42 protein-coding genes and 1 pseudogene are annotated in these 45338 nt (G+C 61.9%); 21 read left to right on the top strand and 22 right to left on the bottom strand.

All coding sequences use genetic code 11. From position 1 onward, the window contains the following. Nucleotides 1–78: 78 nt before the first annotated feature. From GR198_RS33890 to GR198_RS33900, 3 genes are read left to right on the top strand one after another with little or no spacing between them, the layout of a single operon-like run. On the top strand, nt 79–828 hold the full coding sequence (locus GR198_RS33890) for a metal ABC transporter ATP-binding protein (RefSeq protein ID WP_164070371.1): 750 nt from the start codon (nt 79–81) through the stop codon (nt 826–828). Beyond that, a complete protein-coding gene (locus GR198_RS33895) occupies nt 825–1697 on the top strand; it encodes a metal ABC transporter permease (protein WP_164070372.1) in 873 nt (290 codons plus the stop codon). Before GR198_RS33890 ends, GR198_RS33895 begins: the two co-directional genes overlap by 4 nt. A gap of 16 nt (nt 1698–1713) precedes the next feature. After that, nucleotides 1714–2613, top strand: coding sequence for a metal ABC transporter solute-binding protein, Zn/Mn family (locus GR198_RS33900; RefSeq protein WP_130786540.1), 900 nt, complete (start codon nt 1714–1716; stop codon nt 2611–2613). A 34-nt stretch (nt 2614–2647) separates the two neighbouring features. Here GR198_RS33900 and GR198_RS33905 read toward each other — a convergent pair whose 3' ends face one another. From GR198_RS33905 to GR198_RS33915, 3 genes are all read right to left on the bottom strand, one after another. After that, complete coding sequence (locus GR198_RS33905; RefSeq protein ID WP_164070373.1) at nt 2648–2956, bottom strand: Dabb family protein; 309 nt, start codon at nt 2954–2956, stop codon at nt 2648–2650. 107 nt (nt 2957–3063) lie between these two features. Then, a complete protein-coding gene (locus tag GR198_RS33910; protein WP_164026235.1) occupies nt 3064–3489 on the bottom strand; it encodes a hypothetical protein in 426 nt (141 codons plus the stop codon). Between the two features lie 143 nt (nt 3490–3632). Continuing rightward, nucleotides 3633–4112, bottom strand: a complete 480-nt coding sequence (locus GR198_RS33915) for a RidA family protein (protein WP_164070374.1) — start codon at nt 4110–4112, stop codon at nt 3633–3635. A gap of 193 nt (nt 4113–4305) precedes the next feature. Between GR198_RS33915 and GR198_RS33920 the strand changes: the two genes are divergently transcribed. After that, a complete protein-coding gene (locus GR198_RS33920; RefSeq protein ID WP_164070375.1) occupies nt 4306–5004 on the top strand; it encodes a TetR/AcrR family transcriptional regulator in 699 nt (232 codons plus the stop codon). A gap of 54 nt (nt 5005–5058) precedes the next feature. Here GR198_RS33920 and GR198_RS33925 read toward each other — a convergent pair whose 3' ends face one another. Both GR198_RS33925 and GR198_RS33930 read right to left on the bottom strand, forming a co-directional pair. Next, nucleotides 5059–5409, bottom strand: coding sequence for a DUF2200 domain-containing protein (locus tag GR198_RS33925; protein WP_164070376.1), 351 nt, complete (start codon nt 5407–5409; stop codon nt 5059–5061). Between the two features lie 25 nt (nt 5410–5434). After that, nucleotides 5435–8689, bottom strand: a complete 3255-nt coding sequence (locus GR198_RS33930) for a hypothetical protein (RefSeq protein ID WP_164070377.1) — start codon at nt 8687–8689, stop codon at nt 5435–5437. Between the two features lie 439 nt (nt 8690–9128). On the opposite strand from GR198_RS33930, the gene GR198_RS33935 reads away from it, so the two are divergent. Continuing rightward, complete coding sequence (locus GR198_RS33935) at nt 9129–10286, top strand: hypothetical protein (protein WP_164070378.1); 1158 nt, start codon at nt 9129–9131, stop codon at nt 10284–10286. A 330-nt stretch (nt 10287–10616) separates the two neighbouring features. Then, complete coding sequence (locus GR198_RS33940; RefSeq protein ID WP_164070379.1) at nt 10617–11243, top strand: class I SAM-dependent methyltransferase; 627 nt, start codon at nt 10617–10619, stop codon at nt 11241–11243. Nucleotides 11244–11556: 313 nt separating this feature from the next. On the opposite strand, the gene argS is transcribed toward GR198_RS33940, so the two are convergent. From argS to thrC, 5 genes are all read right to left on the bottom strand, one after another. Then, a complete protein-coding gene (gene argS, locus GR198_RS33945) occupies nt 11557–13263 on the bottom strand; it encodes an arginine--tRNA ligase (RefSeq protein WP_164036955.1) in 1707 nt (568 codons plus the stop codon). Nucleotides 13264–13574: 311 nt separating this feature from the next. After that, on the bottom strand, nt 13575–16487 hold the full coding sequence (locus GR198_RS33950) for a sensor domain-containing phosphodiesterase (protein ID WP_164070380.1): 2913 nt from the start codon (nt 16485–16487) through the stop codon (nt 13575–13577). Beyond that, nucleotides 16487–17098, bottom strand: a complete 612-nt coding sequence (locus tag GR198_RS33955; RefSeq protein WP_164026256.1) for a GNAT family N-acetyltransferase — start codon at nt 17096–17098, stop codon at nt 16487–16489. The genes GR198_RS33950 and GR198_RS33955 overlap by 1 nt, the downstream gene beginning before the upstream one ends. Nucleotides 17099–17127: 29 nt before the next feature. Beyond that, entirely contained in the window at nt 17128–18426 is a 1299-nt protein-coding gene (locus GR198_RS33960) for a M16 family metallopeptidase (protein ID WP_029872730.1), read from the bottom strand. A gap of 3 nt (nt 18427–18429) precedes the next feature. Next, entirely contained in the window at nt 18430–19854 is a 1425-nt protein-coding gene (gene thrC / locus GR198_RS33965) for a threonine synthase (protein ID WP_164070381.1), read from the bottom strand. A gap of 265 nt (nt 19855–20119) precedes the next feature. Between thrC and GR198_RS33970 the strand changes: the two genes are divergently transcribed. Beyond that, nucleotides 20120–20767: a hypothetical protein gene (locus GR198_RS33970; protein ID WP_164070382.1), complete on the top strand. Its 648-nt coding sequence runs from the start codon at nt 20120–20122 to the stop codon at nt 20765–20767. Between the two features lie 321 nt (nt 20768–21088). On the opposite strand, the gene GR198_RS33975 is transcribed toward GR198_RS33970, so the two are convergent. The 3 genes from GR198_RS33975 to GR198_RS33985 form a co-directional block, all read right to left on the bottom strand. Then, complete coding sequence (locus GR198_RS33975) at nt 21089–21778, bottom strand: HAD family hydrolase (protein ID WP_017990554.1); 690 nt, start codon at nt 21776–21778, stop codon at nt 21089–21091. Nucleotides 21779–21979: 201 nt separating this feature from the next. Beyond that, nucleotides 21980–23812, bottom strand: coding sequence for a methyl-accepting chemotaxis protein (locus GR198_RS33980; protein WP_164070383.1), 1833 nt, complete (start codon nt 23810–23812; stop codon nt 21980–21982). Nucleotides 23813–23863: 51 nt separating this feature from the next. Continuing rightward, nucleotides 23864–24046 (bottom strand): hypothetical protein, encoded by a 183-nt coding sequence (locus GR198_RS33985; protein WP_164070384.1) that lies wholly within the window; start codon nt 24044–24046, stop codon nt 23864–23866. A 147-nt stretch (nt 24047–24193) separates the two neighbouring features. On the opposite strand from GR198_RS33985, the gene GR198_RS33990 reads away from it, so the two are divergent. Next, complete coding sequence (locus GR198_RS33990) at nt 24194–24625, top strand: hypothetical protein (protein ID WP_029872735.1); 432 nt, start codon at nt 24194–24196, stop codon at nt 24623–24625. A 44-nt stretch (nt 24626–24669) separates the two neighbouring features. On the opposite strand, the gene GR198_RS33995 is transcribed toward GR198_RS33990, so the two are convergent. Next, complete coding sequence (locus GR198_RS33995) at nt 24670–25356, bottom strand: ArsR/SmtB family transcription factor (RefSeq protein WP_164070385.1); 687 nt, start codon at nt 25354–25356, stop codon at nt 24670–24672. A gap of 72 nt (nt 25357–25428) precedes the next feature. Between GR198_RS33995 and GR198_RS34000 the strand changes: the two genes are divergently transcribed. The 3 genes from GR198_RS34000 (at nt 25429) to GR198_RS34010 (ending at nt 27450) form a co-directional block, all read left to right on the top strand. Then, nucleotides 25429–25758 (top strand): NIPSNAP family protein, encoded by a 330-nt coding sequence (locus GR198_RS34000; protein ID WP_011650805.1) that lies wholly within the window; start codon nt 25429–25431, stop codon nt 25756–25758. Continuing rightward, nucleotides 25755–26105, top strand: coding sequence for an antibiotic biosynthesis monooxygenase family protein (locus tag GR198_RS34005; protein ID WP_029872738.1), 351 nt, complete (start codon nt 25755–25757; stop codon nt 26103–26105). The genes GR198_RS34000 and GR198_RS34005 overlap by 4 nt, the downstream gene beginning before the upstream one ends. Before the next feature lie 178 nt (nt 26106–26283). After that, a complete protein-coding gene (locus GR198_RS34010) occupies nt 26284–27450 on the top strand; it encodes a site-specific DNA-methyltransferase (protein WP_029872739.1) in 1167 nt (388 codons plus the stop codon). Nucleotides 27451–27612: 162 nt separating this feature from the next. On the opposite strand, the gene GR198_RS34015 is transcribed toward GR198_RS34010, so the two are convergent. The 3 genes from GR198_RS34015 to mutY are packed head-to-tail and all read right to left on the bottom strand — an operon-like array spanning nt 27613 to nt 29692. Further along, nucleotides 27613–27978: a nuclear transport factor 2 family protein gene (locus GR198_RS34015; protein ID WP_029872740.1), complete on the bottom strand. Its 366-nt coding sequence runs from the start codon at nt 27976–27978 to the stop codon at nt 27613–27615. 5 nt (nt 27979–27983) lie between these two features. Then, nucleotides 27984–28598 (bottom strand): HAD family hydrolase, encoded by a 615-nt coding sequence (locus GR198_RS34020; protein ID WP_029872741.1) that lies wholly within the window; start codon nt 28596–28598, stop codon nt 27984–27986. 2 nt (nt 28599–28600) lie between these two features. After that, a complete protein-coding gene (mutY, locus tag GR198_RS34025) occupies nt 28601–29692 on the bottom strand; it encodes an A/G-specific adenine glycosylase (protein WP_029872742.1) in 1092 nt (363 codons plus the stop codon). A gap of 108 nt (nt 29693–29800) precedes the next feature. On the opposite strand from mutY, the gene GR198_RS34030 reads away from it, so the two are divergent. The 7 genes from GR198_RS34030 (at nt 29801) to ppdK (ending at nt 39809) form a co-directional block, all read left to right on the top strand. Next, a complete protein-coding gene (locus GR198_RS34030; protein WP_011650811.1) occupies nt 29801–30298 on the top strand; it encodes a DUF721 domain-containing protein in 498 nt (165 codons plus the stop codon). Between the two features lie 117 nt (nt 30299–30415). Continuing rightward, nucleotides 30416–30613: a hypothetical protein gene (locus GR198_RS34035; RefSeq protein WP_028742821.1), complete on the top strand. Its 198-nt coding sequence runs from the start codon at nt 30416–30418 to the stop codon at nt 30611–30613. A 3-nt stretch (nt 30614–30616) separates the two neighbouring features. Next, nucleotides 30617–31198 (top strand): Fic/DOC family protein, encoded by a 582-nt coding sequence (locus GR198_RS34040; RefSeq protein WP_029872743.1) that lies wholly within the window; start codon nt 30617–30619, stop codon nt 31196–31198. Between the two features lie 92 nt (nt 31199–31290). Continuing rightward, nucleotides 31291–31515, top strand: a complete 225-nt coding sequence (relB, locus tag GR198_RS34045; protein WP_029872744.1) for a type II toxin-antitoxin system RelB family antitoxin — start codon at nt 31291–31293, stop codon at nt 31513–31515. A gap of 213 nt (nt 31516–31728) precedes the next feature. Then, on the top strand, nt 31729–32499 hold the full coding sequence (locus GR198_RS34050) for a DsbA family protein (RefSeq protein ID WP_017993213.1): 771 nt from the start codon (nt 31729–31731) through the stop codon (nt 32497–32499). Nucleotides 32500–32718: 219 nt separating this feature from the next. Further along, on the top strand, nt 32719–36180 hold the full coding sequence (locus GR198_RS34055; RefSeq protein WP_164070386.1) for a chromosome segregation SMC family protein: 3462 nt from the start codon (nt 32719–32721) through the stop codon (nt 36178–36180). 920 nt (nt 36181–37100) lie between these two features. Then, nucleotides 37101–39809, top strand: a complete 2709-nt coding sequence (gene ppdK / locus GR198_RS34060) for a pyruvate, phosphate dikinase (RefSeq protein ID WP_164070387.1) — start codon at nt 37101–37103, stop codon at nt 39807–39809. A gap of 37 nt (nt 39810–39846) precedes the next feature. Here the strand turns inward: ppdK and GR198_RS34065 are convergent, their stop codons facing one another. Then, the gene (locus tag GR198_RS34065) at nt 39847–40125 is read right to left on the bottom strand and encodes a hypothetical protein (protein WP_164070388.1); all 279 of its coding nucleotides are present in this window, start codon (nt 40123–40125) and stop codon (nt 39847–39849) included. A 94-nt stretch (nt 40126–40219) separates the two neighbouring features. Here GR198_RS34065 and GR198_RS36450 point away from each other — a divergent pair. Next, a pseudogene (locus GR198_RS36450) lies at nt 40220–40365 on the top strand (endonuclease domain-containing protein); the annotation flags it as partial. 74 nt (nt 40366–40439) lie between these two features. Here the strand turns inward: GR198_RS36450 and GR198_RS34070 are convergent. After that, nucleotides 40440–40637 (bottom strand): hypothetical protein, encoded by a 198-nt coding sequence (locus GR198_RS34070; RefSeq protein WP_003546062.1) that lies wholly within the window; start codon nt 40635–40637, stop codon nt 40440–40442. A gap of 123 nt (nt 40638–40760) precedes the next feature. Here GR198_RS34070 and GR198_RS34075 point away from each other — a divergent pair, with 123 nt between their 5' ends. Next, the gene (locus tag GR198_RS34075) at nt 40761–41006 is read left to right on the top strand and encodes a hypothetical protein (protein WP_003546063.1); all 246 of its coding nucleotides are present in this window, start codon (nt 40761–40763) and stop codon (nt 41004–41006) included. Nucleotides 41007–41022: 16 nt separating this feature from the next. On the opposite strand, the gene GR198_RS34080 is transcribed toward GR198_RS34075, so the two are convergent. After that, nucleotides 41023–41415 (bottom strand): hypothetical protein, encoded by a 393-nt coding sequence (locus tag GR198_RS34080; protein WP_017993220.1) that lies wholly within the window; start codon nt 41413–41415, stop codon nt 41023–41025. Nucleotides 41416–41641: 226 nt separating this feature from the next. Here GR198_RS34080 and GR198_RS34085 point away from each other — a divergent pair, with 226 nt between their 5' ends. Further along, nucleotides 41642–42553 carry a DUF1499 domain-containing protein gene (locus GR198_RS34085; protein WP_164070389.1) on the top strand — a complete coding sequence of 304 codons (912 nt, stop codon included), beginning with the start codon at nt 41642–41644 and terminating at the stop codon, nt 42551–42553. A 599-nt stretch (nt 42554–43152) separates the two neighbouring features. Here the strand turns inward: GR198_RS34085 and GR198_RS34090 are convergent. Continuing rightward, on the bottom strand, nt 43153–44877 hold the full coding sequence (locus tag GR198_RS34090; RefSeq protein ID WP_164070390.1) for an SDR family oxidoreductase: 1725 nt from the start codon (nt 44875–44877) through the stop codon (nt 43153–43155). Beyond that, nucleotides 44874–45332, bottom strand: coding sequence for a thiol-disulfide oxidoreductase DCC family protein (locus GR198_RS34095; RefSeq protein ID WP_164070391.1), 459 nt, complete (start codon nt 45330–45332; stop codon nt 44874–44876). Before GR198_RS34095 ends, GR198_RS34090 begins: the two co-directional genes overlap by 4 nt. Between the last annotated feature and the right edge of the window lie 6 nt (nt 45333–45338).

The raw sequence follows: 45338 nt of genomic DNA on the forward strand, positions 1-45338 counted from the left end.
GGCTTTTTCAAGGGTGATCGGCATGGCGCTGGTCATTGCGCTTCTCTGGCTGGCGATCCACTGGGCGGTTCTGCTGCCATGACGCCGCTGATCCGTCTCGAGAATCTGACCGTCGCCTATAACAGGCACCCCGCCGTCCATCATGTCTCCGGCGCCTTCGCCTCAGGCAGCCTGACGGCGATTGCCGGGCCGAATGGGGCGGGCAAGTCGACGCTGCTGAAGGCGATCATGGGCGAGCTTCGCCCCGCCGAAGGCAGAGTCGAGCACCGGCTGGGGCGGGCGGAATTCGGCTATCTTCCGCAGGCCGCCGAGATCGACCGGCGCTTTCCGATCTCGGTGATCGACACCGTCATGCTCGGCGCCTGGAAGAAGACGGGCGCCTTCGGCCGCATCGCGGCCAGTGAGGTGAAGAGGGCAGGCGAGGCGCTCTCCGCCGTCGGGCTCGAGGGCTTTGGCCGCCGCCATGTCGGCTCGCTGTCGGCCGGCCAGTTCCAGCGTGTGCTCTTTGCCCGGCTGCTTCTGCAGGATGCCGGCATCATCCTGCTCGACGAGCCGTTTACGGCAATCGATGCCCGCACGACCAGGGACCTCGTCGATATTGTCACCCGCTGGCATGGCGAAGGCCGCACGGTGATCGCCGTGCTGCACGATTTCGAGCTCGTTCGCGCCCATTTCCCGCAAACCCTGCTGCTCGCCCGCGAGCTGGTCGGCTGGGGTGCGACCGCAGACGTCATGTCCTCCGTCAATCTCCTGAAGGCCCGCGCCATGGCCGAGCGCTGGGATGAGGATGCGAATGCCTGCGCACCCGAAGAGGCGCCGGCGGCATGACGGCTTACGATCTCTTCCTCGCACCCTTTGCCGATTACGGTTTCATGCGCCGCGCGCTCATCGCCTGCCTCTGCCTCGGGCTCGGCTCGGGTCCGATCGGCGTCTTCCTGATGCTGCGGCGCATGAGCCTGATGGGTGATGCGATGAGCCATGCCGTGCTGCCGGGGGCCGCGATCGGTTACCTCGTCGCCGGCTCCCTGTCGCTGACGGCGATGGGCCTCGGCGGCCTCATCGCCGGCCTGTCGGTGGCGCTGCTGTCCGGCGCCGTCAGCCGCATGACCGTGCTGCAGGAGGATGCGAGCTTTGCCAGCTTCTATCTCGCCTCGCTGGCGCTCGGCGTGCTGATCGTCTCGCTGCGCGGCTCGAATATCGATCTCCTGCATGTGCTCTTCGGCACCATCCTGGCGATCGATGCTCCCGCCCTTTATCTGATCGGCGCCATCACCTCGCTGACCCTCGTCATCCTCGCCTTCATCTACCGGGCGCTGGTCGCCGAATGTTTCGATCCGGGGTTCCTTCGCGCCGTCGGCGGGCGTGGGCCGGTCTATCATGTGCTCTTCCTGCTGCTGGTGGTGCTGAACCTCGTCGCCAGCTTCCAGGCGCTCGGCACGCTGATGGCGGTCGGCCTGATGATGCTGCCGGCGGCCGTCGCTCAGCTCTGGTCGCGCAGTCTGCCTGTCATGATGGCGATAGCAGCCGTCAGTGCCGCCGCATCCGGCTATCTCGGCCTGATCGCCTCCTACCATCTCGAACTCGCCTCCGGCCCGACGATCATCATGACGGCGGCGGTCCTCTACGGCTTTTCTATTCTTTTCGCGCCCTCCGGCCTGGCCCGGCGCTTCTTTCCCCGCCCGCATTTGAAGGGCTGATCCCAAGGAGACTTCGATGACACCGCACAGACTGCTTCTCTCCGCAGCAATCCCCGCTTTGATGGCGCTGTCGGCCGTGCCCGCTTCCGCCGAAACGCTGAAGGTTGTGGCCTCCTTCACCGTGCTTGCCGACGTCGTCAAGCAGGTCGGCGGCGAGCACGTCAAGGTGACGAGCCTCGTCGGGCCGAACGGCGATCCCCATGAATTCGAGCCGTCGCCGGCCGACGCGAAGAATTTGAACGCGGCTCAAGTGACCTTCGTCAGCGGCGAGGGGCTGGAAGGCTGGATGGACCGGCTGATCACCGCCTCGGGCTATAAGGGCAAGCCGGTCACCGTTTCCGAAGGCATCAACACCCGCACCATGGAAGAGGACGGCGAAAAAATCACCGATCCGCATGTCTGGAACAGCCCCGTCAACGTCAAGATCTGGGTCGCCAATATCGAAAAGGCGCTGTCATCGGCCGATCCCGCGGACGCCGCCGCCTTCAAGGCCAATGCCGAGAAGTACACCAGGACGCTGGACGAACTGAACGCCTATGCCCACGCGAAATTCGACAAGGTGGCCGACGATCGCCGCAAGGTGCTGACCAGCCATGACGCTTTCGGCTATTTCGGCCGCGAATATAATGTCAGCTTCCTGGCGCCGCTCGGTCTGTCCACCGAAAGCGAGGCATCGGCCGCCGACGTCGCCAAGCTGATCGAGCAGATCAAGGGCGAGCACGTGAAGGCCTATTTCTTCGAGAATTCCAACGACCCGCGCCTGGTCAAGCAGGTCGCCAAGGCAACCGGGGCCGAGCCCGGCGGCGAGCTCTATGTCGAATCGCTTTCCGACGCCAAGGGGCCGGCGCCGACCTATGAGAAGATGTTCAAGTACAATGTCGACCAGCTCGCCGCCGCCATGGCGAAATCGAGCTGAGGAAATCGAGGGCTGCAGGTTTGTCCTGCGGCCCTCACAAATTAAGGTCGAAGACCAGGATGCCGGCAAGGCCTCCATCCGTCGACGAGGCGATGCGCTCGCCCACGGTCACATGCTCGGGATGGATGAGATAGGCGTCGCGGGCTTCGGCGCTTTCAAAGGTCACGGCAAACCCGTCGACGAAGCCGCCATGCAGTCCCTCGGGCGAAACATTCGGTCCGTATTTGATATCCAATATGCCGGGAATGAGCTGTTTCAGGGCAACGATCGCCGCAAACAGCGACTGCTTGTCGTCCGCCGTCACCGCGGTCTTCAGCCGCAGGAATACGCAGTGCAGGATCATCAGTGGTCCTCCCGATTTTCTTTGGGTGGAGAATAGCGGCGAAAGCCGGGAGAGCAATGAGATTTATTTTCACGCAGGCGTTGCGCCGCAAGCCGCGAGCCGGCAGATTACATCTGGTCGGTCTTAACCATGGGCCGCTTGTAGATCCTCTGGACGAGATCGCTCGCCAGCGCGCGGGATTCGTCTTTCTCAGCCGCCGTCATCGGCCGGCAGGTGTTCCTGGTGTTTGAACTGTCGAGCACTGTCGTAGAGCCGGAATTGGCGATGACGAGATGCCAGCTGCAGGAGGCGACCTTGTCGATGGCGACAGCACCATGGCAACCGGTGGAGAGGCAGAAGGCTATGGTTCTCTGCGCCCCGTGGTCGCCTTTATAGGCCAGCGCGACGGCTTTCTTGATATCCGTGACCCATCGCTCGCATTGCGCCTGTTTTGCCCCCGGCTGGCAGCTTTTGGTGACCGGAGTGATCTCAGCGGCCTGAAGCGGCGATACGCAAAAAACACCCATCGAGAGGGCGAGCAGAAACTTGAGCATGGGATTTTCCTTGTGCAAGCAATGAGAGACGCACATCGCAGGCCGTTGGTCAATGGCCACTCACAAAAGGGAAGGGTGGCGCGCCAAGCAGATGTTGGCGCGCCACCCGGAAAATCCGAAATTATGTCGATTCGGCGCCACTCCTATTCCAGAATGACGACGGCTTCGACCTCGAAGAGCATGGGGTCGATGGCAAGCTTGGGAACGGGAATCAGCGTCTGCGCCGGCAATGCTTCGCCGAACATGTCCTTGACGTTCCTGGTCAGTACCTCGAGCTTGGACATATCGTGATCGACCACGAAGACCGTGAGCTTGGCGACCTGATCCGGCCTTGCGCCGAGCGCATCGAGGGCGGTGCGCAAATTCGCATAGGCCTGCTTCACCTGGACGGCGAAGTCGGGCGATAAGACGCCCGTGCTATCCTGGCCGCCCTGTCCTGAGATGTAGGCCAGCCGGCCTTGGCGCGGCACGATCACCGCCGTGCTGTAGCCATTCGGCGAGGGGTCGTAGAGGTTTTTCGGATTGACGATGGTCAGCTTGAGATCGTGCTCATTGGCTGTCGCCGCGGTGGGAACGCTGATGGTCATGATGAGTCCTGCGATAATGAGATGTTTGATTGACATGATTTTCTCTCGGCTTCTCAGGACTGCGAGCGACGGAGCCTCGCGGCCTGCAGGATGGAATCTTATCGCCATATGATAGGACTCGTACGGCGTACGATTAAATTGCATCGTACGCCGTACGAGTCAATCGGTCGGGATCGACATTCCCAGCATTGTCGGCTTAGATCGACGTCTGATGAGTAAAGGGAGACGAATGGCATCCAAACGCAGCGGTGCTGAGAGCAAAGGGTCTGGACGGAGAGGTGCGTCACCTCAGTCCGGGCAGGAGCCGCGCAGTGAACCGCCTCTCTCGCTGGAACGGATCGTGGCGACTGCGGTGGATCTGCTGGACGCCGAGGGCGTCGATGGATTGAAGATGCGTCGGCTGGCCGATCGCCTCGGCGCGGGCGCGATGAGCCTCTATTGGCACGTCGACAACAAGGAGGAGGTCTTCGATCTGGCGCTGGATTCGGTGCTCGAATATCGCGGCCCGCCTGAAATCGTCGAGTCTCGAGACTGGCGCGGGGAAATCGTTCATATGCTCGAAGACTGGCGCGCCAGCATGCTGCGCCATCCCTGGTCGGCATCGCTGCTGCCGCGCCGGGCGCTCGGCCCGAACATCCTCATTCGTCTGGAACTGCTGAGCAAGACCTTGTCCGGAGCCGGTGTCACCGATGCGGATTTAAACGTCGCGATCTGGTCGCTCTGGAACTATGTGATCGGCGCGACCATCACCCGGGCGAACTTCGACCTCTCGGACGACGACAGGGCGGCCGCGCAGCAGCGCCTGACAGGTCTCAGCCAACACTACCCGACGATCGAACGCTCTCGTCTGCTGCTGGATAATGATTGGGACGGCGCTTTCAGGAAGGGCCTCGACTTCCTGCTCGATGGTCTTGCTCCGCGCCGGTGAACATTCGTCATTCCTGGACGAGATCGCGGGTACTGCAGCGACACGGTTTTCCGGCTATTTGCGCAGGATTTTCTCCATCGCTTTCCCCTTGGCGAGTTCGTCGATCAATTTGTCCAGATAGCGGATTTCCCGCATCGTCGTCTCCTGGATGTCTTCCACGCGCACGCCGCAGATCACGCCCGTAATCGACGATCGGGAAGGATTCATCCGAGGCGCTTGCGCAAAGAAATCCTCGAAGTTGGTCTTCTCAGCCAACTGATCGTCCAGGCTCTGCTGGCTATGCCCCGTCAGCCAACAGATGATTTCATCGACCTCCGTCTTCGTGCGCCCCTTCTTCTCTGCCTTGGCGACATAGTGGGGATAGACGCTCGCGACGCTGACTGAATAGATGCGATGCTTCGTCATCGAGTGCTCCTCAATGTTCCAGATCTCACCCTTTCCGACGCAGTTTCTCGCGGAATTTGGCAAGCTCGTGAACAGGTGGAGCGGTCTCCCCTTCCGGTATGATAACATCGTCGTCCGACCGTACGGCCACCATATCGACGTCATGCGGACCGATCTGCCAGGCTTCCCGCACATGGAATTTTTGCTTGAGGATCGCAAGTTCCATGCGAAGTTCCGGCAGGCCCGACTCACCAAAAACAGCGGGAACGAGAAAATAAGCTCCGCAGGCCTTCATGTGTTCGAAGAACATCTCAAGGTTCCGATGATTATCCACCATCATAGTATTCATACGGGAGGTATTGACGAATACCTTCCCGGGTTCTCCTGACAGCGTGTCGAAGCCCTGTGTAATGTGCCCTCTGTAATGAAACGGGTTCTGGCGATCTATGCCTTTGATGACCGAAATATGAATTTGATCTTGGCTGTCTTCTCTGCCGAAACGGGCATGCCAGTCCTTGAAAATTGCTTCGCCCTTTGATGAATTTGCAAATATCAAGCCAAGAAACGGCGGTTGGCCCGGCACTGTCACGCCGTACATCATACCTTTCCACTCAGCAGCGTCCCAAAGCCGTGGATTGATGATTGCTCGAACGACCACATCACTGTGGCTGCGAATTTCACCGAAAACCTGCGGCACCTCTTCTTCATCGTCGCCTTCGAGCGCCGGTAGTTCTATTGCTGCTGGCCTCGCAGGCGCATCCGGTGCCATTGGAAATTTCTGAATGATGTAGTCACCCCAATCGGAAATACGGCCTGCATGGGTTCCGAAAACTCTGTTTCTGGAAATCCCGGCACGGCAAAACAATGTGGCGCGCTCGAACACGTTCTCGGTTCTCACCAATTCTTCGATGGTATCGGCGGCATCGCGCAGCATAGCCACGCTCGTCAAGGCATGGATGCAGGAGAAAATGAGGTGTTTGTTGTACTTCCCGATATTGCCTATTTCAGCAAGCCGCCAATCCGCCGGGACACAAACCTCCATCATGAAATCATCATCTTCGGCGACCGATGCTTCCTGAATGTTGTCTAGCTGCCGAATCCGAACCCTGAACTTTTCTGTATGTGGAAACGCCCCGGCATTGAGCAGTGTTGCCGCAAATCCCTCAAATGCTGCGGCATACGTTTCGGCCTGTAGAACCCCTTCAAGCGTGTTCGAGGCCTCGATTTTAATCTCCACGCCCAGTATTTTGGTTCGAACGCCGCTGAACGCCTCATCAAAGAGTACGACTTTGTTCGGGAGGCTGCCACATGCAGGCTGTGAGGCCAGGAACGTCATCATTTCATGGATTTCGTGATCGTCTGTCTCTTCGGGAATTGAACCGTCCGCCTTCAGCTCATCAATGTGTCCGAGGCGGTAGAGCAGAGCCACACGTGCTGAAAACAGCGTCAACCCGTCCAGAACATCGGGCAAGCTTTCCAATCTGCGGATTTCTTCGGGCGGCTGAATTATGAGCAGGCAAGCGAGCAACTGATCGAACTGACTGATCTGGTTCTTCAGCCTATCCCCGCTCTCATCATCCAGCGGAGCATTGCTTCCGATAGCCTGTAGAAAGCGAATGGCGCTGAGGACATCCATGATATGGCCCAGCTGCAAAGACAGCATTGCGAACAGGTTTAGCGCCGGGATCGTTTCGACCCGCAAATCTCCCTCAGTTTCTGACAACGCCAAATACTGGATGATTGAAGCCAGAGCAGCAGCGCGGGCTGCCCAGCGAAGACCGGCCCCGCGATAGCCTACCGCCAAGTAATAGAGCGCCTTGGCCTGATCCTCCCTGCTTTCGTCTTTCGAAAGATGTATGACGGCACGGCCAAGCCATTTTATGCCGTCAACAGGTTTTTCAGCAGCGAGCTTGCGTTCACCTTGCTGCAAATAGAGGCTTCCAGCCTTAATCTCTTTGCTCCGCTCGGCCATGAATTCCGCAAGCTTTTCGACCAGGGTATCGAAAGCTTTGCTATCTGGTGCGCTTCCACCAATTGCCTCGACCATGGTTTCCAGCAAATCAGCCGGAAACTCTGCCAAGCCCTCTGCTCTATCGATGATCCCGCAGAGGGCCTGCCAAATTTCGTCCAGATTTTCCCGCTCCCCGGAAAGGGACATTTCACTCATACGGTGAAAGACAAGCAGCGTCTCCGCATGCAAGGCATTGTTGGGGCGGGTTTCATCGGCAGCGAGTTCTAAAAGCTTTTCCTTCAGCCGTTTTGACCTATCAGCAAAGGATAATTCTTCGGGGGTTTCATGACCTTGGAAGACCCTGCCCACCAAAAGCTGATGGAGATTGCAGACTTTGCTGATGTGGACGGCGTGCCCACTCGCAAAGGCAATGGCCTCGACCTGTTCGTATTTATCCTCAATGGTCTCGATATCATCGAACCACCAAAACGCCGTCCAGGCATGCTCGTACACCGCCCGTAGATGCTGGTAGCTCGCGCCGTATTTCTTTGCGTGGTCAATTGCTCGCTTAAAGCGACCTTCTGTCTCAAACCGAGGCCTTTCGAGTTCTCTTGAGAGCCGTGCAGCTTCAAATGTATCGGAGACCGCCTGCGTCTGCTCTTGAGCGGTTGAGCCCAGTTTTTTCAGGCCGGCTTCTAGTTCATCCAGTGCCTGCTGGCGCTTGAAATCTCTCGGTCCGAGCTTGATGTTGTCGGGTTGATGTTCTCCGGCTTTCAAGTGCTCGTAGGCGAGGTCTTTATGACCATGGGAAAATATGCGGTCAATAATCCACTCCCGGTCAAGAATTGTGACCTTAACGCCATGTTCCTGATTCAATTCGTCTTCTATTCGCAGACGATCACGCTGGCGTGCCGGGTGGTTTGTAAAGAAGATTATCCGGTCATAGCCACGCTCTGTTCCAACGATCCCTTTGACATCGGAACGCACCTTATCGGACCAGGCTTTCTTTGCGCTGAATGCAAATCCCCATCGCTCTGTGCCGCTTTTACCGTCGCCAACAAACCAACGTTCTGAAATTCGCTCATCAACCGGATAGGTCTCGGTGTCCACCTTGCCATCTCCCCCGCCTTCCGGCCCTGTTTGGGGGCGCAAGTTGGGGCAAAGTTCCCGCTCGCTCAATTTGCGGCAGAAGATTTCGAAATCCTTGTGCTGGTTGCGATCGGTGAGCGTGTCCAGATGGTGGCTCAGCTCGGATTCGCTCAGCCTATAGGCGTCAGTGCAATCGCTATCTGAATAAAGATAAGGGCGCCTGACCCGCATCATTTCAGACGGTGTGGGGAAGCGACCCATCTTTGTTTCCTCTACTCGAAAGTATAGCAGATTCCATTACCCCCACTCCATGATTGCAGTCCGGTTTTATTGCACATTTCTCTTTAGCCACCGCTATAGCCGGATAGGGCGCTTTGTAGACCGGCCGTTGCCGACCCCTAGCTGTTGCTCCATCCCAGCTTATCCCGCGCGCCACATTCTTTCATAAGTGCTCAGATGTTGCGGTTCCGAAATGCGGGTCAGGAGCCGGCACGTTGCGCCTGATTGCTATGAGCAAATATAGATAGGCTTGACCGCTATCGTCAGGCTTGGCATACAGAGCACGGCCCTACACGCGGGCCGGTGTGCCCGCCACGCAAAGCTATGTCAGCGTTTAAATTCTAAAAGTGTCACTCCATGCCAACGGGCATGGGTCTGGCCATTAGCGGGCACATGGTCGGATCAATCCAGGATTTGGATAATGACCGAAACAAATGAATTTCGCAGACTTAAGGCTCTGGCAAAGCGATACGCGCGCGCAAACAGGATCGCGCAACATCAGGCCCTTGACCTGATTGCGGGGGAACTGGGTTTCCCTCACTGGACCAAGCTCATCGCTGCCAGCAAGAAAGGTTGGCAGATCGCTACCGAACAAATGGCGGGCCTCGAAGCCTTCGTCAAGCGCCCCCTCCCGGCGGCAACCTTCCGGAACGGTGATCCCGAAACCATGAACCGGCGCTTCGCATACCTCGAACAAGCCGAACAAGGCATGATTGGGGATCATGCATATCGGCTTCAAGAGGTTTTTCACGACGTCATTATAGCAGGTGAAGGATGGAGCATCAGAGTGCCAGAGAACCCTGGCGTGCCCCCGATCGTTGAGACATTTGCGGATCAGGAAGCGGAATGCCCTGTCCTTGATCCAGAATTCTTGCAGAAAGCACTCAGTCTGGCCAGAGATCGGGCTCTTCAGGTTCGCGCGGAAATCTCTGCCGATTGGCCTCGACGGTCTACCAAACCTGACCTTAGTGGTGTGGTTCGACATCCGCTAGGCCGCGGCGAGTCGGCCGTGTGGTTCTGTCTACATTGCGATGGAAAGATCACCGGCGCCCAGATCGCTCAGAACCTCTGGCATTGCCCGGGATGCGGGGCATCGCCTCTCGACATCTTTGACACGCCATTCTGGTCTGATGATGACGGCAAGTCTTTCCTCCCGGTGAAAACTGACGGTGCCGTGGATAGAGACGAGCCCGATTCCCGGATTGTCGATGGCAGGCCCAAGCGCGACCTGAATGAAGAGAAGATCATTCTTCTCATCCGCTGCGCTTTGCTTGATGACGCTACCAACATCAGCGAGAGGCTGGGCGCTCTTCAGGCTGAAATCAGTGTCGATGACGATGGCGTCTGGATTGCTCTTGAAGACGATTTTTGGCCCGAGGGCAAGGACCCCGTTCAGGCTTTGGCTGTAGCGGAACGACTAGGTCTTGAGGTTGAACTTGTCTCGAGTTGGTCCACGATACCTTTCGCCTGGCCGGGCCTGGGCGAGATAGCCTCTAGCACGAGTGAGTATACGCAAATGATGCTGGACGCCTATGCTCAGTATGGCGGCTCACCGGATCGGAAACCGAAGGAATCGTAATCCGTCTGCGACCAACCCTCTTGCCCACAGAGCTATGTTATTGGGTAGGCGACGTTGGTCGCGACCGTTCCCCGCCCCATCATCGACGATGAGGCGGTTTGAGCCGAAGGGCTGCTTCTGGGACATCGTGGAACCGGACTCAACGACCGACAAGAGAGCGCATTGCCGCCCGGCAGCATTGGCTCGGTCGGTGGTGTCTCTGACCGCATTTCTGCTAAAGCTCGGAAGCAAATCGCCCGCGATGTCACCAACTGCCGAAGTGTGAAGGGCGCAACGCGCTGATGGGCCTCTCGCTCATCAGGCCTCTTGTCTTGAAGGAGGAGCGCTAGGATGAGCACCGACCTGGATACCGTGCGGTCCTATGATAGGGTCGCGGCGGAGTACGCTGCCGAGGCCGCGGCGATGCCCGAATGGGTCGCGACAGAGATCGATGCGTTCGTGACCGAGCTGGGCGGCTCGGGCAGGGTGCTGGAGATCGGAAGCGGTGGCGGGCGAGATGCACTTGAGCTTGAGAAGCGGGGAATGAGCGTCCGGCGCACCGACATTGCAAAGGGTTTCGTCGGACTGCTTCGCGAAAGTGGCTTCGAAGCCGACCTGTTGGACCCGCTGACCGAAGACTTGGCCGACCCGCAGCGTCCCGGCACGCCGTATGACGGGATCTGGGCCTGTGCCTGCCTGATTCATGTCGCGCGCGAAGATTTCGGCACAGTGCTTGGACGGCTTGCCGAGGCGACCCGGACCGGTGGCCGATTGCACGCCTCGGTAAGAGAGGGCGAAGGCGAGGATGTGTCCACACACGGCAGTGCTGCAGCGCCCCGGCGCTACGTCGAGACGTACTGGCGCGAGTCTGCCCTGCGGTCCGCACTCACAGACGCCGGCTGGATCGTCAGCGAGGTACGTCTGTGCGTCGGAAAGCCCCATGATCGGTGGCTCAGCGTTCGGGCGAGTCGGGCGTGACGCACATAGAACTTGCGGGAATGGCCGGTTGTGGCGCGACTATGAACTCCAGGTGGTCACCGCAATGTCAGCTTCCGGGCGAAGGCAAATATCCCCTCTGTGGCCGACAAGGGGGCGCAAAGCAGCTCGGTCGAATAGTTCAGGCCGAGAACATTTGCGCCGAGCAGTACGGCCCCGCTGAATGGCGGGCCGCACAATGTCAAATCTCGACATGCACCCCTAGTTCCAGTGCATGCTCAATATCCACCCCTCCGGCCAAGCATTGGCCGCTTAGAAAACATACGTGAGCAGTGAGAGGGGCCGTCAGCAGTTGTTACATCCTCCGCACCGTTCCAATTCCTAGAATCTCAAGGCATTTTCCGATGACCCTCGCTACCAGCTTGCAGGTGGCGAGCCGCCCCGACGGATCGTCCGCCTTCAGCACCGGGCAATCCGTGTAGAAGCGGCTGAATGCGTCAGCCACTTGGTACGCCCGATCGGCGATCTCGAATGGCTCGAGGTGCCGCGCCGCCTCGGAGAGGGAGTGCGGATACCAGAGGCATTCGATCAGCACGGCACGCTCCGACGGATGGCTGATCGAGACCGTGTCGGCTGCTGGAGTGATGCCGGCCTCTTCGGCCTTGTCCAGGATCGAGCAGATCCGGGCATAGGCATATTGAAGATAGGGTCCAGTCCGTCCCTCTGACGATACCATCTTGTCAATGTCGAAGACGTAGCCCGTCCTCCTCGGCGTGGAGAGATCGGCAAACTTCAACGCGCCGAGACCCACAACCGTGGCCGCCTGACTGTCGGCGACTTTTTCCGACGACTTGGTGAGCGCAAGGTCGATCATTTCTCTTAGCGAGGCCGCGGATCCGTCACGGGTCTTGAAGGGCCTGCCGTCATTGCCGCGGACGGTACCGAAGGTCGCGTGCCGCAGTTCCACGCCCTCGGCATAGCCCGCCTTCCGCGCCGCCGAGAACACGCTTGATATATGGAGCGCCTGACGGTCATCGGTGCAGTAAACGATCTGCCGCGCACCGATTTCGCGCACTCGCTGCCGAAGCGTCGCAAGGTCGGTGGTGCCGTAGAGGGCCGCCCCGTCACTCTTGCGCAGAAGCAGCGGTGGTACATTGTCCGGAAGTCCGTCAGCGGAGACATCGATGACAAGAGCGCCTTCGCTCTGCCGCGCCAGCCCGCGCGCCATGAGATCGTCGAGCATCGGTGCGACCTCCGCATGAGCGTCGCTCTCGCCTTGGAGCAGATCGAAATGCGCGTCGAGCATCTCCGCCGTGTCGGAGATCGACGCGAGCGAAATGGCCCGCATGCGTGCCCATGCCGCGGTCAGCAGCGGATCTCCGTCCTGCAGCTTCGTTGTCAGTATCCGTGCCAGCGCAAGCAAAGCCTCGTCCTCGCAGGCGGCGTTGCCGGACATGTAGAGAGCGCCGAGTTCCTCGACGGTCATGGCTTCGAATGCCAGGGGGTCAATGAAGGAGGTGAGATCACCGGCCTTCCATCCGGCAGCCAGAGCAGCGCCCAAAAGCAGCTTGCCCATCTGCAGACCCCAGTCACCGAGGTGGATGTCGGAGAGGACGTCGTGGCCAATCTCCACAAGGATGCGCCGCAGACTCTCCCCGATAACGAAGGAGCGCAGATGGCCGACATGCAGCGCCTTGGCGACGTTGGGCCCGCCAAAGTCAATGACCGTTCTCATCGGATCCGCCTTCTCAGCGGCGAGCGACGGATCGGCCAGCATAGCGGTTGCCTCGGCGGCGACGACTGCATCGGCCAGCCGGAAGTTTACGAATCCCGGACCGGCGACGGACACGTCCTCGAAAAGAGCGCTCCGAGCCGCCTCGGCGACTTCAGCGGCAAGCAGGCGCGGGTTCTTCCCGGCGGACTTCGCCAGCCGCATCACGTCGTTGCATTGGAGGTCACCGAATTCGGGCCTGGCCGACCTTACGACGCAGGGACCGGCTTCGAGACCGTTCAGTTCATATGCGGAAGCAAGCGCGGCGAGTGCGGCCGATTTTACGGACATAGATCATTTCCTTGAATAGCATAAGGGGCGTGGAAGCTTGAGAGCTTCAGCGTCGCCGTTCTGCAATCTTCGGAAATTTGTTCATGTCGCGCCTCTAAGTTCGATTCTTCAATAGATCGCCTGGTGACCGCTGGCAATCTCATGGTCGGATGAATTTTGCAAAGAAAGCGATTGGCAATACTCAACCAAAGTTTGCTGACTGTTGGCTGGTATTGCTCGATACGTTTTTCAATAACCGCTTCGGGCCGAAGGCGGCCTCTTGGGCAATTTCTACCTAATTCCGGGAAAACCCCTGAGACCAGCCGTTCCGCTCAAGCCCGTTTGGTCAGCGGAAACCGATCGCGCAGCAGCCGCAGCACCGATTCCGAAGGGATCGGCGGGCCGAAAAGGTAGCTCTGGCCGTAGTTGCAGCCCATCTTGGCAAGCTCGATCGCATCCTCGTTGGATTCGATCCCCTCTGCCACCACCTTCATGTCGAGTTCGCGCGCCATCGCGATCACCGACCGGAGCACGGTCGCCTTCTTGTCGCTGCTGTCGCGCACCAAGGCCTTGTCGAGCTTGATCGTGTCGAAGGGGAAGCGGGTGAGATAGGCGAGCGACGAATATCCGGTGCCGAAATCGTCGAGCGCCAGGCCGATGCCGGCTTCCTTCAGCTTCTGCAGCACGAGGCGCGCCTGTTCCGGATTTTCCATCACCATGGATTCCGTCAGTTCGAGCTTGAGGCGCGAGGGCTGGCAATGCGTCTTGGCGAGAACCGAACGGACGTCGTCATAGAGCTCGTTGTTGAGCAGCTGCACGCTCGACAGGTTGATCGAGACGAAGATCGGCAATTCGCCGGTCTGGTGCTGCCAGCTCATCAGATCGTTGGTCGCCTGCTCCAGAGCGAACATGCCGAGCGGGCCGATAAGATCGGATGCCTCGGCGATCGGAATGAATTCGGATGGCGGGATATTGCCGCGTTTGGGATGTTCCCAGCGCATCAGCGCCTCGAAACCGGCGACCTCGACATCCTCCAGCCTTGCGATCGGCTGGTAGACCATCGACAATTCCTTGCGTTCGATGGCGCGGCGCAGATCCGTTTCCAGCTGCAGCCGGTCGGTGCCGAAGTCGCGGAAGGCCGGCTGGAATGGCTCGACACGGTTGCCGCCGGCCCGTTTTGCCCGGTACATCGCAAGCTCCGCATCGCTGAGCAGGCCGGTGGCGCTCTCCTGCCGGTCGACCCAGGAGGCAAGCCCGACCGAGGCGGTCAGGATGATCTCGCGATTGGCGAAGTTGATCGGCACCATGATCGCCTTGCTGATCGCATCGGCAAAATCGGCGACCTTGGCCGGATTGTGCTCGGAAACCAGGATGAGGCCGAACTGGTCGCCGGCAAGCCGCGCCAGCGTGTCCTGCGGTTTCAACAGCCGGCGCAGCCGCCGCGTCAGCGCGATGAGAATGTTGTCGCCGGCGGCAACGCCGAGCGAATCATTGACCAGCTTGTAGCGGTCGATATCGATCACCATCACCGTCGGGCGCAGCGTATCGCCGCCCGGCGCCAGCGCCAGCACCGACTGCAGCCGGTCGAGAAAGACCTGCCGGTTCGGCAGGCCGGTCAGATTGTCGTGCAGCGCATCGTGCAGCAGCCGCTCGACGGAATTCTTCTGTTCGGTCACGTCGACGATCGTGCCGACGCAGCGGATGATCTCGCCGTTCGAACCGAGCACCGGCCGGGCGCGGATCAACAGCCAGTGGAAATGCCCGTCCTCGGCTCGGATGCGGAACTCGTGGTTCAGCCGCCCGCGCCGGTGTTCGAGCAGCACGTCGAGCGTGGCGCGGAAGCGGTCGCGGTCGTCGGGATGCAGACGCGGCAGCCAGTTGCGCGCCGCGCCATGCATGGCGCCGGGCGACAGGCCGAGCTTGATCGAGACATCGGGAATGGTGACGACGCGGTCGCGCGCCACGTCCCAGTCCCACACCATGTCGCCGGAGCCGGTCAGCGCCAGCGATTGCCGCTCGAGATCCGAAAACAGCCCCTGCTGGTAGGCGCCGCCGGCGAAAGCATGCTGCATGACGGTGAAGCCGATCAGTAGCACGATCAGCACCAGACCGCCGCCGAGTGCGGGCTGGATGATGTCATTGTCGAGCCGTCCGGTGACCGTCAGCCAAGCCCCGAACAGCCAGACCAGGATCAGCGCCCAGGCCGGCACCAAAAGGATGGCGCGGTCGTAGCGGTTGAAGCCGAGATAGATGATCAGCAGCAGCCCCATCGTCGCCGTCAGCGCGAAGGAAAGCCTGGCGATGCCGGCGGCGATCGACGGATCGTAGATCGCCACGCCGAAGAGCAGGGCAAGGCCGAGCACCCAGGCAAGTGTTGCGTAGCCGAGATGCGCATGCCAGCGGTTGAGGTTGAGATAGGTGAAGAGGAAGATGACGAAACTCGACGCCAGCGCCACCTCGGCGCAGGCGCGCCATATTCGCTGGTCGGCCGAGGCGACGCTGATCAGCTTGCCGAGAAAACCGAAATCGACGCAGATATAGCCAAGCACCGCCCAGGCGAGTGCTGCCGTCGCCGGCAGCATCGAGGTGCCCTTGACGACGAAGAGGATGGTCAGGAACACGGCGAGCAGGCCGGCAATGCCGAGCACGATGCCGCGATAGAGCGTGAAGGCGTTGATCGTATCCTTGTAGGCGTTCGGTTCCCAGAGATAGATCTGCGGCAGTTCCGGCGTCGACAGTTCGGCAACGAAGGTGATGACGGCGCCGGGGTTCAGCGTGATGCGGAAGACGTCGGCCTCATCGCTCGGCTGCCGATCGAGCGCGAAGCCTTCGCTCGGCGTAATGGCGCTGATGCGCTGCGAACCGAGGTCCGGCCAGAACAGCTTGGAATTGACCAGACGGAAATGCGGCGCGACGATGACGCGCTCGAGCTGTTCTTCCGAGACATTGGCAAGCGCAAACACCGCCCAGTCGCCCTGATGGTTCTCCGAGCTCGCCCTGACCTCGATGCGGCGGCGGATGCCGTCGGCGCCGGCCGCCGTCGAAACCTGGAAGGCTTCGCCCTGGTTGGCGTAGATCTCGGTCGTTGCCGTCAGATCGAGCGCGGTATCGTCACGGGAAATTTTTACCGGTTCGGCCGCCCGGGCAGCACCCGCCGCGAAGGCGAAGGCCGCCAGGAAAAGGGCTGCGATCACCGCGATCACTCGTCCGGACGGTGACTTGGGCAGCATGCGGTCTCTTGTCATCAGCTGTCGGTTTTCCTGCCTTTATCCGTATCGGTGGCGAGACGTGAAAACATCACATGGTCATGCCACTGACCGTTGATCTTCAAATATCCGCGCAGATAGCCTTCCTGTTGAAACCCGGCTTTTTCAAGCAGACGGATGCTGCGCGCGTTATCTGGAATACAGGCTGCTTCGATACGGTGCAACTCAAGCCCGGCGAAGATGTAAGGAATAACCAATTGAAGGGCGGCGAACATATGCCCCTGGCCGGCATGGCGTTCGCCCATCCAGTAGCCGATCATGCAGCTTTGTGCCGCACCCCGTCTAATGTAGCCAATGGTGACGCCGCCGACGAGCGTCATGTCGTCCTTCAGGAAAATGAACAGCGGCACCGCCTGGCCCGAGGCATATTCCTGCTTGCCGCGAACGACGCGGGCGCGGTAGGCGCCTTCCGTCAATTCGTCGCGCCGCCAGGTCGGCTCCCAGGGTTCCAGGAACTTGCGGCTGTCAGCGCGCAGCCGGTGCCACTGGTTGAAATCCTGGTAGCGCGGCAGGCGCAGGAGATATCTGTCGTTCTCCAGCTGCACCGCTTCCGGCTGCCGCTGCAGGAACCGAAAAACCGATTTTGGCATCGATCACTCCCGGCAGGACGGACGTCGGCTCAGCGGCTTGCCTGCAGCGTCTTCGACGCCGGCACCGAAAGCGAGGCAGTGATGTCTTCCATCGGCGCGAGCTGTTCCAACGGACCGATCGCCGAAAGCGTCGGCACCGTGTCATAGAACAGCCGGCCGGCGAGGTCGGTCAGCCGCTCGATGGTGATGCCTTCCAGCCGCTCCATCATCTCCGGATTGGAGATCGGCCGGCCGTAAAGCATCATCTGCCTGGCGATCTGGCCGGCGCGGGCAGCCGGGCTTTCCGCACCCATCAACAGCTGGGCGCGGATCTGGGCGCGGGCGCGCTCGATTTCCTTCTGGTGGATCGCATCGGCCGACTTGTGCAGCTCGTCGATGATGACGGGCACCAGCTCCGGCAGGTTTTCGCCGCCGGTTGCGGCATGAATGCCGAAGATGCCGGTGTCGGAAAAGCCCCAGTGGAAGGCATAGACTGAATAACAGAGGCCGCGGAACTCGCGCACCTCCTGGAAGAGCCTGGAGGACATGCCGCCGCCAAGGATATTGGCGAGGATCTGCGAGCAGTAGAAATCGCGGGCGTGGTAGGGCTTGCCTTCGAAGCCGAGCAGGATCTGCGCGTCCATCAGGTCGCGCGGTTCACGCACGCTGCCGCCGATATAACGCGCCGGCTCCATGACGGGCGGCGCGGAAGGGGCCGTCGGCAGGCTGGCGAAACGATCCTCGACCATGCGCAGGAATTCTTCATGTTCGACGGCGCCGGTGGCGACCACGAACATGCGGTCGGTCGTGTAGTTGCGGCTGAGATAGCCACGGATCTGCTGCGGCGTGAAGGAGACGACGGTCTCCGGCGTGCCGAGGATCGCCCGGCCGAGCGTCTGGTCGCGATAGGCGACCTCGGAGAACCGGTCGAACACCACGTCGTCGGGCGTGTCGTTGGCGGCGTTGATCTCCTGCAGGATCACCTGCTTCTCGCGCTCCAGTTCCTCTTCCTCGAAGGCCGATTCCGTCAGGATGTCGGCGAGGATATCGACGGCGAGCGGCACGTAGTCCTTGAGCACGCGGGCGTAATAGGAGGTCGTCTCGGTCGAGGTCGCGGCATTGACTTCGCCGCCGACATCCTCGATTTCCTCGGCAATCTGGCGGGCCGTGCGGCGCGCCGTGCCCTTGAAGGCCATGTGTTCGAGCAGGTGAGCGATGCCGTGCTCGTTGTCCGTCTCGTTACGCGATCCCGATTTGATCCAGACTCCGAGCGCAACGCTTTCAAGATGCGGCATGGTCTCTGTGACTACTGTCAGCCCGGATTTCAGCCGGGTGCACTCAACTGTCATTGGCTATCTTTCTGCGCCTGCTGTCGTCTCGCCGCGGGCGTGCTTGCCGATAAAGGTTTCAACGGCTTTCAGCTCCGGTTTGATGATCTGGAAACGCTCCTCCCTTTGCATCAGATCAGCAAGCCACGTCGGAAGCGCCGGGTCAATACCGCTGGCGGATTTTACGGCGACGGGGAATTTCGCCGGATGCGCGGTCGAAAGCGTCACCATCGGCGTATTCGGCTTTTCTTTCTTGGCAGCGACGAAGACGCCGATCGCCGAATGCGGATCCAGCAGATAACCGGTCTCGGCATGGGTCTTGCGGATCGTCTCGGCGACTTGGCTTTCGCTGGCGCGCCCGGCGCGGAAGTCGCGACGGATCGCCTTCAGCGCCTGTTCGCCGATCTCGAAGCCGTTGGATTGCTTGAGGCTTTCCATCGCCGCGCGCACTTTCGAGGCGTCGCGGTCATAGGCTTCGAACAGCAGCCGTTCGAAGTTCGAGGAGATCTGGATGTCCATCGACGGCGAACTCGTCGCCTTGACCGCCTTCATGTCGTAGCGGCCGGTCTTTAGGGTCCGCGCCAGGATGTCGTTCTCGTTGGTGGCGATCACCAGCCGGTCGATCGGCAGGCCCATGCGCTTGGCGCAGTAGCCGGCGAAGATATCGCCGAAATTGCCGGTCGGCACCGTGAACGAGATCTTCCGGTCGGGGCCGCCGAGCGCCACGGCGGCCGTGAAATAATAGACGATCTGGGCCATGATGCGCGCCCAGTTGATCGAGTTAACGCCGGAAAGTCGGACCTTGTCGCGGAAGGTCACGTCGTTGAACATCGCTTTCACGAGGTTCTGGCAATCGTCGAAATTGCCCTCGACGGCAAGCGCATGCACATTGGCTGACGGCGAGGTGGTCATCTGCCGCTGCTGCACCGGCGAGACCTTGCCATGCGGGAAAAGGATGAAGATGTCGGTGCGCTCTCGGCCGGCGAAGGCGTCGATCGCGGCCCCGCCGGTGTCGCCCGAGGTGGCGCCGACGATCGTCGCCCGCTCGCCGCGTTTTTCCAGCGCATAGTCCATCAGCCGGGCAAGCAGTTGCATCGCCACGTCCTTGAAGGCAAGCGTCGTGCCGTGGAAGAGCTCCATGACGAAGCTGTTCGGCCCGGTCTGGACGAGCGGCGCGATCGCCGGATGGCGGAAAGTGCCGTAGGCCTCGTCGATCATCGCCCGGAACGTGTCGTCGGGGATCTCGCCATTGGTGAAGGGCGACAGGATGGTGAAGGCGATCTCCTGATAGGTCTTGCCGCGGAGCGCGCGGATCTCCTTCTTGGAAAAGCTCGGCCATTTGCGCGGAACATAGAGCCCGCCATCGCGCGCCAGCCCGGTCAAAAGGGCGTCGCAAAAGCCGAGGGAAGGGGCCTCGCCGCGGGTCGAGATATAATCCACGTTCGTCATCCTTTGATCTTATTGCTGGAAGAAGTCTGGCTGGGCGCGGTGGTGGCGAGATTCGCCGGAAAGCGTGAAGGGGCCGTCCTGCCGGCGTGCCATTTCAGGTATCTTGTTGAAGTTGCCCGCATCCGGCGGTGAAAAGTGCATCAAAACGGCGCTTACCCAATCGATTTTTGTTTGCGCCGCTGATATAGACCATCGCAAACCGTCGTGAAAGGCCCCGCGGAAAAGACATGGGGCCTCCAAGAAGCGCTTATACAAGGGATGGAATATGGTGCTCGGCAAGGTCTCGCGTCTCATCGTCTCCGCATCTTTTCTTGCCCTGCTTACCGGTTGCAACTCGCTCGGCATAGGTGGCGACAGCAAGCCGGCGACGCCGGCGACCCAGCCGAACGGCACCGCCCAGATCATGCCGCTGGCGCCGGCCAACCCATCCTCGAACAATCCTTCGATCGGCACCGCCACGACGGCGCAGGGCACGGTCGCCCCCGTCGTCCAGGGCGCCTGCCCGCAGATCTTCATGCGTGACCAGGATGCGATCTTCCGCACCTATGCCAAGGGCAAGAAGGACGATCCGCAGCAGATCGTCTACCAGGCCTCCTTCGGCGACTACACCCGCCAGTGCACGTTGAACGACACGAACCTGACGATGACGGTCGTTGCCCAGCTGCGCCTGATCACCGGCCCGGCCGGTACGCCAGGCCCGCTGACGCTGCCGATCCGCATCTCCGTCATCGATGGCGAGACCGTGCTCTATTCCGAGGTCACCAAGTTCGCGACCGAAATCCCCGCGGGTGCGCCGGGCACGCAGGTCATCTTCCGCAAGGACGGCATCACGATGCCGGTCGGCTCCGGCGCCCTGGTGCGCGTCAATATCGGCTTCGACACCCAGCCGGCAAAGACCAAGAAGAGCAGCTAAGCAATTCGGGCTTCGACCCGACATCAGCCCCTCATACGGCTGCCGCCATCTCTGCCTGGGTCGAGCCACGTGTCTCGACCCGTCCTTCGGACCCCCGCCTGCGGGGAGAAGGGGATATGCCGCACCGGCTCCCTCCACCTCTACGCTGCGTTTGGCACGTCCCCTCTACCCGTTTACGGGGGTCCGGAGGACGGGTCGAGACGAGTGGCTCGACCCCGGTAGGGTTAGGGTGAGGGGCAGCCATCGGCGCGAACGGGACAGCAGTGGGGAGAAACCATGAAATGGTCTCCACACAGCCCACGGATCGCGGGCCTGAAGCGTTCAGAGAACGTTGTCCCAGGCCGCCAATGCGGCGACGACGCCCGGCAGGTCGTTCATGCGGGAGATTGCCGTTTCGGCGCCGGCATCCGTCAATTTGTCGGCATGGGCGGGATAGCTGTGCGAGGCGCCGGTAAAACCGATGACGCGCATGCCGGCGGCGCGCGCCGCATGCACGCCGTGGACGGAATCCTCGACCACGACAACCTTGTCAGGCGAAACGCCCATCTGGCTTGCGCCGTGCAGGAAGATGTCGGGCTTCGGCTTGACGCGGTCGGGGCCAAGATCCTTGGCGGAAAAGATGTTCGGCGCAAACAGCGGCTTCAGCCCCACTTTGGTCAGCATCATGTCGAGCCGCTTGGTGCTCGAATTCGAGCAGATGCAGCGCTTGATCGGCAGCCTGGAGACGGCAAATTCGACGCCTGGGATGGCCTGGACGTCCTGCGCCAGCCTGAGGTCGAGCATATGCTCCGACTTGTCGAGCAGGGAGGCCGAAAACGGGATGCTTGCCTCGCGCTCGATCTGCAGCAGGATGTTGCGCCAGGTCATGCCGGCGAAGCGCTCGCCCATTTCCTCGGCGTCGATCGGATATCCGGCCTCTGTCAGAAGCGCGGATTCGACTTCCGCCGCGATGATTTCCGAATCGACGAGAACGCCGTCGCAGTCGAAGATGATGAGGTCGAAGCCGTCCATATGTTCACGCCTTGCTGAAAGTCTGGGCTGGAAGTCTGGGTCTTGTCCGGGAATGCTGCGGCTTTACACGATGCCCGGCCAAAGCTCAACCAGATCTCAAGCATGGCTGCGATGCGGCAAGCGACCGGCTCAGGCGTTGCTGCCGGAGCCGGTCGTGTCGGGTTGACTTGGGAATGAACAATGGCAGGCAGATAGAAGCCGTCAGGCCGCCAGCTGCCCACCCCGGCGTCCAGTTGCAGATTGCGTCGAAGCCGTCGCCCGAAGCCTGAACCGGGAAACGAGTTCACGCAGCTTGGCAGCTTCCTCGGCAAGCTGGCCGGATGCCGCGGTGGATTGCTCCACCATCGCCGCGTTCTGCTGGGTCACCTGGTCCATGGAGTTGACGGCGGTGTTGACTTCGGCAAGGCCAGTGGACTGCTCTCTTGCCGATACGGCGATTGCATCCATGTGCTGATTGATGCGGGCAATCTGTTCGCTGATCGCCTTCAGAACCTGGCTGGTGTCGAGAACCAGCTTGACGCCGCTTTCCACTTCCACCGATGATTTCTGGATGTGGCCTTTGATTTCCTTTGCCGCCTGAGCCGATCTCTGGGCGAGCTCGCGGACTTCCTGGGCGACCACCGCAAAGCCCTTGCCCGCGTCGCCGGCGCGCGCCGCTTCGACGCCGGCGTTCAGCGCCAGCAGATTGGTCTGGAAGGCGATCTCGTCGATCACGCCGATAATGCTGGAGATCTGCTGCGACGAGGCCTCGATGCGGCGCATTGCTTCTTCGGCATGCGACACGACCTCGGAAGACTTGGCGGCATTGCGGTTTGCATCGGTCGCTTCAGTGCGTGCCTCGTCGGTCCGCTTGCTCGAGTTCGAGACATTGGCGGTGATCTGATCGAGCGCTGCGGCGGTTTCTTCGAGCGAGGCCGCCTGCTGTTCGGTTCGTTTCGACAGATCGTCGGCACCGGATGCGATTTCCCGCGTGCCTTCGTCGATGGCGGCAATGGCGGCCGCGATCGCACTGAGCGTCTGATCGAGCTGCCGGATCGACATGTTGAAATCATGCCGGAGGTTTTCAAAGTCCGGGGCGAAGGGCTCGTCGATCTGGAAGGCGAGATCGCCGGATGCAAGTCTCTTCAGGCCTGCGGCGAGGCCTGATGTCGCCGCCCGCAGCCGTTCGGCTGCATCTTCGTCAGCCTGCTTGCGGGCCGTGACTCGCTCGGTTTCGCCCTGCAATCGAGCGGTCTCGGCATCTTTTTCGAGTTGCTTGTTGGCAATCGCCGCCTGGCGGAAGACTTCGACGGCCGATGCCATCATTCCGATTTCATCGGTGCGGCCAATCCCGGTGCAGGCAATCGCCGTGTCACCGCCGGCGAGCCTTTGCATATCGCCGGAAAGCGAAAGGATCGGCTTGGTGATGGTCTTGCGGGTGAGGAAATAGAGACCAAAGGCGAAGAGCGCGGCCGAAGCCAAAAGGGCTTCCAAAACAATATCAACCGATGCCTTTATATCAGAGCTGCGATTGGAAATTTCCTCGGATGCAGCGCTGATCTGATCGCCGGCCTGTTCCATCGCCGCTTCCAGCGTCGAGAACTGCGCCATGAACTCCGGCAATGCCTTCAAAGCTGCCGTGGGGTCCTTACCGGCAAGTTCGATGATCTCGGTAGCGCTTGCGATATAGGCAAGCAGGGGACGTTCGACGCTGGCAAGGATCGTTTTCGTCTTGTCGTCGGCGGCAAGAGCCTTGTTGGCGTCAAGCATCTCGCGGAACGACGCCTCATGCTCCGCCAGGTCGGCCTTCACCGCGGCAGCGTCTATGGCTGCTGCCGGATTGGACGCCAGCAATGATGCGAGCGCATCCGAGCGCAGCGCGTCATGCATCATGTCGGCCTGCATGTGGTTGCGCAGAATTTGGGCCGACCGGGCAACCTCGGCGTTGTTTTCGGAGAGGATCGACGCCGACCAGATGCCGACACCCGTGGCGCCACCCGCCAGGGCGAAAATCGCGATGCTCGCAATGATGATCTTATGCTGGATCGACGCCATGACAGGGCTCTCTCGTTAATTCAGAAGGTGAGAGTAGCCGAACATGCTTAATTATTTTCTCAGCGCCATGTCGGTTAGCGGCGTGAAAACAACAGGTTGCAGTTTATATTTCACTTTCGACAAAAGGTTGAGCTCTTTGTGCGTCAAGTGGATGCTCGCAGCGGCACCTTCGAACACCGGAAGATGATTGCGCGATGGGGTGTGCGCCTTCGTCCAGGACAGCGCCACATCCATCAAATCCGCGTCATGTCAGGCTAACCGCGTCCCCAGGACTACCTTTGGCAATCTCATGCACTAGATGGCGATTGAGGAGGAGGCCACCGCCGCTATTGGGAAGAGGGAGAAGCGGCATGCCAAAGAATGGATGAAGAGGAAGACTGTATGACGATCGAGGATATTATCGAAACCCTGGAAAAGACTGACATGCCCGACAGCCGGATCGACGCCTTCATCACCTGTGCCTTTCTGTTGAAGCAACTCCGGCCGGCCGAGCCCAACGATTTCGACGGTCCTCACGACTACATGCCGAGCAGCATCAAGTCAGAGCACGGCTTCCTGATGGCGCGACCCTTCACACACGACGTCAATCACGCCATCGACCTGTGCCGGGAAGTCCGGCCGGATGCGGTTTGGCACCTTGCCCGCGGTCGCCAGACACCGGAGGACTCGCTTTACGGTGCGCAGCTGCGCGAGATCCGGGAGGATGAAAGCGTGATCGGTGAAGCCGAGAGCAATCACGCGGCGCTGGCGCTGACCCTGGCGGCATTGCGGGCGCATGTGCGGCAGGAAGATGAAAAGAGGGCAGGTGGGTGAGGGGCTGAATGCTGCCTCGGACCGTCTTGCAGATCCGCAATAACCTACGGATCGACCGGGAAAAGCATCAGAAACTGCCGATCGCCTTCCGGAGAGAAAATGATCGAGCGGCTTTCCGCCGTGCGCCGCGCCCAGCCTTTGTCGAGGAAGCTTGAGAGCAGGGCCTTGCCGAGGCTGCCGGCCAGATGCGCGCGTCTTTCGCTCCAGTCGAGGCAGGAGCGGCAGAGCGGCCGCCGCGACGATCTGAGGTCGCTAACATCGATGCCGATGCATTTGAGATCGCTTTCGCCCTTTTCCGTCAGCGCCAGCCCATCGCCGACCGCGTCGATCGAGCCGGAGGCAATCAGGCTGTCGAGCATGCGCACGCCGTAATCGCCGGCAAGGTGATCATAGCAGATGCGCGCCTTGCGCAGCGCCGGCTCCTTCGGTCCCGGCTGGTGGCGCAGATGGCCGCGTCCGGCTGCAAAGCCCATCATGCTTTCGATCAGCCGAGCGACGGCCTCGTCGGCCAGCGTGAAATAGCGGTGGCGTCCCTGCTTGCGCTGGGTTAGCAACCCGCCGGCCTCGAGCTTGGCGAGATGCGTGCTCGCCGTCTGCACGGTGATGCCGCCGACGCCGGCAAGCTCGGTCGCCGTCAGCGCCCGGCCGCCGGTGAGTGCCGCCAGCATGTTGGCACGCGCCGGATCGCCGATGAGCGCGCCGATCTGCGCAATGTCAGGACCTTCCTTCATACTTCGATCGTAACCGAAGCATCGCCGACAGGCAATGTGCGAAAACGGGTGAAGAGCCAAAGGAGAAACGATATGATCACCTGCTTCATCCGTTATGAGATCGACCCCTTCAAGAAGGAGGCTTTTGCCGAATATGCCCGCAACTGGGGCCAGGCGATCCCGCGAAACGGCGCCGACCTGATCGGCTATTACGGCCCGCATGAGGGATCGGCAACGACCGCTTACGGCGTCTACAATATCGAGAGCCTTGCCGCCTACGAAGCCTATCGCGCCAGGCTGGCTTCCGACCCGCTCGGCCGTGAGAATTATGAATTTGCCAGACGCGAAGGCTTCATCCTGAAGGAGGATCGTATCTTCCTCAAAAATGTCTCCGCTCCTCACGCCAAGCTGGTGCTGCCATGATCGCCGTCATCTTCGAAGTCGTGCCCTATATGGGCGAACGCCACAAATATCTGGATCTCGCCGGCGAGCTGCGCGGCGAACTCGAAAAGATCGACGGCTTCATTTCGATCGAGCGTTTCGAGAGCCTGACGACCCGCGGCAAGCTGCTGTCGCTCTCCTTCTTCCGCGATGAGGAGGCGGTCAAGGAATGGCGCAATCTCGAGTCTCACCGGGCTGCCCAGCAGGCCGGACGCGGCGGCATCTTCGCCGATTACCGTCTGCGGATCGCCAGTGTCATCCGCGATTACGGCATGTTCGAACGCGACGAAGCGCCGGCGGACAGCCGCAAGGTTCACGACGCCGCCTGATCGCCGGCGGCGGCATTCTTGTCGCCGCTCGGCAGCCGGCCGGCGCCGGCAAAGTCTGCCGCTAACTCATCGGCCACCCGAATAAATTCCCGAAATCGGCCACCGCTTCAGGCTTTGGTAACTAAGTTGCGTAACCATAACGGACAGTTAAGCGTAGAGCGTATGAGTGAGTATCAGAATGGCATCAGTTTTTCCGCTTGCCGACCTCAAGGCTTCCGTCAAGTCGGATTCCCGGCCGGGATCCCGGTCGGATTCCTGGCCGGCTTCTTGGGTCGACACGATCATCAAGGGCGATTGCGTCAGCGCCCTTGAAGCTTTGCCCAGCCACTCCGTCGACATCATCTTTGCCGACCCGCCGTATAATCTCCAGCTCGGCGGAACGCTGCATCGTCCCGACCAGTCGCTGGTCGATGCGGTCGACGACGAATGGGATCAGTTCGCCTCCTTCGAGGCCTATGATGCCTTCACCCGCGCCTGGCTGCTGGCTTGCCGGCGGGTGCTGAAGCCGACAGGCTCGATCTGGGTGATCGGCTCCTACCACAATATCTTCCGCGTCGGCGCCACACTGCAGGATCTGAATTTCTGGATCCTCAACGACATCATCTGGCGCAAGACCAACCCGATGCCGAATTTCAAGGGCCGCCGTTTCCAGAACGCCCATGAGACGATGATCTGGGCAAGCCCCAGCGCCAAGGCCAAGGGCTATACCTTCAACTACGATGCGCTGAAGGCTGCCAATGACGACGTGCAGATGCGCTCCGATTGGCTGTTCCCGATCTGCAACGGCAGCGAACGGCTGAAGGGCGAGGACGGCAAGAAGGCGCATCCGACGCAGAAGCCGGAAGCGCTGCTCGCCCGCGTCATCATGGCCTCGACCAAGCCCGGCGATATCGTGCTCGATCCGTTCTTCGGCTCGGGAACGACGGGCGCCGTCGCCAAACGTCTCGGCCGTCACTTCGTCGGCATCGAGCGCGAACAGGATTATATCGATGCGGCCTCGGCCCGCATCGCCGCCGTCGAGCCGCTCGGCAAGGCGGAACTGACCGTCATGACCGGTAAGAAGGCCGAAGTTCGCGTCGCCTTCAACGTGCTTGTTGAAAGCGGCCTGATCAAGCCCGGTCAGGTGCTGACCGACGCCAAGCGCCGCTATAGCGCGATTGTCCGCGCCGACGGCACGGTAGCTTCAGGCGGCGAGGCCGGCTCTATTCATCGTCTCGGTGCCAAGGTGCAGGGTCTCGATGCATGCAACGGATGGACCTTCTGGCATTTCGAAGACGGGCAGTCCCTGCGCCCGATCGACGATCTCAGGTCCGTCATCCGCAGTGATCTGGCAAAGGCGGAGTGAGCAACGCCTCTACGGATCGAGATACCTTCTTCCGATTTCCCTCCAGTTGCGGAAGAAGACCAAGGCGCCCGGGGTCAAACCCGGGCGTCCTCTTTTCAGAGCAATTCCAGCAAAAGTGTGCAGCGGTTTTGCGTCCGGAATGCGTAAAACAAGAAATCCCGATCAGAACTCCTGGTAATCGGTGACGTCCACCCGTGTGACGCGGCCTTCCGCGTTGAAGGTGATGGTCTCCTCGCCCTCGCGGATCAGCGGCTTGCCCGTCTTGCTGTGGGTGGCGCGCACCGACCAGACCGACCGGCCGGAGAGCGGCGTCAACGTTTCCACCAGCGAGTTTTCCGCCGTCTGATCGGGATAGTCGTCGAAATAACGCCGGAAGGCAGCCATGATTTCGGCGCGGCCGGTGAGATCGCCGACGCCGTTCGAGACATAGGTCGCATCCTCGGCGAAATAGGCCTCGATGGTGGGAAAATCGAGGACGTTGATGGCGGCGTGAAAACGTTCGATTTCTTCTGCGGGGTCGAAAGCCATGGGTCTCAGACCTTCACCCCATAGCCGGCGAGATCGCTGCGCAATTTGTCCGCGCCTGAAAACAGCACTGCATTCCAGCCGAAAGCCTTGGCGCCTTCGACATTAACAGGCGCGTCGTCGATGAAGATTGTCGCAGCGGGATCGAGGCCGAAACTTTTCGTATGCGTCTCGTAGATGGCGATATCGGGCTTGATCAGGCCGACATCGCCGGAAACGGTGACGCCGCGTGGTAGGTTGAGGAAGGGGAAGCGCGCCTGCGCCTCGCGGAAGGTGTCGGAGGCGAAGTTGGTCAGCATTGTCACGTCGCGCCCTTCGGCAATCAGCCCTTCCATGATCGCGACGCTGTCGTCATAAGCGTGCGGCACCATCTCATGCCAATATTTGCGGAAGGCGCGGATATGCTCCTCGCGGGCAGGATGCTGTTCGATCAGCAGCGCTTCGGCCTCCGCCCAGGTGCGGCCGCGGTCCTGTTCGATGTTCCAGTCATGGGTGCAGATATTGGCGAAGAACCAGTTGCGCTCGGTCTCATCGGGAATGAGGCGGCTGAAGGGAAGATGCGGATCGTAATGAATAAGGACTTTGCCGATGTCGAAAACGATATGTCTTATGTCGGTGGTCATGGTCATCCCTTGGATGTTTTAAACGCGAGAGGAATAGCCGCTGCGATCGCTTTTTTCATGATTGTTGGTAAGGCCTGGGCTTCAAGATTTGTAACCGGCTCCCACCATCCGTCATTCGTGCCGACCTTGGCAGCGATTGCCGCACGCCAGATCGAAAGCCTGAGTTCGAAATGGGTGAAGACATGGACGACGGTGCCAGAGGCCTGCCATGCCGCATCGAAGGGGGCGGCGGCAGCCGAGGTCTCGCCGTCGATGCGCGCCGTCCACGCCGTCGTCGGCACCTCGGTCATGCCGCCGAGCAGGCCGCTGTCGATGCGCCGCCGCAGCAGGATTTCGCCATCACCTGTTACCGCGATGAAGGCTGCGCCGTATCTGACCGGCTTCTCCTTCTTCGCCGCCTTGACCGGAAAGAGTTCGGGATCGGAGAGTTTCAGCGCCTGGCACGCCCCGCGGAACGGACAGAGCGAACAGGCCGGCCGCTTCGGCGTGCAGATCGTGGCACCCAGATCCATCATTGCCTGGGCGAAATCGCCGGGCCGATCGGCGGGCGTCAGCAGCGCCACTTTCTCCTTCATCGCCGGCTTCGCGCCTGGAAGCGGCGTGGCGATGGCATAGAGCCTGGAGATCACCCGCTCGACATTGCCGTCCATGACAGCCGCCTGCCGGTTGAAGGCGATGGCCGCAACGGCCGCGGCCGTATAGTCGCCGATGCCGGGCAGCGACTTGAGGCCCTCTTCGGTATCGGGAAAGATGCCGCCATGCTCGTTCGCCACCGCTTCGGCGCATTTCTTCAGGTTGCGGGCCCGGGCGTAATAGCCAAGCCCCGCCCAGGCGGCCATCACCGCGTCGTTTTCAGCTGCGGCAAGATCGGTCACATCGGGCCAGCGCTGCAGAAACCGCTCGAAATAGGGTTTGACCGCCTGCACCGTCGTCTGCTGCAGCATCACCTCGGACAGCCAGACGCGATAGGGGTCGGCCTTGACGCCGCGGGCCGCCATGCCGGGCGAAACGCGCCAGGGCAGGTCGCGGTGGTGGCGATCGTACCAGTCGAGCAGGGGCTTGGCTAAGGGCGTGTCGAGTGTGGTGATCGTCATGATTTGCCGCGATGGGGGGAAGTGCCTATACTTGGCGAAGCAATGCCGCGCGATCAAGTCGCCTGTGCGAATTGGCATGCGAATTGGCGGCGTCGCCGAAGGGTTTCGATGAGTTATCCACGCAAAGGTGCAAAGCAGATCTCCGAGCTGGCGAACGGGCTGATCGATCCCGTGCTTGCGAGGCGCGCCGGCATCAACACGGCGCTGCTCGGCTCGTGGAGCGAAATCGCCGGCGAGGATTTCGCCGATTGCACCCGGCCGGAAAAAATCGCATGGGCCCGCGGCGGCGATGAGACCGGCGGCTTCCGCCCCGGCGTGCTGACGATTGCCTGCGAGGGCGCGCGTGCGCTCTTCCTCACCCATGCCCAGGGCGAACTCATCCAGCGCATCAACAGCTTCTTCGGCTTTGCCGCCGTCCACCAGATCCGCATCGTCCAGAAGCCGGTCTCACAAGCCATCCGCCGCTCCCGCACCCCGCCGCCGCTGAAAGGCGAAGCCGCCCGCAAGCTCGAAGGCATGATGGAGGGCATCGAGAACGACAAGCTGCGCCAGGCAATCCAGCGCTTGGGCACGGCGGTGATGGGGAAGCGGGGGAATCAACGCTAACCCTTTACGGTCATGGGTCCCCAGCCTGAACTGTACTTGCCGTGAATCATGAGCGTTGACTTCAGCTAAGCGAATTCCTTTTGCTGATCCGCGTAAGGTCGTGCTAGATTTTGACTCATGACTAGCAAAACACCCAAGTTGACCCGTAACGCCAAGACCGGCGGCCTGACCCAGGCCGGTGCCGAAAAGATCAGTGCGGTTGAAGGCTTGGTCCTCAGCCCGCGTATGCGCAAGCTCCTCGCCGAGACCAAGGATCAGCCGCCCGAAGAACGCCGCCAGGCGATCCGCGCACAGTTCACGCGCAAGTCCGCCTAGGCGTTGGTCTATACCGCCGAATCCGATCCCCTCTGTTATCCGGGCACGACCGTGCTCCGCAACAAACTGGACCTCACGGACCAGAGCGAGCTCGACGAGTTCGAGACAACGATGTTCGTGCTCCGCTCGGAAGAACCTTGGCCGGAGGGCTATCTGGATGTCACTCACTATCTCGCCCTTCATCACCACCTGTTCCAGGACGTTTACGATTGGGCCGGTGAGATTCGCACCATCCGTATCGGTAAAGGTGGCAACTGGTTCTGCTACCCGGAATTCATCGCGAAAGAGCTCAATCGGATTTTCCAGGAGCTGGCCCAGGCGGATTATTTCGAGGGGCTGACACCGGCTGGCTTTGCGGCTCAGGCGGCGCACCTCCTTGCCGAAATTAACGCCATCCACCCGTTCCGTGAAGGCAATGGCCGCACCCAATTGACCTTTCTCGCGCTTCTGGCCCGGCATGTCGGCCTGCCATTCAATGCCGAAGTGCTTGATCGTGAACGTGTCATCGAGGCCATGATCGAGAGCTTTGCGGGCTCCGGGCAGCCGCTAGCGACGCTGATCCTCGACATCGTCACCGAACCTTGACGCTAACCTCTTGAATATTCCTCGGCGGTGTAGAGGCACTGGCGATCGAACGCCTCGGATGCCATACTTGCAGAGCAGACGGGAGAAAAATCATGCTGGTCTTGCAGTTGCCCCCTGATATCGAAGCGCGGCTGATTGAGCTTTCGAGGCGTACCGGCCGCAGCAAGAGCTTCTATGCGCGGCAAGCCATCGTCGCGCATCTCGACGATCTGGAAGATGTCTATCTTGCCGAAAGGCGCCTCGAAGAACTTCGTCGGGGTGAGGGCGATACCGTGCCGCTGGCCGAGCTGACGGCGCGTTACGGGGTGGACAACTGAGTTTCATCGACCAGCCGATACGGGGTGGGCAGCCGCCACGATATCTACCGGTAAAATCTGCAGGCGGACCAATCTCGCAATTTTTGGTCGGCGGTCGTCCCGCGGTCACAATTCTTTGAAGGAAGTTGGCCAACCGTGCCTTGTGAGTGGCCGCCAGCCGTTATATCGCACAGTCATGCCGTCAATATCATTAGTTATGGGGAATCCATGCAGATGTCCGAAATGCAACTGACGAAACGCCGCCTGCTCAGCGGTATCGCCATCGCCGCAGCTGCCGTAGCGCTTGTCGCCTGCAATGACAGCAAGGACGCTGCCGATGCTTCGTCCTCCGGCAAGACCATGGCTGATGGCACCAATGTCGACACCATGCAGACGGCCGCCACCTCGGCGACCGAAATGCCGGAGTCCGACGGCGATGTCGACATGGCTGAGGTGCTGAAGCCCGGCGTGCTGCCGGAAATGGCGCTCGGCAAGGCCGATGCCCCGGTCAAGATCGTCGAGTACATGTCGATGACCTGCCCGCATTGCGCCCATTTCCACAACACCGTCTTCGACACGATCAAGCAGAAATATGTCGACAGCGGCAAGGTGCAGTTCATCATCCGCGAATTCCCCTTCGACCCGCGCGCCGCCGCAGCCTTCATGCTCGCCCGCTGCAATTCTTCCAATCCGGAGCAGTTGAGCACGCCTGAACAGTATTTCCCGATGGTTTCCATGCTGTTCAAGCAGCAGCAGGTCTGGGCCGCCGCCGATGATGGCCGCGCCGCACTGCTGCAGATGTCGAAGCTTGCCGGATTTACTGAGGATAGCTTCACGAAATGCTTGACGAACCAGAAGCTTCTGGATGAAGTGAACGCCACGCGGGAAAGAGGTTCCAAGGATTTTGGCGTCAACGCCACCCCGACTTTCCTGATCAATGGCAAGCGCTACTCTGGAGACATGCCGGTTGACACCTTGTCGAAGCTCATCGACAGCCTGCTCTGAACCGGATCGTTTCGATAGAACGGGCGACGGCGAAAGCCGTGCGCCCGTTTTTCGTTTTCAGCGTAGTTTGCAGGTGTGGCCCCCTCATCCGCCTGCCGGCACCTTCTCCCCGCTGGGGCGAAGGGGATTTGCCACAGCGTCTCGATTCCCTCTTCTCCCCAGCGGGGAGAAGGTGCCTGTAGGGCGGATGAGGGGGCTTCCTGCCGTGGATATTTCCGCATGAAGTTCAACAAGCTGCGCCTGGTCGGCTTCAAATCCTTCGTCGAGCCGACGGAATTCATCATCGAGCGGGGACTGACCGGCGTCGTCGGCCCGAATGGCTGCGGCAAGTCGAACCTCGTCGAGGCGCTGCGCTGGGTGATGGGCGAGAATTCCTACAAGAACATGCGCGCCTCCGGCATGGACGACGTGATCTTTTCGGGTTCCGGCAACCGCCCTGCGCGCAACACTGCCGAAGTGGCGCTCTATCTCGACAATGCCGAGCGCACAGCACCTGCCGCCTTCAACGACAGCGACGAGATCCAGGTCACCCGCCGCATCGAGCGTGAGCAGGGCTCGCTCTATCGCATCAACGGCAAGGAAAGCCGCGCCAAGGACGTGCAGTTGCTGTTTGCCGACGCCTCCACCGGCGCGCGGTCGCCCTCGATGGTCGGGCAGGGCCGCATCGGCGAACTGATCCAGGCAAAACCGCAGGCCCGCCGCCAGCTGCTCGAAGAGGCGGCCGGCATATCAGGCCTGCATTCCCGCCGCCACGAGGCCGAACTGCGGCTGCGCGCCGCCGAAGGCAATCTCGAGCGCCTCGACGACGTCACCTCGCAGCTCGAAAGCCAGATCGAGAGCCTGAAGCGCCAGGCCCGCCAGGCAAACCGCTTCAAGACGCTGTCCGCCGATATCCGCGCCCGCGAGGCGATGCTGCTGCATATCCGCTGGGTGCAGGCGAAGGAAGCCGAGGCCGAGGCCGACAGCGCGCTGAACCAGGCGACCTCCGTCGTCGCCGAAAAGGCGCAGATGCAGATGGAGGCGGTAAAAAACCAGGCTATCGCCAGCCTGAAGCTGCCGGAACTGCGCGAGGGCGAGGCGCGTGCCGCCGCCGCCCTGCAGCGCCTGCAGATCGCCAGAAGCCAGCTGGAAGAAGATGCCGGCCGTATTCTGCGCCGCCGCGACGAGCTGACCCGCCGTCTGGCCCAGCTTGCCGAGGATATAAGCCGCGAGCAGCGGCTGGTGGCCGACAATGCCGTCATCCTGGCGAGGCTCGATGCCGAGGAAGCGGAGATTTCGGAAATCCTCGCCGATTCCGGCCGCTATGCCGAGGAAACCCGCGAGGCCTTCGAGGGCGCGGCGGCAAAACTGGCCGACAGCGAGCGCATCTTCACCCAGCTGACGGCCGAGCGCGCCGAGGCCGCCGCCGGCCGCAACCAGCTGGAACGCGCCATCCGCGATCTGACGGACCGGCGGATGCGCCTCGAACGGCAGATGGATGAGGCAAACCAGGAACTGTCAGCCGTCGGCGAGAAGATCGCCGGCCTGCCCGATCCCGACGAAAAACGCGCCATCGTCGAAGCCGGCGAGATCGCCGTCGCCGACGCGGAAGCCGCAGTCCAGGTGGTCGACCAGGCGCTCGCGGGCGCCCGCCAGACCGAGGCGCTGTCGCGCGCGCCGGTCGATCAGGCCCGTTCGAGCTTGAATGCGCTGGAGACCGAGGCGCGCACCATTTCCCGCATGCTCGCCGCCGGTGCCGCCGCCGGCAAATTTCCACCGGTTGCCGACGAACTGAAGGTCGACCGCGGTTTTGAGACCGCACTCGGTGCTGCCCTCGGCGACGATCTGGAATCGCCGCTCGATGCCGAGGCGCCGGCCCATTGGTCGGACAATGGCGATGGCGCCAGCGATCCCGCGCTTCCATCCGGTGTTGCGCCGCTTGTTGCCCATGTCCGCGCGCCGGCAGCACTCACCCGCCGCCTGCGCCAGATCGGCCTGGTCGCGGAAGGGGAGGCGCAGTCGCTGATGGCGGCGCTGAAGCCCGGCCAGCGGCTGGTGACCAAAGAGGGCGCGGTCTATCGCTGGGATGGCCACGTCACCGGTGCCGATGCCCCGAGTGCCGCGGCACTGCGCCTTGCCCAGAAGAACCGCCTGGCCGAACTCGAAGGCGAAGCGGCCCTTGCCCGCGACGTGCTTGCCGAAGCCGAGGAGCGGCAGGCCGCCGCCGCCGAGGCGATCCGCACGGGGGAGCGCCGGCTTGCCGAGGCGCGCGACATGAGCCGCCTGTCGGCGCGTCATTTGGCCGAAGCGCGCGACGCGCTTGTTGCCGCCGAGCGCGCCTCCGGCGATCTCATCCGCCGCCGCGATGTCGTCAGCGAGGCCGCCAGCCAGCTGCGCGCGCAGCTGGAGGAGATCGCTATCCAGGAAGAAAACGCCCGCATCGAGCTGGAAGACGCGCCCGATCTGACTGCGATCGACGAGCGGCTGCGCTTCCAGCAGGCGGAAGTTGCGACCGATCGCGGCGCGCTGGCCGAAAGCCGCGCCCGTCATGAAAGCCTCGCCCGCGAAAACGAGGCCCGCCAGCGCCGCATCATGGCGATCGGCCAGGAGCGCGACACCTGGCGCCAGCGGGCGGCAAGCGCCGAAGACCATGTTGCGACACTGCGCGAGCGCGAGGAAGAGGCGCGGGACGAGGCAGCCGAGCTCGAACTGGCGCCCGATGAATTCGACGACAAGCGCCGCGCCCTGCTCAGCGAATTGCAGAAGGCCGAGGAGGCGCGCCGCCAGGCGAGCGACCTTCTGGCCGAGGCCGAACGCATCCAGCGCGAGGCCGACCAAAAGGCGACGACGGCACTGTCGGAACTTGCCGAATGCCGTGAACGCCGCGGCCGCGCCGAGGAGCGCCTCGTTTCCGCCCGCGAGAAGCGGCAGGAAAGCGAAGGCCGCATCCGCGAGGTCCTGAACGTCGCCCCGCACGAGGCGCTGCAGCTGACCGGCCGCCCGACCATGCAGGCGCTTCCCGATCCGCGCGAAGTCGAGCGCGAGCTGGAACGCCTGAGGATCGAGCGCGAGCGGCTGGGCGCCGTCAATCTGCGCGCCGACGAGGAGCAGAAGGAACTCAGCGAGAAGCTCGAAGCGCTGATCAAGGAACGCGACGACGTCATCGATGCGATCCGCAAGCTGCGCGGCGCCATTCAGAGCCTCAATCGCGAGGGCCGCGAACGGCTGATCGCCGCCTTCGACATCGTCAACGCCCAGTTCCAGCGGCTGTTCACCCATCTGTTCGGCGGCGGCACCGCCGAGCTGCAGCTGATCGAATCCGACGATCCGCTCGAGGCCGGTCTCGAAATCCTCGCCCGTCCGCCCGGCAAGAAGCCGCAGACCATGACGCTGCTATCCGGCGGCGAACAGGCGCTGACGGCAATGGCGCTGATCTTCGCCGTCTTCCTCACCAATCCGGCGCCGATCTGCGTGCTCGACGAAGTGGACGCGCCGCTCGACGACCACAATGTCGAGCGCTACTGCAATCTGATGGACGAAATGGCGGCCTCCACCGAAACCCGCTTCGTCATCATCACCCACAATCCGATCACCATGGCCCGCATGAACCGCCTCTTCGGCGTCACCATGGCCGAGCAGGGCGTCTCCCAACTCGTCTCCGTCGACCTGCAGATGGCCGAGCGCCTGCGCGAGATTGCCTGAGGTTTTCGACGAACGCGTTTTCTGCGTCGGGGTAGGGTGATTGTCACTGGAGATTCCGGCCCAGGGGATTGGCGAGAGCAGCCCCTCATCCGCCTGCCGGCACCAGGCGGGGTCGAGCCACGGGTCTCGACCCGTCCTTCGGACCCCCGCTTGCGGGGCGAAGGGACATTGCCGCGCCCTCTGCGTTCCCCTCCGACCTTTCGCAGGGCACGTCCCCTCTCCCCGTTTTTACGGGGGTCCGCAGGACGGGTCGAGATCAGAGGCTCGACCCCGGCAAGGCTAGGGTGAGGGGCAGCCATTGGCGCCAACCGAGCATCCACGGAGCCGCCGAGCACACGCAATTTCAGCAAAGGTGCGGCGCGGTTTTGCGTCCAGAAATTGCGTAAAATCAAGGGCTGAGCAATAAACACCAAAAAAGGTCGGCTCTCTTGTCGCTTGTACCCCATTTGGGTGATGCTCTTTTCGCTGACTTGCATTAGAAGTTGTTTCAACGCAACCTAATTACTCTGCTTGAAAACGGGCGATCAAAGGTTGCGCATTGTCGAATTTGCGTGCGGTTTTCCGGGCGAGGGCAAGAACCGGAAACCGAGAGCAAATCTTGGGAAGTAGAGATCTATTTTCCCGGGAATTGCGTAAGACGAGGTCAGGGCGGTTCTGTTTTGAGAAAAAGCTGAATCGTTTTCGGGTTGAGGGACCCCCCGTCCGGTTTTCCTGGCCGGACGGAAATAAGGCTTTGCGGGACATTGTTGCAGTCCCGCAAAGCTTTTTTTGTGCCTAGTTTTCTGTTTGAGCACCTTTCAACCGTTTCGACGCCGGCCACAGCCAAGATTTATTGTGCAGCGCAACATTCTGCCGCATTTGTCGATTTTCATTTCAACACCAACGGATTAAGCTAATCCTGATTTGGTGTTGGGGGGAAGATGACCAAGTGGGTCTATAGGTTCGGCGACGGGCAGGCTGAGGGCCGGGCGCGCGATCACGAGATTCTGGGCGGCAAGGGCGCCAATCTGGCGGAAATGTGCGCCCTCGGATTGCCGGTGCCGCCGGGGCTGACGATCGTCAGCGACGCCTGCAACACCTATTACAAGAATGGCCGCCACATCGAGGATGCAGTGAAGGCGGAGGTGCGCGCCGGCATATCGGCGATTGAGTGTGTCACCGGCCGTCACTTCGGCTCCGTCAGCCAGCCGCTGCTGCTCTCGGTGCGCTCCGGCGCCCGCGTTTCCATGCCGGGCATGATGGACACCGTGCTCAATCTCGGCCTCAACGACGAGACCGTACAGGCGCTCGGCCATGATGCCGGCGACGCGCGTTTTGCCTGGGACAGCTACCGCCGCTTCATCCAGATGTATGCCGATGTAGTCATGGGCCTCGGCAACGATGCCTTCGAGGAGATCTTGGAAGATGAAAAGGCCAAGCTCGGCCATGAATTCGATACCGAGCTCAGCGCCTCGGAATGGCAGCATATCGTCTCGCTTTACAAGAAGCTGATCGAGGAGGAGCTGGAGCAGGAATTCCCGCAAGATCCCGAAGTCCAGCTCTGGGGCGCGGTCGGCGCCGTCTTTTCCAGCTGGATGAGCGCGCGCGCCGTCACCTACCGCCAGCTCCACAATATTCCGGAAGGCTGGGGCACGGCGATCAATATCCAGGCGATGGTCTTCGGCAATCTCGGCAATGCGTCGGCCACCGGCGTTGCCTTCACCCGCAATCCTTCGACCGGCGAGAGCGCGCTTTACGGCGAATTCCTGGTCAATGCCCAGGGCGAGGATGTCGTTGCCGGCATCCGCACGCCGCAAAGCATCACCGAGGAAGGGCGGATTTCCTCCGGCTCTGAAAAACCCTCGATGGAAAAGCTGATGCCGGAGGCGTTTCGCGAGCTCTGCCGCATCTGCACCGAGCTCGAGATCCACTACCGCGACATGCAGGATATCGAATTCACCATCGAGCGCGGCAAGCTGTGGATGCTGCAGACCCGTTCGGGCAAGCGCTCGACGCGGGCGGCAATGAAGATCGCCGTCGACATGGTCGACGAGGGGGTGATTACCGAGGACGAGGCGGTGCTGCGCATCGAGCCCTCCAGCCTCGACCAGCTCTTGCATCCGACGATCGATCCGCGCGTCACCCGCCAGGTGATCGGCACCGGGCTGCCGGCCTCGCCGGGCGCTGCCACCGGCGCCATCGTCTTCACGGCGGAAGAGGCGGTCGAGGCGGAAGGCGAAGGCCGCAAGGTCATCCTGCTCCGGGTCGAGACCAGCCCCGAGGACATTCACGGCATGCATGCCGCCGAAGGCATTCTCACGACCCGCGGCGGCATGACCAGCCATGCGGCAGTCGTTGCCCGCGGCATGGGCATCCCCTGCGTCGTCGGCGCCGGCACCATGCGCATCGACGTGCGCAACGAGCGGCTGCTCGGTGTCGGCGTGACGCTGAAGAAGGGCGATATCATCACCATCGACGGCTCGGCCGGCCAGGTGCTGAAAGGCGAGGTGCCGATGATCCAGCCGGCGCTGTCGGGCGATTTCGGCCGCATCATGGGCTGGGCCGACCGCGCCCGGCGGATGACGGTGCGCACCAATGCCGATACGCCGGCCGATGCGCTCGCCGCCCGCTCCTTCGGCGCCGAAGGCATCGGCCTTTGCCGCACCGAACACATGTTCTTCGAGGGCGAGCGCATCCATGTGATGCGCGAGATGATCCTTGCCGTCGATGAGAAGGGCAGGCGGGTGGCGCTCGACAAGCTGCTGCCGATGCAGCGGCTGGATTTCACCGGCCTCTTCACCGTCATGCACGGCCTGCCGGTGACGATCCGCCTGCTCGATCCGCCGCTGCACGAATTCCTGCCGAAGACCGATGACGAGGTGGCCGAAGTCGCCTTCGCCATGGGCATGGAGGCATCCGTGCTTCGCCAGCGCGTCGATGCGCTGCACGAGTTCAACCCGATGCTCGGCCATCGCGGCTGCCGGCTGGCGATTTCCTATCCCGAAATCGTCGAGATGCAGGCCCGCGCCATTTTCGAGGCGGCGGTCGCCGCAGCTAAGGAGACCGGGGCAGCCGTCGTACCCGAGATCATGGTGCCGCTCGTTGGCCTGCGCACCGAGCTCGATTACGTCAAGGCGCACATCGATGCCGTCGCCGTCGACGTGATGAACGAAGCCGGCATGAAGATCGATTATCTCGTCGGTACGATGATCGAGCTGCCGCGCGCGGCCCTTCGCGCCCATGTGATTGCCGAAGCCGCCGAATTCTTCTCCTTCGGCACCAACGACCTGACGCAGACCACCTTCGGCATTTCGCGCGACGACGCCTCGGCCTTCATCCCCACCTATCAGCGCAAGGGCATCATCGAGCACGATCCCTTCATCTCGCTCGATTTCGATGGTGTCGGCGAATTGATCAGCATCGCCGCCGAACGCGGCAGGCGCACCCGCAACGACATGAAGCTCGGTATCTGCGGCGAACATGGCGGCGACCCGGCCTCGATCCGCTTTTGCGAAACGATCGGCCTCGATTACGTCTCCTGCTCGCCGTTCCGCGTGCCGATTGCGAGGCTGGCTGCGGCGCAGGCGGTGATTGCAGGCAGTCTGGAAGAGATCAGGCGCGGTCCGAAAGACCTGCGGGCGAGCGTGTAGGATAGTCGCTGGAGTTGGGGCAGGGCGCCCGTGGCAGTCAGTGACGATGCCGCCAGCGATCGCGATAGATATAAGGCCCGTTCAGCTCCCAGGCCATGTTGTTCATCATCTCCGCACTCTGCGCCCGCGATTCGGCGCGCCGGTCGAGATCGATGCGCTGCAGGCAGGTGGCAAAACCATCCGTGCCGCGCCGGAAGCCATAGCTCATGCACCGCTGCTCATCCGCCGCCCGCCGCTCCTCCGGCGTCATCGTCTGGCAGGCGGAAAGCCCGGCGACGATGGTGGCCATGACGGTGATGAGAAGACGAGTGCGCATGGGTTTGGTCCTTGAATGCATTTCCCTGAGGAAAGGCCATTCGGGCGAGGGCGTCAAGCTATCCTTGGCCCCGGAGATCGCTGAGGCTTGGGTGATGACGCGAGCCGTGTGCCGTGCAGCCCCCTCATCCGACCCTTCGGGCCACCTTCTCCCCGCTGGGGCGAAGGGGATTTGCCGCAACCTCTCGATTCCCTCTTCTCCCCTCGGGGAGAAGGTGCCCGTAGGGCGGATGAGGGGGCCGCACGGTACGCCATTCATTGCCCGTCTTACGCTCAGTGCATTCGCGGCTTTGCCGCCGGCACCGGCCGGGCCTTTCACGCCGCCCCAGCCGGATCCCCGATCGGCAGCAGCGCCGGATTGAGCGGCGGATCCTGCGGGTTCTTCGTGTCGGCCGGATCCTGCGCCGGCGTCAGCGGCGGCTTTTGCTGGATGGGGTCGGGGATGCCGGGTGTCGGCGTCGGGCCGCGCGGTGTGTCGGCATTGGGTGTCGGGATCGGGTCTCTGTTGGGCATGATCGCCTCCTTTTCGAAAAAGGAACGGCAGGCTTGGCACTTGGTTCCACTTTCGCCGGCCAACCTTTCTATGCATGATGGCCATTCCTATGTATGAGGAAAGCTTGCAAACTTGGAACGAGCATGGCCCTTCGCGATCGATTTTCGAAAAAACTGAACTGTCCGCAATGCGGCAATGAGGGCTTTGCCGAAGCCTCGGAAGTTGATGATCCCAAGCGCAAGCATCCGGATTTCAAGGTCGATCAGCTGCCGCGCGGCTTTGGCGTGCAGCGGCCTTCGAACCACCAGGAAAATTTCGTCATCAAATGCGAATGCGGGCGCAAGTTTCCCTTCCGCAGTGTCGCGGAAGCCGCGGCCGAGCGGCGCTAACATCTTGATCTAGAATTCAGATCCGCTCCAGCAGTTCGATGAAGGCATCGGCGAAACGCACCAGCGGTGCGGTCTCTTCATCGGGCGCCTGCATGCGGATTTCGGTGCCGTTGCCGTCGAGCAGCGCCAGCACGACGCGCATCTCCTGGCCGTCACCTGGGATACGCAGCACGGCGATGCGCCGGCAATCATCGATGAGGCCGCCGGCTGGAAGGTCGAACAGCAATTCGCCGCCGGAGCGGGCCGCCGCCTGGCGCACCGCCTCGCAGAAGCCGGCATCGCCGCCGGCATAACCTTCGAGCGAAAGTTCGAGCTCGAGCAGCTCCATCGGCAGCATCGGCTCGGACTGATGGTCGATCCCGCCAAGCGCAGACGCCTGCGGCCTTGCTGCAATCTCGGGTGAAATCATCCCGTCTCTCCTCTACATCTGGAGATAAAACCCCGGCAGAATGGCCTTTTTTTGACATATCAGCAAGGGCTTATGAAGCAGCCGCCGTTTCACCATGGCCTTCTCCGTGGATTCCAACGCAATGCCTCAGACAATAGTTTCAATTTAGCCGAATCTTGCACTAAACAGATGCATGGCGATTTGCGTGGTCGAACGCGCGGGCGCTGACGAGCAACCGGTAAGTTTGATGGCCATCCGCTTCGACCGCCCCGTTTCCAACGCCGCCCGCTTTTCGCGGCTGCTCGGGGCGTTTTCCCTGGTGCTGGCGCTGGCCGTGATGATCGCCCATCGCTTCGGAGGCCTTGCCACACCCTATCTGGTGCTGCTGCTGATTGCCGCTGCCGGCGGCGCGCTGCTTGCCGCCATGCTTGCCGCAGTCGGGCTGCGCAGCCTCTGGATGACGGGGGCCGAAGGCGGGCTGGCGGCGCTCGCGGCGCTGATCTATGCCGCCTTTCCGCTCGGCCTCGGCGCCTATGCCACCGAGCGCTACATGACGCGGCCCGATATCTACGACGTTTCCACCGACCCGGTCTCCGCACCCGACTGGCTGTCGCCGCCGCACTCCGACCAGATCTGGCTGAAGCGCAATCCGGACGTCACGCCGGAGAATCGCGAAATGCAGCTCGCCGCCTATCCCGAACTCACCGGCCGGCGCTATGAGGGCGCGCTCGACCGCGTGCTCGAAGCGGTGCGCAAGGTCGCCAAGATGAGCGGCATGACCATCACGAAAAGCAGTGGCGACACCGCGCCCGGCCGTGATGCCGAGGACAAGTCGGTGAAGCCGCCGGCGCCGGGCGACGATGCGGTGGCCGATGCGCCCGATATCGTCCCCGTGCCGACGCCGCGCCCTTACGATGACGACGTCGCCAAGCTGATCCGCGGCGTCAACGGCGTGACGCTGCAGGGCACCACCCGCACGCTGATCCTCGGCCTGCGCTTCGATATCATCATTCGGCTCCGCGAAGAGGCCGAAACCACCTTCGTCGACATCCGCGTCGCCTCCCGCTACGGCCAACACGACCTCGGCTTCAGCGCCGAAATCGCCGGCGATTATTTAAAGGCGCTGGATGCTGAACTGCTGGGAATTGCGGGTGGGTGAGCAACGGTGCCGCCAGAGGCGGCAGCAATCGATCCAGTGAATCGATTGCAGCGGCGAACGCCCTGAGCCCAAAGCGAAGGGCCGGGATACGGTGCGGCAGATTCGACAACCTGCGGGCCGCAGCCTCCCTCCGACCTCATCCTGAGGCGCCCCGCAGGGGCCTCGAAGGACGAGGCCGGCCACTGGTATCTCCTCCGGCAATGGATGCGGCCGCAGCGCGCATCACCCGCCCCCCTCCTTCGAGGCTCCGGCCTCTGGCCTGCGCGCCTCAGGATGAGGGCTGATCGGTGTGCCATGTGGCTGGTGGGCTGGTCGGTCCCGCAAGACCGTAAGGAAGGGGGCCGGCGAAGCCGGTCTTTCCTTACAACGCCTATGCGGGATTCTACCGCGCTCGCGTCGGCATGGCGGGATAGTTAAGATGAGAGGGCGTGCCGTGTGGCCCCCTCATCCGCCTGCCGGCACCTTCTCCCCGAGGGGAGAAGAGATTTGCGGCAACCTCTCCGTTCCTCGCCGACCTCTCGCAGGGCACGTCCCCTCGCCCCGCGAGCGGGGAGAGGGTTAGGGTGAGGGGCAGCCATCCGCGAAGTCAGAGACCCACGTCACTCCTCCACCACCAACCACCCCGTATACCGCACCACCAACCCCGTCAGCCGCCCGCCGATCTCCACATGAAAGTGGAACCGCCCATCGCGCTCCTCCTCATACGTATCCCCGCCAGGCGCCAGAAACATCGGCAGCGGAATGCCGCAAAACCGCCAGCCGCGCACCACGAGCCGCAGCCTCTCCCCATCCGGCACCGGCGCCATCAGCACCCGGAACGGCCCGAACACCTCGGCGAGCAGATGCCGGTCGCGGCCCTTTGCCTCGACCTGCCAGCTGCGGAAGACCGTGCCGCCGAAATCGCGTGTCCAGATCTCCCTGTCGCCATCGGTCACGAAACGCACCGTCACCGGCACATCCTCACCCGCCGGGGGGAAGCCGATCACCCGAGCGACCATCCTCGCCAGCAGCCCGCCGCCGCGCTCGATCCGCGCTCGGCCGGAGGCGACGCGGGCGCCGCCGGCATGCAGGGCGGCGAGGGCGGGCGGCAGCCGCTCCCAGGCGCTGCCGAGGATCCTCTGGTAGAGCGGCTGGCGTGCCTCCTCGTTTTCCATCGTGATGCCGGATGTGATCGAAAATCGCTGGAAGGCCGCTTCGAAATCCGCAAGCTGCAATTCGCCGGCCGCCGGCCGTGCCCCATTCTCCGGCCGCACGCCGCTCAGCAGCCGGCGCACCAGCGCCTCCACGCCGATGACCGGAATGAACGGCCCGTCATCACCTTCGGCAATCAGGTGCCAGCCGCAGGACAGCCTCTTTCCCGCGTGATCGACGCCGCCCACACGAACGAACATGCCGCCGCGATGTTCGCCGACCGCGAAAGCATGGCTGGCGCGCTGCAGCAGCCGCGCAAATGGCAGCAGCGACGGCAGCAGCCGGAGGCGGACGAGCCTTGCCGCAAGGCTGAGCAAGTGCTGCAGCGGCTGCGGCTCCGTGCCGACACCGGTGAAGCTGGATTTGAGATCGGCAAGGTGCTGCGGCAGCAGCTTGAGATCCGGCGCATCCACCAGCAGGAATTTCCGGCTGCGCAGCGGCTTAACCCCCGGCGGCGCCACCGTCACCCGCATCGCATCGATCAGCCCGCGCCCGGCGGCCGGCGATCCATCGCGCAGCACCGTGATCTTCTTGCCGGCATAGCTTGATATCGCCCTCACGACATTGAGCCCGATCTTGACATGCGCCGACGGGGCAATGCCGGCCGCGACAGTGTCGACCCGGGAGAAATGCGGCGCCATCGCCTCGAGCGCTGCAAAGGAGAGGGCGGGCAGGCTGCTCAGCCCTGACAGAGCGAAGGTGCCCTTGGCCTTGGCGGCCGCATCGAGCCCACCGATGCCGGCGACGAAGCCGGTGCTGTCGGCGATATCGGCATAATCGATGCCGAGATCGATGCAGGCCTCGACCACCTTATAGGCATCCTTGCCGAAGCTCTGGAACGGCCCCGAGGCATCGACGACCAGATTGGGCCTCATCCGCGTCAGCTGTTCGGTGAGATCGCCGTCACGATCGAAGCGAACGGCCTGCACCATCGCGCCGAGATTGTTGCTTCCCAGGCCCTCGGCACCATCTTTCGGCGTCCGCAGATCTGCAACGAAATCGTCAGCCTTTTCAAGCGAGCGCCCGGCAACTAGCAATCTCAGCCGCGGTTCATCGCCAAGCAGCCGGGCAAGCCGCCCGCCAAACGTGCCGTAGCCGCCGATGATGAGCAGGCAAAACCGGTCGCCGCTCATGTGATGAAGCGGCTGCGTTGCTCCGGCGTCGGCACCATGCAGCTTTGCCGGCCGGCGATTTTCAGCCTGTTGCGGGCGATGAATTCATAGAGCGCATCGGCCGCCCGCCGCGGCAGCAGCCGGAAGATCTTCACCAGCGAATAGGGAAAACCGAGGCCGGCCACCATGCGGATCGAGCCATCGGACTTGAAGAAGGCGCGGCCGTTTTCGATCAGGATATTGGTCTCATAATCGCGCGCATGCAGCCCGTAATGCCGGTAGAGTGCGGCGCCGAGCGGCGTCTGTGCTGCGAGGAAACGGTATCGCTGCTGCTTGTCATGTTTCAGCGCGAATTTCACCCAGCCGGAGCAGAACACGCATTCGCCATCGAAGACGATCAGCGGCCGGTCATCGGCAAAGGCGGGCACATCGGCATCGGTGCGATAGCTGTAATCGGCTTGAGCCCGCATCATCATCTCCCC

Source organism: Rhizobium leguminosarum (assembly GCF_010668065.1).
Classification (GTDB): domain Bacteria; phylum Pseudomonadota; class Alphaproteobacteria; order Rhizobiales; family Rhizobiaceae; genus Rhizobium; species Rhizobium leguminosarum_S.

What these genes read in the sequence shown, in the direction of transcription:
- GR198_RS33890 (WP_164070371.1), top strand. Translation starts at nt 79, where the DNA reads ATGACGCCGCTGATCCGTCTCGAGAATCTGACCGTCGCCTATAACAGG.
- GR198_RS33895 (WP_164070372.1), top strand. Translation starts at nt 825, where the DNA reads ATGACGGCTTACGATCTCTTCCTCGCACCCTTTGCCGATTACGGTTTC.
- GR198_RS33900 (WP_130786540.1), top strand. Translation starts at nt 1,714, where the DNA reads ATGACACCGCACAGACTGCTTCTCTCCGCAGCAATCCCCGCTTTGATG.
- GR198_RS33905 (WP_164070373.1), bottom strand. Translation starts at nt 2,956, where the DNA reads ATGATCCTGCACTGCGTATTCCTGCGGCTGAAGACCGCGGTGACGGCG.
- GR198_RS33910 (WP_164026235.1), bottom strand. Translation starts at nt 3,489, where the DNA reads ATGCTCAAGTTTCTGCTCGCCCTCTCGATGGGTGTTTTTTGCGTATCG.
- GR198_RS33915 (WP_164070374.1), bottom strand. Translation starts at nt 4,112, where the DNA reads ATGTCAATCAAACATCTCATTATCGCAGGACTCATCATGACCATCAGC.
- GR198_RS33920 (WP_164070375.1), top strand. Translation starts at nt 4,306, where the DNA reads ATGGCATCCAAACGCAGCGGTGCTGAGAGCAAAGGGTCTGGACGGAGA.
- GR198_RS33925 (WP_164070376.1), bottom strand. Translation starts at nt 5,409, where the DNA reads ATGACGAAGCATCGCATCTATTCAGTCAGCGTCGCGAGCGTCTATCCC.
- GR198_RS33930 (WP_164070377.1), bottom strand. Translation starts at nt 8,689, where the DNA reads ATGGGTCGCTTCCCCACACCGTCTGAAATGATGCGGGTCAGGCGCCCT.
- GR198_RS33935 (WP_164070378.1), top strand. Translation starts at nt 9,129, where the DNA reads ATGACCGAAACAAATGAATTTCGCAGACTTAAGGCTCTGGCAAAGCGA.
- GR198_RS33940 (WP_164070379.1), top strand. Translation starts at nt 10,617, where the DNA reads ATGAGCACCGACCTGGATACCGTGCGGTCCTATGATAGGGTCGCGGCG.
- argS (WP_164036955.1), bottom strand. Translation starts at nt 13,263, where the DNA reads ATGTCCGTAAAATCGGCCGCACTCGCCGCGCTTGCTTCCGCATATGAA.
- GR198_RS33950 (WP_164070380.1), bottom strand. Translation starts at nt 16,487, where the DNA reads ATGACAAGAGACCGCATGCTGCCCAAGTCACCGTCCGGACGAGTGATC.
- GR198_RS33955 (WP_164026256.1), bottom strand. Translation starts at nt 17,098, where the DNA reads ATGCCAAAATCGGTTTTTCGGTTCCTGCAGCGGCAGCCGGAAGCGGTG.
- GR198_RS33960 (WP_029872730.1), bottom strand. Translation starts at nt 18,426, where the DNA reads ATGACAGTTGAGTGCACCCGGCTGAAATCCGGGCTGACAGTAGTCACA.
- thrC (WP_164070381.1), bottom strand. Translation starts at nt 19,854, where the DNA reads ATGACGAACGTGGATTATATCTCGACCCGCGGCGAGGCCCCTTCCCTC.
- GR198_RS33970 (WP_164070382.1), top strand. Translation starts at nt 20,120, where the DNA reads ATGGTGCTCGGCAAGGTCTCGCGTCTCATCGTCTCCGCATCTTTTCTT.
- GR198_RS33975 (WP_017990554.1), bottom strand. Translation starts at nt 21,778, where the DNA reads ATGGACGGCTTCGACCTCATCATCTTCGACTGCGACGGCGTTCTCGTC.
- GR198_RS33980 (WP_164070383.1), bottom strand. Translation starts at nt 23,812, where the DNA reads ATGGCGTCGATCCAGCATAAGATCATCATTGCGAGCATCGCGATTTTC.
- GR198_RS33985 (WP_164070384.1), bottom strand. Translation starts at nt 24,046, where the DNA reads ATGGATGTGGCGCTGTCCTGGACGAAGGCGCACACCCCATCGCGCAAT.
- GR198_RS33990 (WP_029872735.1), top strand. Translation starts at nt 24,194, where the DNA reads ATGACGATCGAGGATATTATCGAAACCCTGGAAAAGACTGACATGCCC.
- GR198_RS33995 (WP_164070385.1), bottom strand. Translation starts at nt 25,356, where the DNA reads ATGAAGGAAGGTCCTGACATTGCGCAGATCGGCGCGCTCATCGGCGAT.
- GR198_RS34000 (WP_011650805.1), top strand. Translation starts at nt 25,429, where the DNA reads ATGATCACCTGCTTCATCCGTTATGAGATCGACCCCTTCAAGAAGGAG.
- GR198_RS34005 (WP_029872738.1), top strand. Translation starts at nt 25,755, where the DNA reads ATGATCGCCGTCATCTTCGAAGTCGTGCCCTATATGGGCGAACGCCAC.
- GR198_RS34010 (WP_029872739.1), top strand. Translation starts at nt 26,284, where the DNA reads ATGGCATCAGTTTTTCCGCTTGCCGACCTCAAGGCTTCCGTCAAGTCG.
- GR198_RS34015 (WP_029872740.1), bottom strand. Translation starts at nt 27,978, where the DNA reads ATGGCTTTCGACCCCGCAGAAGAAATCGAACGTTTTCACGCCGCCATC.
- GR198_RS34020 (WP_029872741.1), bottom strand. Translation starts at nt 28,598, where the DNA reads ATGACCACCGACATAAGACATATCGTTTTCGACATCGGCAAAGTCCTT.
- mutY (WP_029872742.1), bottom strand. Translation starts at nt 29,692, where the DNA reads ATGACGATCACCACACTCGACACGCCCTTAGCCAAGCCCCTGCTCGAC.
- GR198_RS34030 (WP_011650811.1), top strand. Translation starts at nt 29,801, where the DNA reads ATGAGTTATCCACGCAAAGGTGCAAAGCAGATCTCCGAGCTGGCGAAC.
- GR198_RS34035 (WP_028742821.1), top strand. Translation starts at nt 30,416, where the DNA reads ATGACTAGCAAAACACCCAAGTTGACCCGTAACGCCAAGACCGGCGGC.
- relB (WP_029872744.1), top strand. Translation starts at nt 31,291, where the DNA reads ATGCTGGTCTTGCAGTTGCCCCCTGATATCGAAGCGCGGCTGATTGAG.
- GR198_RS34050 (WP_017993213.1), top strand. Translation starts at nt 31,729, where the DNA reads ATGTCCGAAATGCAACTGACGAAACGCCGCCTGCTCAGCGGTATCGCC.
- GR198_RS34055 (WP_164070386.1), top strand. Translation starts at nt 32,719, where the DNA reads ATGAAGTTCAACAAGCTGCGCCTGGTCGGCTTCAAATCCTTCGTCGAG.
- ppdK (WP_164070387.1), top strand. Translation starts at nt 37,101, where the DNA reads ATGACCAAGTGGGTCTATAGGTTCGGCGACGGGCAGGCTGAGGGCCGG.
- GR198_RS34065 (WP_164070388.1), bottom strand. Translation starts at nt 40,125, where the DNA reads ATGCGCACTCGTCTTCTCATCACCGTCATGGCCACCATCGTCGCCGGG.
- GR198_RS34070 (WP_003546062.1), bottom strand. Translation starts at nt 40,637, where the DNA reads ATGCCCAACAGAGACCCGATCCCGACACCCAATGCCGACACACCGCGC.
- GR198_RS34075 (WP_003546063.1), top strand. Translation starts at nt 40,761, where the DNA reads ATGGCCCTTCGCGATCGATTTTCGAAAAAACTGAACTGTCCGCAATGC.
- GR198_RS34080 (WP_017993220.1), bottom strand. Translation starts at nt 41,415, where the DNA reads ATGATTTCACCCGAGATTGCAGCAAGGCCGCAGGCGTCTGCGCTTGGC.
- GR198_RS34085 (WP_164070389.1), top strand. Translation starts at nt 41,642, where the DNA reads ATGGCCATCCGCTTCGACCGCCCCGTTTCCAACGCCGCCCGCTTTTCG.
- GR198_RS34090 (WP_164070390.1), bottom strand. Translation starts at nt 44,877, where the DNA reads ATGAGCGGCGACCGGTTTTGCCTGCTCATCATCGGCGGCTACGGCACG.
- GR198_RS34095 (WP_164070391.1), bottom strand. Translation starts at nt 45,332, where the DNA reads ATGATGATGCGGGCTCAAGCCGATTACAGCTATCGCACCGATGCCGAT.